50 protein-coding genes and 3 tRNA genes are annotated in these 55681 nt (G+C 27.1%); 17 read left to right on the forward strand and 36 right to left on the reverse strand.

The window, feature by feature from the left end:
- Positions 1–154: 154 nt before the first annotated feature.
- The 5 genes from Q0K19_RS07285 to Q0K19_RS07305 all read right to left on the reverse strand — a co-directional run bounded on the left by Q0K19_RS07285 (position 155) and on the right by Q0K19_RS07305 (position 5901).
- Complete coding sequence (locus tag Q0K19_RS07285) at positions 155–1435, reverse strand: CDP-glycerol glycerophosphotransferase family protein (protein ID WP_297246781.1); 1281 nt, start codon at positions 1433–1435, stop codon at positions 155–157.
- Positions 1436–1717: 282 nt separating this feature from the next.
- The gene (locus Q0K19_RS07290; RefSeq protein ID WP_297246783.1) at positions 1718–2908 is read right to left on the reverse strand and encodes an acetate/propionate family kinase; all 1191 of its coding nucleotides are present in this window, start codon (positions 2906–2908) and stop codon (positions 1718–1720) included.
- Positions 2909–3072: 164 nt separating this feature from the next.
- A complete protein-coding gene (locus Q0K19_RS07295) occupies positions 3073–3387 on the reverse strand; it encodes a hypothetical protein (RefSeq protein ID WP_297246785.1) in 315 nt (104 codons plus the stop codon).
- An 18-nt stretch (positions 3388–3405) separates the two neighbouring features.
- Entirely contained in the window at positions 3406–4662 is a 1257-nt protein-coding gene (locus Q0K19_RS07300) for a peptidase M30 (protein ID WP_297246787.1), read from the reverse strand.
- An 18-nt stretch (positions 4663–4680) separates the two neighbouring features.
- Entirely contained in the window at positions 4681–5901 is a 1221-nt protein-coding gene (locus tag Q0K19_RS07305) for a peptidase M30 (RefSeq protein WP_297246789.1), read from the reverse strand.
- 202 nt (positions 5902–6103) lie between these two features.
- Here Q0K19_RS07305 and Q0K19_RS07310 point away from each other — a divergent pair, with 202 nt between their 5' ends.
- A complete protein-coding gene (locus tag Q0K19_RS07310; protein WP_297246791.1) occupies positions 6104–6877 on the forward strand; it encodes a CAP domain-containing protein in 774 nt (257 codons plus the stop codon).
- 21 nt (positions 6878–6898) lie between these two features.
- Complete coding sequence (locus tag Q0K19_RS07315) at positions 6899–7309, forward strand: biopolymer transporter ExbD (RefSeq protein ID WP_297246793.1); 411 nt, start codon at positions 6899–6901, stop codon at positions 7307–7309.
- Positions 7310–7408: 99 nt separating this feature from the next.
- On the opposite strand, the gene Q0K19_RS07320 is transcribed toward Q0K19_RS07315, so the two are convergent.
- The 6 genes from Q0K19_RS07320 to Q0K19_RS07345 form a co-directional block, all read right to left on the reverse strand.
- Complete coding sequence (locus Q0K19_RS07320) at positions 7409–9367, reverse strand: ABC transporter ATP-binding protein (RefSeq protein ID WP_297246795.1); 1959 nt, start codon at positions 9365–9367, stop codon at positions 7409–7411.
- 71 nt (positions 9368–9438) lie between these two features.
- Positions 9439–10128 carry an ABC transporter ATP-binding protein gene (locus Q0K19_RS07325; RefSeq protein WP_297246797.1) on the reverse strand — a complete coding sequence of 230 codons (690 nt, stop codon included), beginning with the start codon at positions 10126–10128 and terminating at the stop codon, positions 9439–9441.
- Positions 10121–11416, reverse strand: coding sequence for an ABC transporter permease (locus Q0K19_RS07330; RefSeq protein WP_297246874.1), 1296 nt, complete (start codon positions 11414–11416; stop codon positions 10121–10123). Before Q0K19_RS07330 ends, Q0K19_RS07325 begins: the two co-directional genes overlap by 8 nt.
- A 148-nt stretch (positions 11417–11564) precedes the next feature.
- The gene (locus tag Q0K19_RS07335) at positions 11565–12638 is read right to left on the reverse strand and encodes a tetratricopeptide repeat protein (RefSeq protein ID WP_297246799.1); all 1074 of its coding nucleotides are present in this window, start codon (positions 12636–12638) and stop codon (positions 11565–11567) included.
- Between the two features lie 156 nt (positions 12639–12794).
- Complete coding sequence (locus Q0K19_RS07340; protein WP_297246801.1) at positions 12795–13301, reverse strand: dihydrofolate reductase; 507 nt, start codon at positions 13299–13301, stop codon at positions 12795–12797.
- Positions 13298–14098, reverse strand: a complete 801-nt coding sequence (locus Q0K19_RS07345) for a thymidylate synthase (RefSeq protein ID WP_297246803.1) — start codon at positions 14096–14098, stop codon at positions 13298–13300. The genes Q0K19_RS07340 and Q0K19_RS07345 overlap by 4 nt, the downstream gene beginning before the upstream one ends.
- A gap of 251 nt (positions 14099–14349) precedes the next feature.
- Between Q0K19_RS07345 and Q0K19_RS07350 the strand changes: the two genes are divergently transcribed.
- Both Q0K19_RS07350 and Q0K19_RS07355 read left to right on the forward strand, forming a co-directional pair.
- Positions 14350–14703, forward strand: a complete 354-nt coding sequence (locus Q0K19_RS07350; RefSeq protein WP_297246806.1) for a hypothetical protein — start codon at positions 14350–14352, stop codon at positions 14701–14703.
- Positions 14704–14739: 36 nt separating this feature from the next.
- Positions 14740–15000, forward strand: coding sequence for a hypothetical protein (locus tag Q0K19_RS07355; protein ID WP_297246808.1), 261 nt, complete (start codon positions 14740–14742; stop codon positions 14998–15000).
- A gap of 22 nt (positions 15001–15022) precedes the next feature.
- Here Q0K19_RS07355 and Q0K19_RS07360 read toward each other — a convergent pair.
- Positions 15023–15103: transfer RNA gene (locus tag Q0K19_RS07360), tRNA-Leu, on the reverse strand.
- 52 nt (positions 15104–15155) lie between these two features.
- On the opposite strand from Q0K19_RS07360, the gene Q0K19_RS07365 reads away from it, so the two are divergent.
- Positions 15156–16907 carry a YhjD/YihY/BrkB family envelope integrity protein gene (locus Q0K19_RS07365; protein WP_297246810.1) on the forward strand — a complete coding sequence of 584 codons (1752 nt, stop codon included), beginning with the start codon at positions 15156–15158 and terminating at the stop codon, positions 16905–16907.
- Between the two features lie 775 nt (positions 16908–17682).
- On the opposite strand, the gene Q0K19_RS07370 is transcribed toward Q0K19_RS07365, so the two are convergent.
- The 7 genes from Q0K19_RS07370 to Q0K19_RS07400 all read right to left on the reverse strand — a co-directional run bounded on the left by Q0K19_RS07370 (position 17683) and on the right by Q0K19_RS07400 (position 22253).
- A complete protein-coding gene (locus Q0K19_RS07370) occupies positions 17683–18210 on the reverse strand; it encodes a leucine-rich repeat domain-containing protein (RefSeq protein WP_367172150.1) in 528 nt (175 codons plus the stop codon).
- Positions 18211–18221: 11 nt separating this feature from the next.
- Positions 18222–18650 (reverse strand): hypothetical protein, encoded by a 429-nt coding sequence (locus tag Q0K19_RS07375; RefSeq protein WP_297246812.1) that lies wholly within the window; start codon positions 18648–18650, stop codon positions 18222–18224.
- 374 nt (positions 18651–19024) lie between these two features.
- A complete protein-coding gene (gene groL / locus Q0K19_RS07380; protein ID WP_297246814.1) occupies positions 19025–20656 on the reverse strand; it encodes a chaperonin GroEL in 1632 nt (543 codons plus the stop codon).
- Between the two features lie 187 nt (positions 20657–20843).
- Positions 20844–21062: a 30S ribosomal protein S21 gene (gene rpsU / locus Q0K19_RS07385; RefSeq protein ID WP_012669718.1), complete on the reverse strand. Its 219-nt coding sequence runs from the start codon at positions 21060–21062 to the stop codon at positions 20844–20846.
- A gap of 20 nt (positions 21063–21082) precedes the next feature.
- Positions 21083–21156, reverse strand: a tRNA-Met gene (locus Q0K19_RS07390).
- 33 nt (positions 21157–21189) lie between these two features.
- Positions 21190–21262 (reverse strand) — tRNA-Met (locus Q0K19_RS07395).
- Positions 21263–21317: 55 nt separating this feature from the next.
- Positions 21318–22253, reverse strand: a complete 936-nt coding sequence (locus Q0K19_RS07400) for a hypothetical protein (RefSeq protein ID WP_297246819.1) — start codon at positions 22251–22253, stop codon at positions 21318–21320.
- A gap of 205 nt (positions 22254–22458) precedes the next feature.
- Between Q0K19_RS07400 and Q0K19_RS07405 the strand changes: the two genes are divergently transcribed.
- From Q0K19_RS07405 to Q0K19_RS07440, 8 genes are all read left to right on the forward strand, one after another.
- Positions 22459–23028, forward strand: a complete 570-nt coding sequence (locus Q0K19_RS07405) for a TetR/AcrR family transcriptional regulator (protein ID WP_297246821.1) — start codon at positions 22459–22461, stop codon at positions 23026–23028.
- A complete protein-coding gene (locus Q0K19_RS07410; RefSeq protein WP_297246823.1) occupies positions 23006–24607 on the forward strand; it encodes a ComEC/Rec2 family competence protein in 1602 nt (533 codons plus the stop codon). The genes Q0K19_RS07405 and Q0K19_RS07410 overlap by 23 nt, the downstream gene beginning before the upstream one ends.
- 377 nt (positions 24608–24984) lie before the next feature.
- Entirely contained in the window at positions 24985–25269 is a 285-nt protein-coding gene (locus Q0K19_RS07415; protein ID WP_297246825.1) for a hypothetical protein, read from the forward strand.
- Between the two features lie 33 nt (positions 25270–25302).
- On the forward strand, positions 25303–26565 hold the full coding sequence (locus tag Q0K19_RS07420; RefSeq protein ID WP_297246827.1) for a glycosyltransferase N-terminal domain-containing protein: 1263 nt from the start codon (positions 25303–25305) through the stop codon (positions 26563–26565).
- A gap of 245 nt (positions 26566–26810) precedes the next feature.
- Positions 26811–27494 carry a hypothetical protein gene (locus Q0K19_RS07425; protein ID WP_297246830.1) on the forward strand — a complete coding sequence of 228 codons (684 nt, stop codon included), beginning with the start codon at positions 26811–26813 and terminating at the stop codon, positions 27492–27494.
- 406 nt (positions 27495–27900) lie between these two features.
- Complete coding sequence (locus Q0K19_RS07430; RefSeq protein ID WP_297246832.1) at positions 27901–28578, forward strand: hypothetical protein; 678 nt, start codon at positions 27901–27903, stop codon at positions 28576–28578.
- 386 nt (positions 28579–28964) lie between these two features.
- Complete coding sequence (locus Q0K19_RS07435) at positions 28965–29675, forward strand: hypothetical protein (RefSeq protein ID WP_297246833.1); 711 nt, start codon at positions 28965–28967, stop codon at positions 29673–29675.
- 133 nt (positions 29676–29808) lie between these two features.
- Positions 29809–30513, forward strand: a complete 705-nt coding sequence (locus tag Q0K19_RS07440) for a hypothetical protein (RefSeq protein ID WP_297246835.1) — start codon at positions 29809–29811, stop codon at positions 30511–30513.
- A gap of 499 nt (positions 30514–31012) precedes the next feature.
- Here the strand turns inward: Q0K19_RS07440 and Q0K19_RS07445 are convergent, their stop codons facing one another.
- Positions 31013–32323, reverse strand: a complete 1311-nt coding sequence (locus tag Q0K19_RS07445; protein WP_297246837.1) for a Mur ligase family protein — start codon at positions 32321–32323, stop codon at positions 31013–31015.
- A 251-nt stretch (positions 32324–32574) separates the two neighbouring features.
- Here Q0K19_RS07445 and Q0K19_RS07450 point away from each other — a divergent pair, with 251 nt between their 5' ends.
- Positions 32575–35229 (forward strand): valine--tRNA ligase, encoded by a 2655-nt coding sequence (locus Q0K19_RS07450; RefSeq protein WP_297246838.1) that lies wholly within the window; start codon positions 32575–32577, stop codon positions 35227–35229.
- Positions 35230–35493: 264 nt separating this feature from the next.
- On the opposite strand, the gene Q0K19_RS07455 is transcribed toward Q0K19_RS07450, so the two are convergent.
- The 6 genes from Q0K19_RS07455 to Q0K19_RS07480 all read right to left on the reverse strand — a co-directional run bounded on the left by Q0K19_RS07455 (position 35494) and on the right by Q0K19_RS07480 (position 41608).
- Entirely contained in the window at positions 35494–35808 is a 315-nt protein-coding gene (locus Q0K19_RS07455; protein ID WP_157149676.1) for a helix-turn-helix transcriptional regulator, read from the reverse strand.
- Complete coding sequence (locus tag Q0K19_RS07460; protein WP_157149677.1) at positions 35792–36139, reverse strand: type II toxin-antitoxin system RelE/ParE family toxin; 348 nt, start codon at positions 36137–36139, stop codon at positions 35792–35794. The genes Q0K19_RS07455 and Q0K19_RS07460 overlap by 17 nt, the downstream gene beginning before the upstream one ends.
- A gap of 177 nt (positions 36140–36316) precedes the next feature.
- Positions 36317–37660 carry an MATE family efflux transporter gene (locus Q0K19_RS07465; RefSeq protein ID WP_297246842.1) on the reverse strand — a complete coding sequence of 448 codons (1344 nt, stop codon included), beginning with the start codon at positions 37658–37660 and terminating at the stop codon, positions 36317–36319.
- Positions 37661–38284: 624 nt separating this feature from the next.
- Positions 38285–39526, reverse strand: a complete 1242-nt coding sequence (pepT, locus tag Q0K19_RS07470) for a peptidase T (RefSeq protein WP_297246844.1) — start codon at positions 39524–39526, stop codon at positions 38285–38287.
- 23 nt (positions 39527–39549) lie between these two features.
- The gene (locus tag Q0K19_RS07475; protein ID WP_297246846.1) at positions 39550–41112 is read right to left on the reverse strand and encodes an AbgT family transporter; all 1563 of its coding nucleotides are present in this window, start codon (positions 41110–41112) and stop codon (positions 39550–39552) included.
- 76 nt (positions 41113–41188) lie between these two features.
- The gene (locus Q0K19_RS07480) at positions 41189–41608 is read right to left on the reverse strand and encodes an Rrf2 family transcriptional regulator (RefSeq protein WP_297246847.1); all 420 of its coding nucleotides are present in this window, start codon (positions 41606–41608) and stop codon (positions 41189–41191) included.
- Between the two features lie 179 nt (positions 41609–41787).
- On the opposite strand from Q0K19_RS07480, the gene Q0K19_RS07485 reads away from it, so the two are divergent.
- Positions 41788–42417, forward strand: a complete 630-nt coding sequence (locus Q0K19_RS07485) for an NAD(P)-dependent oxidoreductase (protein WP_297246849.1) — start codon at positions 41788–41790, stop codon at positions 42415–42417.
- 317 nt (positions 42418–42734) lie between these two features.
- Positions 42735–44078, forward strand: a complete 1344-nt coding sequence (locus Q0K19_RS07490; protein ID WP_297246851.1) for a transglycosylase SLT domain-containing protein — start codon at positions 42735–42737, stop codon at positions 44076–44078.
- A 2-nt stretch (positions 44079–44080) separates the two neighbouring features.
- Here the strand turns inward: Q0K19_RS07490 and Q0K19_RS07495 are convergent, their stop codons facing one another.
- The 6 genes from Q0K19_RS07495 to Q0K19_RS07520 all read right to left on the reverse strand — a co-directional run bounded on the left by Q0K19_RS07495 (position 44081) and on the right by Q0K19_RS07520 (position 50267).
- Positions 44081–45181: a glycosyltransferase family 10 gene (locus tag Q0K19_RS07495; RefSeq protein WP_297246853.1), complete on the reverse strand. Its 1101-nt coding sequence runs from the start codon at positions 45179–45181 to the stop codon at positions 44081–44083.
- A gap of 7 nt (positions 45182–45188) precedes the next feature.
- On the reverse strand, positions 45189–46190 hold the full coding sequence (gmd, locus tag Q0K19_RS07500) for a GDP-mannose 4,6-dehydratase (protein WP_297246854.1): 1002 nt from the start codon (positions 46188–46190) through the stop codon (positions 45189–45191).
- Between the two features lie 5 nt (positions 46191–46195).
- Positions 46196–47131 (reverse strand): GDP-L-fucose synthase, encoded by a 936-nt coding sequence (locus Q0K19_RS07505; RefSeq protein ID WP_297246856.1) that lies wholly within the window; start codon positions 47129–47131, stop codon positions 46196–46198.
- A gap of 18 nt (positions 47132–47149) precedes the next feature.
- Positions 47150–48820 carry a Na/Pi cotransporter family protein gene (locus Q0K19_RS07510; protein ID WP_297246858.1) on the reverse strand — a complete coding sequence of 557 codons (1671 nt, stop codon included), beginning with the start codon at positions 48818–48820 and terminating at the stop codon, positions 47150–47152.
- 232 nt (positions 48821–49052) lie between these two features.
- Complete coding sequence (locus Q0K19_RS07515) at positions 49053–49691, reverse strand: GNAT family N-acetyltransferase (protein ID WP_297246860.1); 639 nt, start codon at positions 49689–49691, stop codon at positions 49053–49055.
- A 30-nt stretch (positions 49692–49721) separates the two neighbouring features.
- The gene (locus Q0K19_RS07520) at positions 49722–50267 is read right to left on the reverse strand and encodes a BspA family leucine-rich repeat surface protein (RefSeq protein ID WP_297246862.1); all 546 of its coding nucleotides are present in this window, start codon (positions 50265–50267) and stop codon (positions 49722–49724) included.
- Between the two features lie 190 nt (positions 50268–50457).
- On the opposite strand from Q0K19_RS07520, the gene gdhA reads away from it, so the two are divergent.
- Positions 50458–51810 carry an NADP-specific glutamate dehydrogenase gene (gene gdhA, locus Q0K19_RS07525; RefSeq protein WP_297246864.1) on the forward strand — a complete coding sequence of 451 codons (1353 nt, stop codon included), beginning with the start codon at positions 50458–50460 and terminating at the stop codon, positions 51808–51810.
- 112 nt (positions 51811–51922) lie between these two features.
- Here gdhA and Q0K19_RS07530 read toward each other — a convergent pair whose 3' ends face one another.
- The 4 genes from Q0K19_RS07530 to Q0K19_RS07545 all read right to left on the reverse strand — a co-directional run bounded on the left by Q0K19_RS07530 (position 51923) and on the right by Q0K19_RS07545 (position 55471).
- The gene (locus tag Q0K19_RS07530) at positions 51923–52426 is read right to left on the reverse strand and encodes a flavin reductase family protein (RefSeq protein ID WP_297246866.1); all 504 of its coding nucleotides are present in this window, start codon (positions 52424–52426) and stop codon (positions 51923–51925) included.
- A gap of 212 nt (positions 52427–52638) precedes the next feature.
- The gene (locus Q0K19_RS07535) at positions 52639–54087 is read right to left on the reverse strand and encodes a tetratricopeptide repeat protein (RefSeq protein WP_297246868.1); all 1449 of its coding nucleotides are present in this window, start codon (positions 54085–54087) and stop codon (positions 52639–52641) included.
- 66 nt (positions 54088–54153) lie between these two features.
- A complete protein-coding gene (locus tag Q0K19_RS07540; protein ID WP_297246870.1) occupies positions 54154–55077 on the reverse strand; it encodes an Rpn family recombination-promoting nuclease/putative transposase in 924 nt (307 codons plus the stop codon).
- 46 nt (positions 55078–55123) lie between these two features.
- On the reverse strand, positions 55124–55471 hold the full coding sequence (locus Q0K19_RS07545; RefSeq protein WP_297246872.1) for an immunity 51 family protein: 348 nt from the start codon (positions 55469–55471) through the stop codon (positions 55124–55126).
- Positions 55472–55681: the final 210 nt, after the last annotated feature.

Here is a 55681-nt window from a genome sequence, read left to right on the forward strand (position 1 = left end):
CTTGCTTGCTTGCTTGCTTGCTTGCTTGCTTGCTTGCTTGCTTGCTTGCTTGCTTGCTTGCTTGCTTGCTTGCTTGATACAAGCAAAATTAGTAAAACAATAATTTAAAGTATTCATTTTGTTATTATAAATAGATAATTAAAAAAAATCAATATCAATTTAGTTCTGTAAGCATTTTGCTTAAAACTAAAGCTCCATTTCTAGCTGCTTCACCTCGGCATTTATAAGCTTCATCTTTTGCTTTTATAATATTATCTTTTAATGATGTATTAGTAATAGTATCATTAAGTATATCTGCAATATTAGCAAAATTATTCTCATCTAAAGAAACAGTTATTTTAGGTAAAGTTTTTAATGTCCAAGTTTCTTCTTTTAATTCAACGGCATCATATCCCCTTTTATCAAAATTAAAACTAGGGATTATTGTAGGTTTATCAAAAAGAAAAGCATAATCCAATATTACGCCTGAAAAATCGGATATCATAACATCAGCTCTTGATAATGAATAAATATTATCTCTATTAAAATCCCACTCTATATTTGTATTATTCTTATATTTAGTTTTTAATCTTTCTAGCATATCTTTTTCTACTATACTGGATTGAGGATGAGGACGTATAATAACATAATATCCATTTGACAAAATAGGATCAATAATTTTTTCACCAAATCTTTTAAGAAGTCCATTCATACCCCAAGAAGGAGCTATCAAAACTGTTTTTTTATTTTCTACTTTGGTGATTGATTTTGAAGCTTCCTCCTTCTTTTTATTAAGTTCATCTAAATATGTACTTCCTATAATTTCCAATTCTTTTACTTTAGTTTTTCTAGTTTCTTCTAATTCTCTTATATCTGGTATTTGATTCTCACCATTTAATAATACTGCATCAAAAAAATCTAAAGAATATAGACAGTACATAGAAGCTTCGTTTGGTGCATGAAATATATGTACATATTTCTTTACACCTTTAGAACGTTTTAACTGAAATACATCTAAATTAGGAGTTGTCATTAAACAAATATCTGCTTCTATGAAATTTAATTTAGCATAAGCTATATTGCCTACACCTATAAATTCAGTATGAAGCAAATCATTTTTTATTTCAAATATAGGATCATCTTCACTTGAACTATAGTATATTACTGGTATTTCTAATTTTATTAATTCTTCTATAAGGGGCTTAAATACATTACAATATCTTTTATCTTCTCCATAAATTATTATTCTAGCTTTTTTAGAGGCCTCTGTTTCTATATTTTTGCTTTTAGAAAAAGACATAGTTTTTAATTTTATCAAGAGAGCTTTTGATAAAAAGAAAAGTGTTCCTATTATTCCAAAAAGTGCTGAAAAAAGTAAACTTCCTGTTCCAGGATCTATATACCCAAATACATTACTTTGAAATAATATAAATAATGCAAATATTGTAATTAACATATTCATTCCTAATAAAAATTTAATATTAATATATCATAAATTATATAATATATAAATCTAAAAATCAAATTAGTTTATAAAAAAATATACTATATTCACAATTCATACAAATTGACTATATACTATTATTAAGAAATTATTTTATCAATCTTTAAAACAATAAATGTACATTTGACAATTTTAGTTCTCATATACTTAAAAAAGACTTTACAAAAAAAATAGGGCATCTTAATAATCAATTAAGACACCCTAATATAAAAATGTTTATATAAACAATTATTTTTATTTTAAAGCAAGATTATAAGTATCCATAGCTATTGCTTTTTCTTCATCAGTAGCTATAACATAAAGTTTAATAGCCGCTCCATCTTTTTCAAAATTAGCACAGCCTCTAGCTTTAGAGTTTTTGTCAGCATCGCATTTAATACCAAGCTCATCTAAACCTTCAAGTATTCTTCCTCTGATATAAGCACTATTTTCACCTATACCGCCTGTAAATACTATACCGTCAAGATGTCCTAAAGCAGCCATATAAGCACCTATATATTTTTTTACTCTATAGCAGAACATAGTAATAGCAAGTTCAGCTTTAGGGTTAGTTTTAGCAGCTTCTTCCAAGTTTCTCATATCATTGCTTACGCCGGAAACACCTAAAAGACCGCTTTTTTTATTTAAAATATTATCCATTTCTTTTGCAGATAAATTTTCTTTAGCCATAACAAAAGTAGGAACAGCAGGATCCATATCTCCAGATCTAGTACCCATTACTAAACCTTCTAATGGAGTTAAACCCATACTAGTATCAATAGATTCTCCATTTTTAACAGCTGTAACACTAGCACCATTTCCTAAGTGGCATACTATAACATTAGCATTAGGTTTGTTAGTTACTTTACAGAATTCACCATAAACATATTTATGAGAAGTACCATGGAAACCATAACGACGTATTTTATATTTATCATACCATTCATGAGGAACAGCATACATATAAGCATAATCAGGTATTGTTTGGTGGAAACTAGTATCAAAAACACCTACCATTTTTACATCTTTTAATATCTCTTTACAAGCACTTATACCTTGTAAACCAGCTGGGTTATGTAAAGGAGCTATATCACAGCAAGCCTCAATAGCTTTTATAGCTTCATCAGTGATTAATGTACTTTTGTTGAAAGCCTCACCGCCATGAACAACTCTATGACCTACAGCAGATATTTCACTCATATCAGCTATAACACCAAATTCTTTGTCTGTTAAAAGTGAGAAAATTAATGACATACCTGCTTTATGATCAGCAACTTTCTGTTCTATTTTTTTCTCTTTTCCTTTTTCTACAGCAGTGTGTTTTAAAGCACTTATTTCTTCGCCGATTTTTTCCAAAAGTCCTTTAGCTAAAACTTTTGCTTCAGGCATAGCGAATAATTGATATTTAATACTTGAACTTCCTGAATTTATTACCAATACATTCATAAAATGACTCCATAGTTTTGATTATTTTATTATTATCTTATTATACCATACTCCGTATATTTATCAATGAATTTTTACTTTTTATAAATAAATAAAGGCTTTAAATATTTAGATATATTTAAAGCCTTGTAATTTACTTTTTATTATTATTTATTCTTTCTTTTTTATTCTTTTTTTTCTATCCACATAATAGTATATATGTCAAATGATTTGCTTCTGTCGGCAAGCCATATAGTATCTTTCTTTACTTTAGCTTTTATAGTCATATTTTGTCCTACATACTTAGCGTATTCATCGAAAAATTTCTTATCGAAATAATAATCTCTCTCTTCTGTAGTTATAACTATCTCTGGAAATATAGCTGTACCTACCATTCTAATAGTACCAGTAATCTCCTGTTTCTTAGCAAAAAGCAAAAAGAAAAAAACTAACATAAAAACATAAGAATATTTTATAATGCTTTTGTAAATTCTTTTCATTAATTCTCCTTTTATAAATTAAAATTCTTTAATTTTACCGTCTTTATCAAACAATATATGTCTGTATTTAGGTATATAAGGCTTATCATCTTTACTAACTGTTTTATACATTCTTGATGCCTGTATTAATTCTATTTTAGGAACATCTATATTTATATGAGTAGGACTACTACCTACATAAGTATCTTTATTCAAAGCTAATTCCAAACCGCTTGATAACTTTCTTGTTACTAAATTATCTGACGAACTCAAAGTACCATTATAAGCTACTATTGCTCCAGGATATAAATTAACATTATTATTCTCTTCTTGTTTTTCTATATTAGCTCCTTCTACCTCTCCGTTAGCTACTCCTTCAATCCATTTTAATAATAAATCATCCCAACTAGATGCACCTGTAAAACTTACATTATTTAAAACTCTATCATAATCCACTAATGATGAATATTTTGCTATATTTTGGAATACAGAAGAATTTTTACCACTTTTTTGATAAAGCCAATTCATAAATACTGAAGCTGATGGATAATTAGCAAATATATATTTACTATTAGGATTATTAGGGTAAACAGATTCAGATGGAAGATTCCAAGTATAAAAACAATAATATCCAAGTGTTGCTTTATTAAATTCATTTATTCTTGAATCAGCTGTAGTTTGGCTGAATAACAGAGATGTAGATTCTGAAAGAGCTTCATTAAGCCAAGTTGACATTTGTCTGCCATTACGTATATAATTCACATTAAAATTAATCAAATGCTGAAATTCATGCTGTATAGTTCCAGACATATACTCAGGATATTTATTAACCATTTTTATATCCATATATAATATTTCAGCATTATTATTCCTATTCAATATCAAATCTAGTCCATAAAAATAACCATTACCTATAGAACCTGAATAGCTAGCATTCAATTCCAATAATAAAATTATAATTTTACCATTCTTATCAACATCTGTATGTTCTCCGTATATTCTTACTTCTTCAGCATAATTATCATCAAATACCTTTGCTATATAATCTACACTTTCAGGCTTATATCCTGAACCAGCCATAACATATACAATCAATTTATCATATTCTGCTACTTTATAAAAATCATAAGGTTTATTTCCTTGCTCCTTATAATCTGCTTTAAATGTTTTTTGCCCCATGCTATTATTAGGATATATTAATCCATCTATTGACTTTGCAGGATTTGTAACATTGTTCTTGCCGCAAGAAATTACAGATAAAATTAAAATAATAATTGTACAAAATATTTTTTTCATAATTTTACACTTTTTTTATTAATATTCTTTAATTTTACCGTCTTTATCAAACAATATATGTCTGTATTTAGGTATGTAAGGCTTATCATCTTTACTAACTGATTTATACATTTTTGATGCCTGTATTGATGATGCTTTAGGAACATCTATATTTATATGAGTAGGACTACTACCTACATAAGTATCTTTATTCAAAGCTATTTGTATTCCATCCGGCAAATTTTTTGTTACTAAATTTCCAGATGCCTGAATGCTTCCGCTATAAGCTACTGCTGCTCCTGGAAATAATGATACAGTATATCCGCCTTTCTGAATTTGTAAATTAGCTCCAGCAACTTCATTATTTTTTACTCCCTCAAGCCATTTTAATAATAAATCATCCCAAGTAGATGTACCTGTAAAACTTACATTATTTAAAACTCTATTATAATCATCTAATGATGAGTATTTTGCTATATTTTGGAATACAGAAGAATTTTTACCATTTTTTTGATAAAGCCAATTCATAAATACTGAAACTGACGGATAATTAGCAAATATATTTTGTAAAGGAAGATTCCAAGTATAGAAACAATAATAACCTTGCATATTATTAAATTCGTTTATTCTTGAATTAACTGTAGTTGGGCTGAATAATACAGATGTAGATTCTGAAAGAGCTTCATTAAGCCAAGTTGACATTTCTCTATTGTTTTGAATATAATTAACATTATAATTAATCAAATGCTGAAATTCATGCTGTATAGTTCCAGCCATATACTGAGGATTATCATTAAGCATTTTTATATCCATATATAATATCTCAGCATTATTATTTTGATTCAATATTAAATCTGCTCCATAAAAATAACCGGTAATTACTCCGCCTGAATAACTGGCGTTCAATTCTAATAATAAAATTATAATTTTACCATTCTTATCAACATCTGTATGTTCTCCGTATATTCTTACTTCTTCAGCATAATTATCATTAAATACCTTTGCTATATAATCTACACTTTCAGGCTTATATCCTGCTCCATCTTGTAAATATATAATTAATTTATCATATTCTGCTATTTTATTAAAATTATAACGTTTATTTCCCTGCTCCTTATAATCAGCATAAAAATATGCTCTTCCCATACTTCCATCAGGATATGTTAAAGAAGGATCAAGACTTACTCCTAAAATATTTGCAACTTCTTGACAAGATGACAATACTACTAATAAAAATAGCATCAAAAATATTTTCTTCATAAAAGTTTTTTCTCCAAATTATATAAATAATAGTAATACATAAATAATATCTAATACTAATTAATAATCTAGTATATAAAACAAAAAAAGTCAATAAAAAAATAATATTATTTTTTCATTTATTTTCTTTTATTTTTTACAAAATCATTATAAAATTAGATTTATAATTTATATAATTTTAAAACATTTCGGAGATTAAAAAATGAAAAAATTAAGTTTCATAATAATGTTCATATTTTTATCAACTTTAATAGTCAGTGCTAATACTATAGAAGATGAAGTATTAAGACTAATCAATTTAGAAAGAAGTAAGGAATCGCTTCCTCCTCTTCCAAATAATCAAAGACTTCATTCTTTAGCATTATATCATGCTGATAATATGGCTCAAAAGAAATTCTTTAGTAATACAGATTTAGACGGTTTAGATTCAAAAGGAAGACAAGTAAAATTATATCCTGAAATGGTAGGAAATATAAGTGAAAGTTTGCATAAGTTAGATGTTATTCCATTTACTGATAAAAAAGCAGCTGAAAGCATTGTTAAAGATTTGATGAAAACTCCTGACAGTAAAAAGAATATATTAAGTAAAGAATATAATGCTATAGGAGTTGGTGCTGTAAAAAGAGGTGTTGGTGTTTATACTACTGTAACATTTGCCAATATAGTAGCTGAATCTGTTGACTTCTCACCTACAGCTAAATATGAAAGTGAAATAACTGCAAAATATAGAATATTAAATGGTGCTGCATTTACTGATTTTAAATTGGCAGTTGAAATGGCTGATCCTGAAGCTAGAATCACAGGAGATGATGGAAAAACATATATAGGAAAAGTAATATATGATGTTAAAGATATGGGTAACTCTATATTAGGAAGAACTTTCAAAGCTGAATATGGAAAAGGAGATTATAAAATTTCTATACTATATAAAGGTCAGCATTTCTTAAGTAATGTAAGAACTATAAAAGTAGAATAATAATTTAGCGATAAATAAATAATGAAGTTTAGAAGAAGATTTAATATAAAAAGCGGAATAGATTTAACCCCCATGATAGATATAGTATTTAATTTACTTATATTTTTCATGGTGGGTTCAACAATCATAGTTACACCTCAAATAGAAATAAGTTTGCCTAAATCCACATCGGCTGTTGGATCTGAAAAAAATGATACTGTAGTAATAAGTATATCAAAAGACGGACAAAAATATATAAATGGATATGTTTCTGAAGATATAGATGCTGATCTAAAAAAATTAGCAGAGACAGAAGGAGAATTGGAAAAGCCTGTAGAGATACGTTCAGATCAAGATGTAAAAACTCAAGTCTTAATATCTGTTATAGACAGTGTAAAAAATGCCGGATTTACTAAACTTAGTATAGCAACTGAAGATCAAAATAAAAACTAAATAATCTTTCTTATTTAATTTTTTAATAAAAAAGCTGTTTTAATAATTAAAGTTTATTAAAACAGCTTTTATTTTATACTCAACGATTAAAATTAATATTTATTCATCTCTAAATTGCAATGAATATAGATATTGATATTTTCCGCCTCTTTTCATTAATTCATTATGAGTACCGGATTCTGTTATTTTACCATCTTCAACTACACATATATACGTAGCATTTTTTATAGTAGAAAGTCTATGAGCTATAACAAATGTAGTTTGAAGATTAATAATTTCATTCAAAGCCTTTTGAACATACATCTCACTTTCAGTATCTAATGCACTAGTAGCTTCATCAAGTATCAATATAGAAGGTCTTTTTACTACGGCTCTCGCTAAAGCTATTCTCTGACGCTGACCTCCTGAAAGCATTACACCTCTTGGTCCTATATGAGTATCATAACCATTAGGTAATTTCAAAATAAACTCATCAGCATGTGCTATTTTTGCTGCTCTAACTAACTCATCATCTGTAGCATCAGGATTTGCATATAAAATATTTTCTCTTACAGTTCCATAGAAAAGAATATTCTCCTGAGATACTACTCCTATTTGATTTCTTACACTTCTTGTATTCAATTCATTTATATCAATACCATCAAATCTTATAACCCCTTCACTTGGAGTAAATAATTTTGGTATCAAACTTATCAAAGTAGTTTTACCGCCGCCTGAATTACCAACAAAAGCAACTACATCTCCTTTCTTTACATTAAAACTTACAGGTCCCAAATGAAAAGGCTGGGCATCACTTCTTCTTGGATATTCAAAATGAACATTTTCAAAAGTAATTGAATGCTCTATAGGCTTCATTTGTTTTTTAGTAGGATCATCAACATTTTCAGCTGGTAAATCTATAATCTGAAATACTCTAAGAGCTACCATCTTAGTTAATTGCAAATTCATAAATATACCTGATAAATCTCTGACAGGAGTTGATATATTAAGCATATAAAGTAAAAATCCCCATAAAAATTCAAAAGGCATTTCCCCCTTGAATATTAAAAATCCGCCGTAAGCAAGTATTACAAGCATAGCAGCTATCATTACAAGTTCTGTCATAGGTCTGTTAAGAGAAGTAAGTAAACTAATTTTTCTCATTATATTTATTAATTCGCCGTATAAACCTCTATACCTATTAACTTCCTGATCTTCTTTAGAAAATATTTTTATAACCTCTATACCTCTTATATCTTCCTGTATAACGGAAGTAGTACTTCCTAAAAAATTTTGCTGTGCTGCTATTCTAGTTCTTATTAATTTTGAAACTTTATCTATACCTAATCCTATTAAAGGTGCAGCTATGAAACAAGCTAAAGTAAGCTTAACATTTAAAAGAAGTAATACAGCTAAAGTAAGTATCAATGTTAATGGTACTGTTATCATATTAGGTAATGTACCAGATAAAAACCCCTCTATTGTACCAGACTCATTAATAACCCTACTCATCAAATCACCTTCTTTCTCCTGTTTAAAATACGCTATATCAGTATTAAGAAGTCCTCTCATCATATCAGCACGTACATCTTTACCTATTTCCTGAGCAGTAAAAGCAAAAAGAAAAGTTTTTACATAATCAAATCCAACTCTGAATAAAACATATATAAAACCTATAATAATAATAAATGCAAATTGTGCTATTATTACAGGATTTTCAATAACATTACTGCTTAAAAACTGCTGAGTTAAATCTTTAGTACTAAAACTACTAAATTTTTGAGTTAAATCAGCAACTAAAGGTATTTTATCTAATAAATCAACTCTCTTTCCTCCAGTAATTGATATCGCTAACTGACCAAAGAAAGGAGGCAATATATTTATTATTGTGTATCCTATACTTAAAAGGAAAGAAGGTATAAATAATTTCTTATGTCTCATAGCATAAGAAAGCATTCTTCTATATGGATGTTTTTCAACTTTTGAATAATATTTTTGTATATGTTCTTCTGTAACAGCTCCATAATCAAAAGGTCTTTCATCTTTTTTAAAAAATTCTTTTACTTTTTTTATAAGCATAATTTTATATTCCTAATATAATTTTATATTTGTTTATTAATAAAATATTCTATATTATAATATTTTATATTTCAATATTCCATTAAATTTTCACCGTATTCTAAACGTAATTTTCTATCAGCCATATTGGCAATAGAAACAGAATGCGTTACAATTATTAAAGAAGCATTACTTTGTTTTGTCATACTCCATAATAATTCTCTTACCACTTCAGCATTCTTTTTATCCAAATTACCTGTAGGCTCATCAGCTAATACCACGCTAGGCTTATTTATCAAAGCTCTTGCAATAGCAACTCTCTGTGCCTCACCTCCTGAAAGCTCACCTATTCTATGCTCCATTCTATCTTTTAAACCTACAGTTTCAAGAAGAGCTTCTGCTTTTTGCCTTGCTTCTTTTTTATTATATTTAAGCATTAAAGATGGTATCATGACATTTTCTAAAGCACTAAACTCACCAAGCAAATTATGAAACTGAAAAACGTATCCAAGCGAACTATTTCTAAAATGTGCTAATTGCCCTTCATTCATCTTAACAATATTATTGCCTAATATATCTATACTGCCTTCAGTAATATCATCTATTCCGCCTATTAAGTTTAAAAGAGTAGTTTTTCCGCTTCCTGATTCTCCTGTTATGGCAAGTATTTCATTTCTATAAACTTTTAAACTTATTGATTTTAATACTTCTACCTTAGGAGGTCCTGAATATGTCTTTTTTAATTTTTCTATATTAATTAGAACTTCTTTATTATCACTCATATCTAAGCACCTCCGCAGGTTTGTATCTGCTTGCTATATAAGCCGGTATTATAGCAAATAAAACAGAAAGTAAGAATGAAATACTAGCAACCATAATAACCTGAGAAGCATGTATTATTGAAGGAAGTCCTCCGCTTACATAATATATATCTGATGGGAAGAAGTCTGGAACTATAGGTATTGATATTCCTGCACTTATTTTTGAAGGAATAAACCAAATGATATTAACTATAAACTGCATTATAATTCTAAGTCCTTCTAAAGCCTCATTGACATAATTAGCAAGCAATATACCGAATATTACACCGAGTACAGTACCTATTAAACCAATTATAGCTCCCTCCAAAAAGAAAACTTTAGCTACATTTGAAGGTCTTAAACCCAATGTCTTTATTATAGCAATATCTCTTCTTTTATCTTTAACAAATATTATCTGGCTTGATGCAATATTCAAAGCTGCTATTAATATTATAAAAGACAGTATCAAAGCAAGCATCAATTTTTCTGTATGCAAAGCCTGAAAGAAATTTCTATCAAATAGCATCCAAGGCATAACATTATAAAACTCTTTTAAATCTGTATCAATCTTTTTGGCAACCTTATCTGCATCAAAGAAATTTCTTACCTTTACGGCAACTCCAGTAACAGCATTATCATAACCAACCATTTTCTGACCTGTAGTAAGCGGAACTATTACCATTCTGCTGTCATATTCATAATAACCTGTTTTATAAATACCTTTAATAGTGAAAGTAGTCTTTTGAGGTTTGAATCCTCTCTCAAAACTTCCTGAAGCTGAAATTATATCTATAGTATCGCCAATAGATAAAGCATAATCTTTTGCCATTTCAGAGCCTATTAAGGCATCATTAGTATTCATATTTTTGTTATTGCCTTCAACAAAATTAAAATACTTAATGAAATCTTTATCTGTTGTGAATATATTATCCTCAAATGAACGCACTGTTATAAGAGTGGTAAAACCATAAGAACGCATTATACAAGGCAAAACTATATAAGGATAAGCACTTGTTATTTCCTTATTGCCCATTATATTATCAACAACATATTTATAATCTGTAAGCGGCTGATCGCTGTAAGCACTGATATTTATATGTGCTCTCATTCCGAGTATTTTATCTCTTATATCATCCTGAAAACCATTCATAACTGAAAGAACAGTAATCATTACCATATCTCCAACTAATATTCCGAGTACACATATAATTGTAATAATTGAAACAAATGAAAATTTCTTTTTGGCTCTCAAATATCTGACGCCAAGCATTAACTCTAATCTCAAACTATCTCCTTAAAAATTAAAAAATTCATATCAATACAATTTTGAATATTATATATTATATATAATAAATTTAAACCTATTTTGTTAAAATGTAATAAAACTTTTATGATCATAATTAAAAAATAATTTACAGTTATTTTTTTACAAATAGAAGTTTAAACTTTGAAATAATTTTTAGCAGAAATGTTTTTATATTATTATCAGACATATTAAAATCTTTAAGAGCATTATTATAATCTTTTAATTTATATTTGCAAAATCCTCTATAGTAATATATTTTTTTATCAGGATTACTATGTTCTATATATTCATTAAAATCTTCTAAAGCCTCTCTATAATTTTTTAATTTTAATTTCACCTCTCCTCTTTTACAGAAAGCAGGATAATAATTAGGCTCTAATTCTAAGCATCTGTTAAAATCATACAAAGCACATTCATATAATTCTAATTCTAATTCTGAAAGCCCTCTATTATAATATGCCTTAGAATAATTTTTATCTAATACTAAAGCTTTATTAAAATATTCCAATGCTTCACTATGTAATTTTAAATCCTGTTTTATTATACCAATATTATTATAAGCATGTACATTTTTAGAGTCTAATTCTAGAACCTTATTAAAATACTCTAATGCTTCATCATAATTTTTTAAATTATATTTTGATAATCCTATATTATAATATGCTTTAATATAATTATTATCTAATCGTATAACTTTATTGAAATATTCTATAGCTTCTTCATACATACCCAAATCATTTTTTATCAACCCTATATTATTATATGTATGAACATTAGGAGAAATTTCTATGGCTTTAATATAATATTTAATTGCTTCTTCATACATTCCCAAATTATGATTAGCTAAACCTATATTATTGAAAGCCTGAATACATCTATCATCTAATGATAAAGCCTTTTTATAATAATCAATAGCTTCCTCATATTTGCCTAAATTATGCTTAACCAATCCTATATTATTGTAAGCATTAACATATCCAGAATCAATACTTATAACCTTTTCAAAATCGGAAATAGCTTCATCGTACATTCCTAAACTGCTTTTAGCTAGTCCCCTATTATTATAAATCTCAACACTATCCCCATAATAGAAAATCAATTTATCAAAATATTCTAAAGATTTTTTATAATCTGCACTGCCAAAAGCTTTATTGGCTAATTCCAATAAATTATCTATACAATTCATAATAACCCCAAATATTAAAGCTATAAAATAGTTTACAGCTTAGTACAATATATTAAAAAATAATAAATACCCTAACCATAAAGAATATATTTTAATGTACCCGTAAAAATTGTATAATAGTTTTTATATTTTTCAACTATTTTTATAAAATTATATTTATACTAAAGTTCTAGTATATTTTATTATATTTACATTGATGTCATTATGAAAAAAAGTTTTTAATTTGCTGGATTGAAATAAATTTGCATCTATTTGAGGAAAAAATCTGTCGCAATTATAATCTTTATCTATATGAGTGAGATATATTATATCAGCATAATCTAAAGACTTTTTATAAATTGATTCTCCGCCTATAATGAATATCTGATTATTCTTTTCTAATAATAATTTAGAAATAGTATTCTCAAAAGATGATTCATAAAAAAGATTATCATACTTTTCTAGAAGATCATTATTTATACTAGAAGATATAACAATATTTTTTCTATTAGGAAGAGGCTTTGAACCTAAAGACTCAAAAGTAACTCTGCCCATAACAACCGTATATCCAGTAGTTGTGCTTCTAAAGAACTGCATATCTTCTTTTACATGTCCCCAAGGCATAACACCATTTAATCCTATACCATTTTTAGAATCAACTGCAGCAATTAATGAAACTATCAAACAGCCACCTCCGCTTTTATAGTTGGATAATATTTATATCCTTCTAATCTAAAATCTTCATAAACATGGCTGAATATATTAGGACGATTTTCTATAAACAATTCTGTTGTTTGATTGAAAGGCTCTCTTGAAAGCTGAGTCTTTACCTGTTCTATATGATTATTATAAATATGTGCATCTCCGAATGTCATTATTAATTCTGAAGCATGAAGTCCGCTATGCATGGCTAAAAGCCTTGTGAGTATAGCATAAGAACTTATATTAAAAGGAACTCCCAAAAACAAATCTGCAGATCTTTGATACAAATGCGTAATTATTCCTCCTCTGCTATTAACAGAAAACTGACACATCATATGACATGGAGGAAGATGCATCTGATCAATCTCACCTACATTCCAAGCATTCAAAATGATTCTTCTGCTTGTAGGATTGTTTCTTAAAGTATTAACTATATTTGATATTTGATCTATTTTATTACCTTCTTTAGTTTCCCAAGCTCTCCATTGCTTTCCATATACAGGACCAAGCTCTCCCATATCGTCAGCCCATTCGTCCCATATATGAACATTATTTTCTAATAAAAATTTTATATTTGTAGAACCTTGTAAAAACCAAAGCAATTCTATTATAACACCTTTCATAAAAACTCTTTTAGTAGTTATGATTGGTATTTTATTTCCTTCAAATTTAAATCTTAATTGAGGCCCGAATATTCTTCTTGTACCTACTCCTGTTCTGTCTTTAGTTTCTTCACCTTCTTCTAATACTTCTCTTAATAATTCTAAATAGTTCTGCATAAATAATCCTAATATTTTTTATTACATAATTCCATAGTATGTTGTTACAGAATCACTATTATATATGTTTAAAATATTTTATCAATAATCTATTTTACATTTTCATTGCATATAAAATCGATTTATATACATGAACTATAATTATATTTTTTAATAGTATCTATCTAATATATTTTATTTTTACGCACTTATTTTTTATTTTATGATAATTATTACGATACTATATATAATACTAAATAAAAGGACTGCTCATGTACAAAGTATTAATATTATTATTATCATTTTCAATAATTATATGTTCATGCCAAAAAAAAGAAATTATCAGTATAGAAAGAGGCGTTGTAGATTATAGATTTGTGGGAAGCTGGCAATTAATAAACGGAAATGAAAAATACACTTTTTTCAATAATAATAAAATAGAATACACAAGCAGTAATGGTCAGGAAAAAAAGATTTATACTTATGAATGGAAAAAGGAAGGCGACAACTATTATTACAGATTATGGAATAATGAGCTTGATAGCTGGTCTGATTTCCCAATAAAGTATATTAATACAAATACAATAAAAATATACTCAGACTTCTTTAAAAAATCTTATATTTAAGATATAATATAAAAAACTATCAATGGATATATAAAAGTGGATTTATTAGTTATTATATTTCTCATAGCTATTATAATTATATTTATTTTAATGTTTGGAATACTATTTTTTGTATCAGGCATAGGGAAAATAGTAGATTTTATATCAATGATAATATTCAGAAATCATGAAGACTGTCCATTTTGTAAATGTAAAAACTCTATGAGAATTATAAAAACTTCAACAGGTTATAAAAAAGTCTGTAATAAATGTAAGTTTTCTGTAGAAATTGATAATAATAAAAATGATGGGGAATAAATGATGTTGATATATAAAAGATTACGAGGGGAGGGAATCGAACCCTCATGCCTAGGGCGCTAGATCCTAAGTCTAGTGCGTCTGCCAGTTCCGCCACCCTCGCTTAACGTTTATATATTGTACATTATTTAATTTTTTTTTGCAAGAAGTGTTATATGGCTAAAATTCAAAAAATTAAAAATTTTTTCAAAAAATTGAAGATTTTTTTCAATGAAGAGATATATTATACAGATCCTAAATTATTTAACCCTATACAAAAGTTTTTTCTCAACTCTTACAGAATAGTAGTATTCGCTGTAACAGACTTTTTTAAAGATGACTGTACAATAAGAGCAGCAGCTTTAACATATCTTGTAACATTATCATTCATACCAACATTGATAGTAGGACTTTTTATATTAAGAATATTCAATATATATCAGAATATATTTGTTTTTATATTTGATTGGATGGAAAAAAATGCCCCATTCTATGAGCCTATGGTGAGGCAAATATTAAATATAGCTGATAATACCGATTTAGCTAGTTTTGGAATCATAGGTATTATATCAACTATAGCAAGTGTTGCATTAATACTTCATAGCATACAAAGATCATTAATAAAAATATGGCGTGTAAAAATTAAAACTTCTATACCAAGAGTAGCAGCTAATTACATTGCACTATTATTTTTAATACCTATACTTATTGGTATATCATTTACTTTAATTACATATACTTCAATAAGCCTGCATAGCCTTCCTGCATTAATCAAAATATTATTATCTTGGGTTACTCCTATAATATCTACTTCCTTATTGGTATTATTCTTATATGTATTAGTGCCTCAAACTAAAGTTAATTGGTCTAATGCTACTATATCATCTGTATTGGTTGCAATTGCCATAATAACTCTATTCAGTGTATATTTTAAACTTAATATAGATGTAAAAAATTATAAACAAATATTTGATAATGATAAGTACAAAATAGAATATTTAGTTAAAGAAATAAATACTGCAGATCAGCAAACTAAGATTATAGAAACAAATAATAATATTACTGCCGATGATAATAATATAGAAACGATTAACGATAATGAAATAAATACAAATAAAAATATGCTTCAAAAAAATCAAAAAATTGATGTTGATAATATATCAAGCATAAAAATAGAAAGAATAAGCTATGCTATTATACAAAATGTCGGAACAGGTATAGGTGCTACAACTTATGAAAAAGAACCTTTAGAAACTAATATGCTTGAATTTTTAACTTTTTCACCAAATGTATCAGAACAATTATTAAAATATAATTTTCAAATAGATGATATAGTTACAATAAGCAGCGAAAATAATATGCTTACAAGTATAATGCCTGCTGAATTATCTTCTGCTAGTTCTTTTGCTCAAATACCTGTTTTGCTATTATTACTATATATAGTATGGCTTATAATGCTATTCGGAGCTGAACTCACCTACTCCATACAATATTTCAGATCCTATGGAGTTGATAAAAACAGTATTAAATTGTCATTTGCTGAAAAAGAGCTTATAGCATTAGAATTTATAGATATAATATCATATAGATTTATAAAAAGAAAAAAAGCTATAACTATGTATGAATTAGCTAAGGAACTTAGAACAGCTCCTACTATCATTACTGAAATATCCGAACCATTGGAAAAATCAATGTATGTCATAAAAATATCCAATGGACCGAATATATCATATTCTTTAGGATGTCCTCCGGAATCTATCAGTATAGGAGATATTTTATATGCTCTTAGAATGGAAGGAGGATTTAGAAATAAAAGCATAAAGTCAGATGACAAGTATAAAAATTTACTATATAAGAATAAAGAAATATCAAGAAAGGATTATAATACTAATTTCTTAGATATATTACATCAAAAAAATCGTAAATAAAAAATATATAACAAAAAACTAATAATATTTAACTTTAATAAGTTATATTTACTATTATAGTTATATAATACGTTTGGAGTAAAATTAAGAGAAATATTATAAAAGACATTAATAACTTGATGTTTAAATTTTTACTTCCATTTTCAACTTTTTTATTTATAGCTATATAATTATATCATTGATATATAATCCTATATAAAAAAGGTCTATAAATGTTATGCATAATATAAAAATAGATATATCAAATTGGTTATTAATAGAAATTATCAAATCATAAATAAAGTTCTAATATAGAAAGAACATATAAGTAATTATCTTCTAATATAGAAGCTTTTGTATTTGAAGTATCCAATATAACAAATGTATAGAAGAAGATGAAAATATCACTAAAATAAAAATAGCAGTTAACTCTTTAAATAATATTACTCAAGAGAATTCTTATATGGCTCAGGAAAGTGCTAATCTCAGTAAAAATGTATAAGAAAAAATAGAGGCGATGCTAAAAGATTTAGAGTATTTTTCATTAGAATAAAATATACTTGTTTAAAAACTAAATTAAAAAATATTTATACTGATTATTTTTTAGTGTTTTAAATTTTATAATTGAAAAACCTACCTACACATAGTGTAAGCAGGTATAGGCAGATTTATACATTAAAATCAATTATTATAAAATATATGAAACATTAATATATCTAAAATCATATTGAAAATTAATCAACTAATTTTGAAATAACTCTATTATACAAAACAGTGCCACCAATATATTAAAATATCATTGTTTTTCTCTTCCTACATAAGTAAAATTAGCGTTACCAAAAGTGTCCCAATTAGAATCATCCGGATTTATAGCATTAGGTACTATTAAATTTTTAAGTTCTGGGCAATTATAAAAAATATCTTTATCCAAAAATTTTATATTATTTGGAGAATCACCATAATAAATTATAGTTGTTAAATTTTCACAGTCATCAAATGCAAAGGCAGCTATTTCTTTTACAGAAGCAGGTATAGCAAATTCTGTTACTGCTGATAATTTATGCAATGTATATGTTGGTAAATATTCCAATGAAGAACAACGAGATGTATCAATTTCCTTTAGGACATCGCAATACCCAAATATAAGTTCTTCAATACGTTTAATTCCCTTACCTAAAGTAATTTTTTCTAACATACCACAATCAGCAAAAGCAATAGTACCTATTTTTGTTACAGAATCTGGTATTACTATTTCTTTTATAGCACAATTACACTGGAATGCACTTTCTTTTATAGCTGTTATTTTGTTTTCCGGGAATATAATATTATAGAATACTAAAAATAATCATTTTTTTCGGGATCATAAGCGTTAAACATATATTCTGGTAAAGTTCCATTTATAAAATTGATATATCTAAGATCAACATCTATAGTTATATTCTTAATATCCATTTCAGCTAAAGCATTTTTTAATGCTACTTCCACAGTATCAGCATAATCATCACTAAGACTAAAAATATATTCTTTAGGAGTTCCAGTCAATATTATTCTATATGAACCTGTTTCCTCAAAATAAGCTTTTAATTTTTCTTTTATTTCCTGCTTTAATTCTTCATATGGTAAACTTACATCTATGCCATATTTTTCTTCTTCTGTAAGCGGATGCCAAACTTCGTCCCCATTATTGTTAGAAGATGTAATATTATTAGCACATGGCAGCAATATAAATAATGATGCTAATATTAATAAACTTTTTTTAATCATCAATATTTACTCCATAAAATACAAAAGATATTTATAATATAACAGAGAGTAAAAAAAGTAAAGTCATTTATCATATATTTTTTAATTATAATTCTTTAAAAACTAAATTAATAAATATTTATACTGATTATTTTCTAGTGTTTAAAATTTGTAATTTGCCATGTGAAGCATATCTGTAGTAAGTGCGTTTATAACAATTAATGATACAACATATAAGCCGCTATTTTATAGTAAAAATTATATTGATAATTATTAAGTACTTTTGAAGCAAGTCTAGTATAATTAATAAAAATAAAGCCCCAGTAAAAATACTGAAGCTTTTTTATATAAACTTAATTACTATAATTTATATTTTCTTTTATATAGGCTATTTATTAATACATACCGCCCATTCCGCCGCCAGGCATTGGAGGCATTGGTTTTTCAGGTTCAGGTATATCAGTAATAATAACTTCAGCAGTTAATACTTGGCTAGCAATAGAAGCAGCATTTTGTAAAGCACTTCTTGAAACTTTAGCAGGATCAATAATACCAGCTTTTAACATATCAACCCATTCATTAGTAAGAGCATTGAAACCCATATTGCCTTTTTGTTTTTTAGCTTCAATAGCAACAACAGAACCATCTAAACCAGCATTTGTAGCGATCATTCTGATAGGCTCTTCTATAGCTCTTTTAACTATATTAACACCAACTTGTTCATCAGGGTTTTCTACAGTTAAAGATTCTAATTTATGCTGAGCATGTAAGTAAGTGATACCGCCGCCAGGAATTACTCCTTCTTCAACAGCAGCACGAGTTGCAGATAAAGCATCTTCTACTCTAGCTTTTTTCTCTTTCATTTCTACTTCAGTAGCAGCACCTATATTGATAACAGCAACACCGCCAGAAAGTTTAGCTAATCTTTCTTGTAATTTTTCTCTGTCATAATCGCTGTCAGTTTCTTCTATTTGTTTTCTAATAGTAGCTACTCTGCTTTTAACATCTTCTTTACTTCCAGCACCTTCAACAATAGTAGTATTTTCTTTATCTACAGTGATTTTTTTAGCTCTGCCTAATTGTTCGATAGCAGCATTTTCAAGTTTCATACCTAAATCTTCACTGATAACTTGTCCGCCAGTTAAAATAGCTATATCTTCTAACATAGCTTTTCTTCTATCACCAAAACCAGGAGCTTTAACTGCACATACATTTAATACTCCTCTCATTTTGTTTAATACTAAAGTAGCTAAAGCTTCATTTTCAATATCTTCAGCAATAATAATGAAAGGTTTTCCTGTTTGAGCAATTTTCTCAAGTATAGGAAGAAGTTCTTTCATATTAGAGATTTTTTTGTCATATATAAGAAGTAAAGCATCTTCTAATTCAGCAGTCATACTGTCGCCATTAGTTACGAAATATGGAGAAATATAACCTCTGTCAAATTGCATACCTTCAACTAAAGAAAGGCTAGTTTCTAAAGATTTAGCTTCTTCAACAGTGATAACGCCTTCTTTACCAACTTTTTCCATAGCATCGCTGATTAAAGAACCTATTTCTTTATCATTATTAGCAGAAATAGTAGCAACTTGAGCGATTTCTTCTTTACCTTTAATTTGTTTAGCTTCAGATTTGATGTATCCAACTATTTCGCTAACAGCTTTTTCTATACCTCTTTTAATAAGCATAGGATTAGCACCGCTAGTTACATTTTTCAAACCTTCTTTTACCATAGCTTGAGCTAAAACTGTAGCAGTAGTAGTACCGTCACCTGCAACATCATTAGTTTTAGTAGCTACTTCTTTAACTATTTGAGCACCCATATTTTCAAATGGATCTTCTAATTCTATTTCTTTAGCGATAGTTACACCATCATTTATTATAGTAGGAGGACCGAATTTTTTGTCTATTACAACGTTACGTCCACGTGGTCCTAAAGTTACCTTTACGGCATTAGCTAAAGCATCTACACCTCTCATAAGGGCACGTCTAGCTTCTTCATCAAATAATAGCTGTTTTGCTGCCATATATTTTCTCCTTTTCAGTATTATTAAATTAAAATTATTATCATTTATTAAACTTTTAAAATTATTTCATTTTAAAATTGTGAGAATTATACATTAAATAATAAATATTTTCAAGTATATATATTAACTAGATTAAAAAAAAGCACTGATACGAAATATCAATGCTTTGAATAAAAAAACAGATAAATTATAACAAACCAAGTCTGCGTTCTTTTTTGATTTTTCTTTTCATTCTCTTAAGAGCTTTTTCTCTTTGAAGTTTTTTCTCAAGAGAAGGTTTTTTATAGAATTGTTTTTCTTTAAGATCCTGTAAGATGCCTTCATTTTCACAAGCTCTGCGGAATCTTTTAATAACGCTTTCTACTGGTTCGCCTTCGTTAGCGAATACTCTTACCAATTCACTCACCTGCCTTTTTATAAAATTATTAGCGGCGAAGGGACTTGAACCCCTGACACTGCGGATATGAGCCGCATGCTCTAACCACCTGAGCCACGCCGCCAAAACAATAAGCCTAAGTACTATTTTTGGCTATTAGCGGGGGCAGGACTTGAACCTACGGCCTTTGGGTTATGAGCCCAACGAGCTACCAACTGCTCCACCCCGCGATGTCTATTAAATATTAAAGCATTGTACATGTTTTTAAAAAAATGTCAAGCATTTTTATATAAACTTATTCAAAAACTCTTCTGGTTTTTCATTTTCTCCTGACTCAAATAAGCCTATTATGTACTTATTCACAAATATTTTCTCTTTTTTCACCTTAGTTTCAGAAAACAAGCCCTCTTCCCTTAACTTTGATAATAATCTTGCCGCTTTATCTCTTTTCCAATCAAATATTTCCATTAAATCAACTATTCTTATATAAGGAGTAATAAATATAATAGAAAATACATTAGAATCGGTCAATTTCTTAAAATTTTTATTAAGAAGCAATTTATTTTTAAGTACTAATAAATTTTTATGAACAAAGCTAATAGTATCTACAGCATATAAACATATTCCTCTTAAAAATTTTAAATACCTTATTATAGACTCTTTATCCGAAGCTCCATTCATACTGGCTTCAAAAAACTGATAAGGATATAATATCGGTGTATCTAATAATTTTAATTTATATGAATATATATTAAATATAACACGGCATATTATAAAACTGCTTTGATACTCTTTGACATATTCATAAGATATTTTCTGATAAACTAATAATTTTAAAATAGGATCTAAATCCAAATTATCTATATAACTAATATCTTCATCGTATTTTTTATCAATGACAATATCATTCCCCTCTAATAAACTTACTATCTCTGATAAAACTGCTGAATTATATTCTCTATCTAAAAACTCTTTTAATATACCAAACTCTTTATGTTTAGAATGATATTCTTCTAAAATACCATACGATATCATACCAATATCTTTATATTCATAATGATTTGCAGGATTTAGTATTAAAGATAATATACTTAATAAATACTCTGAATTTTTTAATGATATACAAGACATTCTGAAATTATAATAAGCATGCCAAGTTTTTGCTAATTCTTTTAAAATATCAATATCATCAAATATATTTATATCAAACCTATTACACATAGCGATATATTAACATGAAAACATTTATACATCAATATTAATTTATATAATAAAAAAGTTAATACATTATTATAATATTAATCATATACTATAATCACAAATATTTTTATATATACATACATTAACATTCTTTATCTTTAATAAACTTTGACAAATAAAAAATAGAGTATATAATATAATTAAATATGGGATAAAGGTTATCAAAATGACTCCTCGTGAACAGATAGTAAATGCAGGGAAAAGATTATTCAAAAAATACGGATTCAAAAAAGCATCTATGAGCGATATAGCATTGATGGTGCATAAATCTAAAAGCAGTATTTATCATTATTTCAAAAGTAAAGAAGAAATATTTTTTGCAATAGCCGAAAATGAAGCCAATGATCTAAAAAAAGAATTATACGAGGCAATAAAAAAAGAAGATACCGCAGAAGCAAAATTAAGAGCATATATTCTTACAAGACAAAAAGGTTATATAAAACTTGCCAATCTTTACGAAGCATTACATAGTGAAATATTTGAGGACTTTACCCTTATAGAGCATATGAGAGCACAATATCATAAAGAAGAATATAATACTATAAAAATGATATTGAGAAGCGGAGTAAAAAAAGGTTTATTCAATATAGATTTAAGACTTGCCACTGAGGCTGTACTTGCCATAATAAAAGGTTTTGAATTGGAATGGGCTAAAAATAAAAATTCAGAGCTTTATGAAAAAGACTTAGACACAATTATAAATATTATTTTTTATGGAATCGTTAAAAGAGATTAAAAATTATAATAAATTCTTTTTTCTATATCCTCTCACATATATAATATACATTACATTATCATTTGCAATCGGTGTAGCGATAGCATTTAAAAATAACAGCTTTTTTAATGTTTCAATTATAATTTCTTTTGTATTTATAGTTTTATCAATAATATTAGCATTAAAAAATAAATTAAATATTTCTATGATAATGATTATATTTTCATGCTTATTCATCGGTTATAGCTATACAGTTATTAGATATTATGACATATTAAAAAATCCGCTTAGTAATTTTGATAAGCCAATAGAAGCATACAATGCGAAAATATTATCTTATGACGGAGTTGTCGGCTATAGAGAAAGATACATTGCTTATGTAGATAAAGTTTATGACGGCACTAATTGGTATAATTATGCTGGAAATATAAGAATTTATAATGATTCATTAAAAACATTGTTTATTAATGATGAAATAACAGTATCTTCAAAGATAAATTTATACAAAAACATATTAACCAATAATGATATTTATAATTCTCAAATAATAATTGAAGTTCTAGCTGATAGAATGCTTTATGGTGCGGCAAGTATATACAGATATAATAATTTTGTTATTCAAGAAAATGGATTTTCTATTATTAATTATATAAATGCTCATTCTACAAAAATAAGAAACATAATAAAAAAATCACTAGGCTCAAATATGGAAGCTATACCCTACTCTATAGCACAGGGAATAATGATAGGAGATAAAAACATAATACCATATCATATAAGACAATATTTTATAGACTCCGGAATATCTCATATACTTTCTATATCAGGGCTTCATATTTCAATGATACTTTCAATTTTATTTTTAATATTATCTTTCTTTCCTATAAACTTTTATAAAAGAATATTAATATCAACAATCATAACCATAATAATATATCCGCCTATAACATTGTTTTCAGTTTCTATAATAAGAGCAAGCATAATGGCTTTTTGTCTGCTTATTTCATATTATTTTGATAGAAACAGAAATTCTATTAATGCATTATTTTTATCAGGATTAATCATACTGCTTTTAAATCCAAATTCTATTAAAGATATAAGTTTTCAATTCTCATTTTTGGCAACTTTAGGAATAATTATTTATTATCCAATATTCTATTTTTATATAATAAAAAATATAAATAATATAAAAACAAATAATAAAATTACTAGCCTAATAAAAAATATTTCTATAAAATTATTATCATTTTTATCTATAAATGTATTTGCTCTTATAACTGTTCTTCCATTAAGCATACATCATTTTTCAATATTAAATATTACATCTCTAGTATCAAATATATTTGCAGTTCCTATGTCTTTTATAATACTTTCATCATCACTAATAACTATAATAACATATCAAATATATGCTCCATTATCAATTTTTCCTTCTAAAACTTCAGAATTTTTTTCTGCTATTTTAATAGAATTAGCAAAGAAATTCAGTAATATTGATTTTCTTAAATATGAATTAAGTCTGAATTTATATTATGCCGTACTAATAACATTTATAATAGTATTTATAGGAATACTAATAAGAATAAAAATTAATAAATAGAATTCTGCTTCATAATAAAAATATTGAAACTTCCACAAAAATTGAAAAATTAAAATAAAACTAAAATTTACTTTGACAATTATATATATTTTAGTATATACCTAAACAACTACATTTTGTCAATTTTTATATTTTGTAAATGTATTATCAACTTTTTTGACGCACAAAAAAGTTGCAAAAAACGCAATTGCTACAACCTTATATTATTATAATATGTATTAAATGTATGGTAATACCTAAAATTTGGGTTAAAAATGCAGTTTTTTTGGTTCTTTTATACCAATAAAAGAACTGGGGTGCGGGGCAAAGCCCTGCAAATATTTTAAATTAAAAAATTAATTTTGACAAACTTAAAAATTTTTAGTATAATTTAAGCTATGAATAAATATATTTTAATACATAGAATAGTTAATGCATCTATATTTATGCTTTTTCCTATAGCAGCTTTTTATATAATAGAGCATAATAATATAAAAACAGGAATATATGAGGCTATTTTTATTATAGTAAATGCTGTTGAAATATTATTATTTATTGCATTTATAATAATGTATTTTAAATGCGAATGGGGTACAAGAAAACATCATGCTTTAGTAAAGGCAGGAATTTCTTTTATTGTATACTTTATTATTATTATAATGACTATAGCAGCTATTTTGTAATTTAAAGGTTTTATAATTTAAAGGAAATCATCTATGCAGAAATTTTTTATGTCTGTATACACAATATTTGGATATATTTTTTATCCTGTAATATTTATAGCTTTTTCCATTATGATGATATTTAATAAACCTATTAGAAAAGGGGCTTTATCAAGATTAGGGTTTATATACCCTAAAGAAAATAATAAAAATGCTGTATGGATACATGCTGTAAGTGTTGGTGAAATAGTAGCAGTTAAAGAAATAATCTTTACTTTAATAGACAAGGGATATACAATTTATTTATCAACTACTACTGTTGGCGGATATGATATAGCTAAAAAAAATTATGGAGATAAGGTAGAATTATTTTATCTTACTTTAGATTATCCGCATATGATTAATAAACTTATAAATTTGATTTCTCCTGAATATGTTATGATAGCAGAAATAGAAATATGGCCTACTCTTATATATTCGCTTCATAAAAAACTTATACCTCTATATATGATTAATGGAAGAATAGGTAAAAAAGAAATAAAAGGATATAAAAATTTTAAATTCTTTTTCAAGCCATATTTCAATATGTATACCAAAATATTAGCACAAAGCAATATAGATAAAGAAAATATGATATATATAGGAATGCCTGAATCTCTTATCACTGTTACAGGAAATTTAAAATATGATATAACTTATTATGTAGATGAAAAAAAGATAGATGCTTTAGAAAATATGATCCCTGTAAATAAATTCGTTATAACAGCAGGAAGCACGCATGCAGGAGAGGAAGAACTCATATTAAAAGCTATAAATGAACTTGGAATTAAAGATAAAGTATATGTAGTTATAGTACCAAGAGATATAAACAGAGGCGAAGATATACAAAAAACAGCTAATAAATTAGGTTATAACATGCCTCTTTATACAGATTATGATAAAACATCTGAAGACGGAATAATAATAAATACAATAGGTGAATTATTGAATTGGTATAAACTTTCTGACTTAGTTATAATGGGCGGTACTTTTATGGGAACTATGGGCGGACATAATATATTAGAAGCTATTTATTTTAAAAAGCCAGTTATAGTTGGAAAATATATGTATAATTTCATTGAAATATATGATTATATGAAAGAAGCAGTACTCACTTGTGATGATAAAAGAAAATTAACTGATACAATAAAAGAAGCATATCAAAATGAAGAACTTAGAAATAGTTTAGCAGATAAAGCATATAATTTACTCATAAAAAATAACGGTGCTTCCAAAAAAACAATAGAGATTATAAATAAATATCAAGGTATAGTATAACAAAATAGATATTTTCATATTGACTTTTATGTAAAAATCATTTACCTTAAAAACAGGCTTATGAAGTTTTATGGAATTAATTTATGCAATATTTAAATTTCTATTTAAAAAATTCTACGTTTGTATTATTTTAAAATTTTAAAAATTCTTTTATTCTTTCACTCTTTTATTTATCTAAAATAAATATTCTAAATAGTTTCATATTTCTGTCATATTCACAAAGATAATAGTTTCAAGGAGAAAATATGAAAAAAATAATTATACTAACCAGTCTATTTCTGGTAATATCGGCATTAGCATACTCTCATACTTTAGGTGTAGGACTTTATATTCCATTAGGGGGAAGTATTCCTAGCCTCTATCAAAATGATAATTTAAATCCAGCTACATCATTAAGTCCTCAAACAGCATTTGAAGTAGGCGTTATATTTAACCCTAGAGTTACTTTTAACGTAAATAAATATAATAATGTATCTATAGGTATAGATGTTGGTTGGTATAGAGACACATTTAAATTTCAAACTGATTCAAAAAACTTTACTCATGAATTTGATACTGTTATGACAGGTCTTAATTTCAGATGGAATCCTATGCTATTTGTATTAGGTATAGGAGGAGGCGTTAAAATTCCTTTCACAGGTAAATATTGGGAAGGAAATAATAATATAGCATTAAGTGCAGGAAATTTCTCAGCAAGATTTAATAATACTATTATACCTTATGTAAGACTTTATACAGGTATAGATTTATTCCTTGTAAGTTTAGCATTATATGTTAATTTTGACATACCATATTATGAGATAAAAAATAATTTGTCTTCATTGGGTGAAGGATATAGCTATCCTGGAAAATTAGGCTCTGTTGATGTTGGTGTTCAGCTAGGTATTCATTTAGATATATTCAAATTCGGAGAAGAAGCGGAAGAATAAGCATATACATATTATTAAGAAATCATCTAATCGAAAAAGTTTTATAACATATTGGGGATATATTTTTATATATCCCCATTTTTATATAATCAATAATTTAATCATACAAAATTAACATAAATATTTTATAAAAAATATATACCAAGATATAGTATAATAAAAATAGATATTTTTATATTGACTTTTATATAAAAAACATTTATATTAGTAATAGGTTTATGAAAAGTTTTATGGAATTAATTTATGCAATATTTAAATTTCTATTTTAAAAATTCTACGTTTGTGTTCTCAAATTTTAAACGTTCATTTATTCTTTCACAATTTTTTGTATCAAAAAGTAATATTCTAAATTGTTTCATGTTTCTATCATATACCTAAACTTTTTTATTAGTTTTAAGGAGAAAATATGAAAAAAAGTATTACATTAATCAGTTTGTTTCTGATTACATCCGCGTTAGCCTACTCTCACTCTTTAGGTGTAGGACTTTACATTCCATTAGGAGGAAGTATTCCTAGCCTCTATCAAAATGACAATTTAGATCCGACTGCATCATTGAGTCCTAAAACAGCATTTGAAGTAGGCGTTATATTTAACCCTAGAGTTACTTTTGATATAGATAAATATAACAGGGTATCTATAGGTATAGATGTAGGCTGGTATAGAGACACATTTAAATTTCAAACAGGTTCTCAAAACTTTACACATGAATTCGATACTGTTATGACAGGGCTTAATTTCAGATGGAGTCCTTCTCTATTTGTACTAGGTATAGGCGGAGGTGTTAAATTTCCTTTCTTAGGTAAATATTGGACAGGAAACAATAATGTAGCATTAAACGGGGGACATTTCTCATCAAGATTCAATAATGCTGTTATACCTTATGTAAGACTTTATACAGGTATAGATTTATATCTTGTAAGTTTAGCATTATATGTTAATTTCGACATACCAAATATGCAGATAAAAGACAATTTAGCTTCATTAGGTGAAGGATATAGCTATCCTGGAAAATTAGCTTCTGTTGATATAGGTGTTCAGGTAGGTTTACATTTAGATATATTCAAATTCGGAGAAAATCAATAACCTATTAATTAACAAACTATCAAATAATTCAGTATAGAAAAAGTTTTATGACAATGGGGATATATTTTTATATATCCCTATTTTATATAAACTAATATAGTTTAATTATACAATAATATATAATTTTAAAAAATAAATACTAATATAGAGTATAACAAAATTACATATTTTAATATTGACTTTTATATGAAAAACATTTACATTAATAATAGGTTTACGAAATTTATGGAATTAATTTTATGCAATATTTAAATTTCTATTCTAAAAATTATATGTTTGTATTCTCAAATTTAAAACATTCGTTTATACTTTTAATGTTTTCTTTATCAAAAAGAAATATTTTAAATGATTCTATATCGTATAATAATTAGTTTTGAGGAAAAAATATGAAAAAAAGTATTGTAATGATCACTATATTTATAATGACAACATCATTAGCATATTCTCATAATTTCGTAATGAGTTTGTATGTTCCGTTTGCTGGAAGCCGTCCTAGTTTCTATCAAAATGGTATTTTATCAGAATATTTAACTGATCAGGCAGAATCTGCATTTGAAGTAGCAGTTATATTTCAGCCATCAATTTATTTTCAGCTAGATAAATTTCATTACATAGTATTAGGAATAGATTTCGGATGGTATAGAGATACATTTAAATTTCATGACAATTCTCAAGACTTTACACATGAATTTGATAGCATTATTACAGGACTTAGTCTTGAATGGAAGCCTTCAATATTCCAAATAGGAATAGGAGGCGGCGTTAAAGTTCCATTATCAGGTAAATATTGGACAGGAGAGAATTATACTGCATTAGATTACAAGGCTTTATCATCAAGATTTAATAATCTAATTATACCTTATGTAAAAATTTATACTGGTGTAAATTTCGCTTTAGTGAGTTTAACATTCTATGCTAATATTGATCTGCCAACATCACAAATAAAAGATAATTTAGCTTCATTAGGCGGAGGGTATAGATATCCTATTCAATTAACTTCTGTTGATCTAGGTGTTCAGATTGGTTTACATTTACCTATTATAGAATTTGGTAAAAATAATGATCATGATGTTAGAAATAGCATAATAGGATCATAAAAATTTTGCATAGTTAATTTAAGCAGTATTTAAATATATATATATTGGAAAATCTTTATTTGTATTTTTTAAATATTATGTTTCTATTGTATATTTAAACATTTTATTAGTTTAAATATTTAAGGAAAAAAATATGAAAAAAATTATTATACTAATTACTATATTTATAATGGCATCAGCACTAGCCTATTCTAACTCTTTAGGATTAGGTCTTTATATTCCATTAGGAGGAAGCATTCCTAGTATTTATCAAAATAATAATGCAGATCCAAATTTAATATTATCTCCTCAAAGTGCATTTGAAGTAGGAGTTATATTCCAACCTAGAATTAATTTTAAAGTAGATAAAAAAGGCATTCATACTATTTCTATAGGTTTAGATATAGGTTGGTATAGAGATACATTCAAATTTCAATATACTTATAAAGATTTCACACATGAATTTGACAGCCTTATGACAGGGCTTAATTTTGAATGGCGGCCTTTAATATTTCAATTAGGTATAGGCGGAGGTGTTAAATTTCCTTTTACAGGCAAATATTGGATTGGGGGCAATTATACAGCATTAAACGGAGGAACTTTATCAGCAAGATTTAACGATACTTTAATCCCTTATATAAGACTTTATACAGGTATAAATTTAATTGTTCTAAGTTTATCATTATACGTTAATTTTGATATTCCAAACATGGCAATAAAAGATAATTTAGGTTCATTAGGAGAAGGATATCAATATCCTGGTAAATTATTTTCTGTTGATGTAGGCGTTCAGTTTGGAATACATTTAGATATATTCCAATTTGGCAAAAAAGAAAGAGAAGAACTATTATTTATATAATTAGAAAAAGTTTTATAACATATTTGTGATATACCTAAACAACTATATTTTGTCAGAAATAATTTTTTAAAATTTTAAATATCTGCAGGGCTTTGCCCCGCACCCCACTTCTTTTGTTGCCACAAAGAAGCAAAAAGGCTATATTTTAACTTAAATTAATAGTTTATATTACATGTAAAACAACATTAGTATGATTTAGTACTAATTTTACATTTGCACTTTCGCGAAGCGTATCCGAGTTTATCGAGGATATAAGGTTCTTTTTGCGGCGGGAAAAAAGAACAACAAAAAAATTGACAAAGTTAAAAATTTTTAGTATATACCTAAACAAATATACTTTGTTAAAAATAAATTTGTATTTTCTTTTTATATTTGTGGCTTTTTACCCAACTTCTTTTGTTGCCACAGGCGAAGTCCGCAGAGCGTGTGCTGCAAAAAAGTTGATAATAATTATATAATGTCAGTAATCGTAAAAATGAAATCGTTTCAGTATATATTTTTATATATCCTTATTTTTATATAAACTTATAAATTCACTGGCTGCATATAATGAACCTATTACAAGTACAGGCTTATCAGTTTTATTAATTGATTTTAAATTTTCAACTGCCTCATAAAAATTTGGTATATGCTTAACATTACTATTATCTTTAAAATATTTATAAGTCTTATAGCTATCCGTTTCTTTATGAGCTATATTATCAGGCGAACTTAGTACTATTAATGAATCATGCTGTTTTAATACCTCAGCCATATTTTTTATATCTTTTTGACTCAAAGGGGCAAACAATATTATAACATCATCATACCATTTATATATAGTGTTCAGTACCATTTCTAATGATTTTGAATTATGAGCACCGTCTACTATTATATCAGGATTTTTATGCATAAATGTTAGTCTCGCATTAATACTAAAATCTTTTAAAGACTTTACTGCCTTATTAATATTTTTTTCTATATGATTATTATCCGCTTTAAGAAGTATATTTAATGCTTTAAAAGAAAGAGATATATTTTCTGCCTGATGTTCTCCAAGCAAAACAGTTGAAAAACTATATTTTTTATCATTCTCCAAATAATTAAATTCTAATTTTTCATTGCTGTTTAGTATTATTTCTGCATCAAAATCCCTTTTAAAAACATATAATTTGCAGTTATTTTCTTTTGATATATCATCTATTATCTTTATGGAATTTTCTTCCTGATATGCTGATATTACAACAGAATTAGGTTTTATAATTCCTGCCTTTTGAGTAGTTATTTCTTCTATAGTATAGCCTAATACTTCCATATGATCATAAGATATTGATGTTAGTATGCTTATATCAGATTCCACTATATTAGTGCAATCTAATTTTCCTCCTATACCAACTTCAATACATGCATAATCAACGCCTTTTATAAAGAAGTAATACAGCCCCATTATTGTAAATATTTCAAATACAGTTACATTACTATATATTTCATTATTATCTATGATATTCTTTATTTTCTTTGTTATATTTATAAAATCTTCTTCGCTTATCCATTCTTCATTTATAGATATTCTCTCTCTTTCATTAACTATATGAGGAGAAATGAAAGCTCCAGCCTTATATCCTATATATGAAAGCATTTTTGACAATACCAATGTAGTAGAGCCTTTTCCTTTAGTTCCTGTTATATGTACAACTTTAAAAATCTGCTTGTATCCTAAAATTTTTAAAATACCTTTAACATTGTTCATATGATTAAAACTATTTTTATGCAATGTCTTTTTACCCATAAATGAGTATATATAGTCTAAGGCTTCATTCATATTGTTCATATTTGTTTCCATTAATTTATCATATTATTTATCATAGTTTCAAAAAAATAAGAATATCATATTTTAAAAAAGACTGCAATATAAAACTATAAAATCTATTAAATAAAAAATCAATAAATTCAAAGTTTTAATTTTAATATTATATTAATAAATCGATGCAAATAAAAATTAATAATTGAAAAATATTCTATATAGTATAAAATATATTATCAATTTTTAATATTATTATTGACTGATTGGAGGAAAAGAATATGAAACATACTTTAGAAGGGTCATACACCCCTAAAAATATTGAGGACAAATTATATAATTTCTGGAAAGAGAATGGATTTTTTCATGCTGTTATGGATAAAAATAAAGAGCCATATTCTATAGTCATACCTCCTCCAAATGTTACAGGTGTACTTCATATGGGACATGGTCTTAATAATACGCTTCAGGATATACTTATAAGATTCCATAGAATGCTTGGAAAATGTACTTTATGGATGCCTGGAACCGACCATGCTGGTATTGCCACTCAAAACGTTGTTGAAAGAAGATTAAAGGCTGAAGGAAAAAATAAGCATGATTTAGGAAGAGAGGCATTCGTTAAAAAAACTTGGGAAGTTGCTAATGAACATCACTCTATCATAGTAAAACAGTTGGAAAAAATAGGCTGTTCATGCGATTGGGATAGAGAAAGATTTACTCTTGATGAAGGACTTAGCAATGCTGTTAGAGAGGTATTCGTTGAGCTTTATAATCAAGGTTTAATATATAGAGGAAAATATCTTATTAACTACTGTCCTAGCTGCGGTACTGCTTTAGCTAATGATGAGGTAGAACACGAAGAAGTTGCCGGTGCTTTATATCATGTTAAATACCAAATAGAAGGAAAAGATGAATATATTGAAATAGCCACTACAAGACCTGAAACTATTTTGGCTGACGTTGCTATTGCTGTTCACCCAGATGATGAAAGATATGCACATCTTACAGAACAAGATGTTTTAATACTTCCTATAGTAGGCAGAAAATTAAGACTAGTAAAAGATACTTATGTTGATAAAGAGTTCGGTACAGGAGCATTAAAAATCACTCCAGCACATGACCCTAATGACTTTGCTATAGCTCAAAGACATAATTTAGAAATAATAAATATACTTAATGCAGACGGTACATTCAATGAAAATACACCTGCTAATTATCAAGGTAAAACAGTTAAAGAAGCAAGAGCTTTAATAATATATGAACTTGAAAAATTAGGTGCTTTCGTTGGTAAAGATAATATTAAACACCAAGTAGGACACTGTTATAGATGTCATAATGTTGTAGAGCCTTATTACAGCGATCAATGGTTTGTAAAAATGAAGCCTTTAGCAGAAAAAGCATACAAGGCTGTTAATGACGGAAATACAAAAATTTATCCTGAAAGATGGATTAACACTTATAATCACTGGATGACTGATATCAGAGATTGGTGTATAAGCAGACAATTATGGTGGGGACATAGAATACCTGTTTGGTACTGCGATGACTGCGGCGAGATGATGGTTTCAAAAACTGATATTACAGAATGTACTAAGTGTAAATCTAAAAATATTCATCAAGATGAAGATGTACTTGATACTTGGTTTTCTTCTTGGTTATGGCCTTTCTCTACTTTCGGCTGGCCTGAAGTTAATGAAGAATTAAAATACTTCTACCCTACTACAGCACTTGTTACAGGTTATGATATATTATTCTTTTGGGTTGCTAGAATGATTATGGCAGGAACTCATTTTATGAATGATGTACCTTTCAAAGATGTTTATCTTAACGGACTTATAAGAGATAAAATCGGAAGAAAAATGTCTAAGAGTTTAGGAAACGGCATCGACCCTATAGAAATTATTGATGAGCATGGAGCTGATGCATTCAGATTTACTTTATCATTCATAACTTCATTAGGCGGTCAGGATATTTGGCTTGACAGAGAACTTTTCAAAATGGGCGGAAAGTTTGCTAATAAAATTTACAACAGTGCTAAATATATTTTTGGTAATATTGATGATAATGCTAATATAAAAGATTTAGAGAGCTACAATCTTGAAAATAAAGATAAATGGATATTATCAAGACTTCAGAAAGCTATTGAATCAACTACTCAAAAATTAAAAGAGTATAGATTCGATGAGGCTTCTCAGACTATTTATAAATTCTATTGGAATGAATTCTGTGATTGGTACATAGAGATAAGTAAATTCGATTTGAAAGATGAAAGCAAGAAAGAAAAAACTATTGCTGTTCTTTTATATGTACTTGAAGAATCAATGGCTATGATTCACCCATTTATGCCATTTATAACAGAAGAAATTTACTCTAATTTACCAAAACATAATATTGATTCAAAAGCATTGATGATTAGAGAGTATCCAAAAGCTAATGCTAAATATATATTTGAAGATATAGAAAAAGATTTCAACTTAATTCAGGATATTGTTTCAGGAATAAGAAATTCACGTTCATCATTTAATTTGCCTCCAAACAAAAAACTTGATGTAATAATTCGCTATACTTCAGATTATTTCAAAAATACTGCAGAAAGCTATAAGGATATTATATCAGCACTTTCACTTACAGAATCATTGAATATAGTTTCTTCAGCAGATAGTGAGAGAAATAAAGGTTCATTCGTTAAAGTATTTGAAGGCGGTGAGATAAATGTTAATCTTGTGGGTATAATAGATTTAGAAGCAGAGAAGAAAAGATTAGAAAAAGAAGCAGCAGGATACAAAAAAGATTTAGAAGCTGTAAACAAGAAACTTTCTAATGAAAACTTCATGAAAAAAGCTAAACAGGAAGCTATTGACACAGAAAACAGAAAGAAAAAAGAGTTTGAAGATAAATTAAAAGGTATAGAGGAAGTTTTATCTTCTCTATAATATTTTATATGAATACGGTATTGTATTTAAATTAGTATATAATTTTTAATTTGTGGGGACTAGCCCCCACACCCCCAGTTCTTTTGTTGGCACAAAGAACCAAAAAGACTGCATTTTTAATAAAACAAATATATTATAATTCTTAATTACGTTTTATTAACACAATTTAATTTATATAAAATTAAAAACTTGGCTTATGTTTGTTAATGTAAGTCAAGTTTTTTATTTTAATTAATTTACTATTGACAAAAAGTCAAATATTAATTATACAAATTTTATAATGAGTTTTTTATTAAGAAATTTTGCAGCTTTTTCTAAAGTGTCTAATGTTACAGAGTTGTTGTTTTCATCTAAAAGTCTATATACTGCTGCTCTGCTTGTATTCATTTTAGTTGCTAAATCAGATTTTGAAATATGTTCTTCTTCCATTATAGCTTTTAATTGGTAAACTATTAATTCTTTAGATGATAATGATAAACATTCATCTAAAATATTTTCTTCTTTAAGATACTCAAAGAAATCTCCTCCTATAGGATTATTTATTTCTTTGGTATCTTTATTATTATTTCTTGTTTTCATCTATGTAACTCTTTATTTCTTTAGCTCTTTCATTTGCCAAAGATAAATCCTTTTTTGGTATATCGTTTCTCTTTTTTATAATAGCATGTAATAGATACATATTGCCATCATATAAAAGAACAAATATTCTAATATTATTAACTCTTATTTCCCATATATCATCATCAATCTTTTTAAATAACTCTTTAGATATTTTCTGATGATTTTTCAACATTTCAGATACTACTATTATTTTAGCACCTACTTTCTTTTTGCTATCGTTTTCTAAAGTATTAAAAAACTCCTTTACAGGTTCTTTCTTTTTGGAGTTTTTGTAAAATACAATGGTCATTATTGCAATCCTTTAGGTATAAAATACCTATATTTAAAATTTTTGCTATTATTTCCATTCATACACTCCTTTAACATTCAAATTGTATCATTTTTGATACATATTGCAAGTATTTTATAAAAAAATTAATATTAAATTTTTATATTACTATGTTGCAATACTATCATACTAAAATAATTAATTTCTAATTAAAACATCAATGCTTCTATTTTTATATAAAGCTATTGATACAATTAATGTTATAATCTCGCTTATAGGAAGAACCAAAACAAGACCTAAAAATCCTAATATATTTGGTAATGTTAATACTAGTAAAACAGGTAAAATTAAGGTTCTCAAAGCGGCAATCAAAGCAGATGCTCCAGCTTTTTGAATAGAAGTATAATAGGCACTCATTATTATATTTATACCAACGCATATAAAAATTGGTATAGATGACCTTACAAAAAACATAGCATCTTCAGTAGTTTTTGAATCTATATTTTTTAATAAAGCATTAACTAATATACTTGGATTGATAAGTAATATTATAGAAGCTGATATTGATAATGATGAAACAAATACCATTCCAATTTTTAGAAAATCTTTCATCTTGTTTTTATTTTTAGCACCGTAAGAAACACTGATTAAAGATGATAAAATTTCTCCTATATCGCTTGCAATCATTATAAAAAATGTAATTATATAATTTGCAGCAGAATAAATAAGTATTCCATTGTTTCCTAATATTTTGTATGCTGTTATATTAAATAGCCAAGGTATTATACCAGAAGAAATATTGCTTAAAAATTCTGAAAAACCATTTAATATAGCCTTGAATATATAATTCCAGCCTCCATATACTTTTATGATTTTTATTTTGCATTTAGGATTAAAGAAATATGAAAATCCTATTATAAATGCAATAATATACGAAAAAGCTGTAGCCCAAGCAGCACCTGAAATACCTAATTTTAATACTACTATAAATATAGCATCTAATATTATATTTGTTAAAGATGAAGTTATAAACATCAATGATGCAAACTTTGGGGAACCATTTAGCCTTATAAATTGACTAAATACATAAGCCATTCCCCAAAAGAATACTGCTACAATAACACCGTTAATATACTCTAATGAAAAATTATATATATTTCCATGAGCTCCGAATAATGGAAGTAATGTTTCTCTGAATATATAAATTAATATTAATACTGGAGTAGTTAAAGTTATAACGGTTATTAAAGTTTGAGTAAATATTAAACTTGCACGCCTCATATTATTTTCACCAATACATTTTCCTGCTATGGCAATAGAACCTAATGTAAGCATAACATATAATGCAAATGATAATGCTGTAATAGGCCAAACAATACCTATTGCAGAAAAAGCCTCCGATGATATAAAATTCGCTACGAATAAACTGTCTATAAATACTGCTGAACTTTCCATAAGCATTCCGAGCATACTTGGAATTGCATAATTTATAAATATTTTTTTACTAGAATTTTCTTTTAAAACTTTATTATTAAGCTGCATAATACACCTCATAGATTGGTATATACCTAAATAAATATACTTTGTCAGAAATATTTTTTTTAATTTTAAATATCTGCAAGGCTTTGCCCACTGCTCTGCATGCTTACGCAATACCCCAGTTCTTTTGCGACCGAAGGAAGTACTGTAAGTATTGCCACAGGCGAATCCCGCCTACGGCGAGAAGCTATATCCTCGACAGGCTTGGATACGCTTCGCGAAGGATAATATTTTAGCTTAAATTAATAATCTATATTACTTGTAAAACAAAATTAGTACTATTTAGAACTAATTTTACACTTGCACTTTTTGGTTCTTTTTGCGGCGGGAAAAAGAACAATAAAAAAATTGACAAAGTTAAAAATTTTCAGTATATATATTTTTTTATAGATTAAATTGATTGATTATTTTGAAAAAATTTAAAATACTTTTGTAAGAGATTTGTATATAAAGAATAATATATTAAGTTTTGAAGTTATAAATATTTTTATATAGCCTAACATTTATTTATCCCCATTAATAAAATAAATTATAGTCCGATTTTTTACTAAATAGTATAATGCTTTTATATTTTTATGTCAAGCATATATTTAATGGTCTTAGAAAGAAATAAAATATTTTAAATAATTATTTAGAAGATATAATCTTTATTATTTCAATAGTAGTTTGTAAACTCTTATAAAATGAAGATATAGGCAGAAACTCATATATAGAATGAAAATTATGAGCACCGGTAAAATAATTAGGAGTGAGAAGCCCTTTCGATGATAAAACAGAACCATCAGTACCGCCTCTCATAGATAAGGTTTTAGGCTCTATACTAAGATTTTTCATAGCCTCATACATAACATCTATTGCAAATCTATCATCTTTTATAGAGTCTGATATATTGCTGTATACATCTTGAAGATTCAATTCTATATTAGCTCTAGGATTTAACTTTTGATATTTTTCAACGGCTTCTCTTACTTTTGATTTTTTATTTTCATAAAGAGTTTTATTATGATCTCTTATGCTCAATCTTAAAGATGCATTTCTCTGATTTCCGCTTATACCCTGCACCCAAATATAACCTTCCTTTTTTTCTGTGCATTCCGGAGTTTCTTTTCTATCAAACTCATTGGCTATATCTATAGCTATTAATATAGGATTTACCAATACATTTTTAGCACTCATAGGATGAGCAGTTACACCTTCTATATTTATAATAGCAGTAGCAGCATTGAATGTTTCGTAGACAATCTCCCCTATTTCGCATGAATCTATTGTGTAGGCAAAATCAGGTTTAAATACATTCAAATCCAATTCCTTAGAACCTAAAAGTCCAATCTCCTCATCGGGTACAAATGCTATGTATATATCTCCATGTTCTATATTATTTTCTATGATATATTTTAATGCCGACATAATAGTAGCTATTGCCGCTTTATTGTCTGCACCGAGTACGCTAGTTCCGTCTGAAAATATAATATCCTCACCTATATAATTATTTATTTCATTATGTTCTGATACTTTAAATATTATATTTTTTTCTTTATTCAAATAAAAGTCATCACATTTGAAATTTAATATCTGAGGATTAACATTTCCATCAAGTCCTATATCAACAGTATCAAGATGTGCTACAAATCCAATAGAATGTACATTATCTTTATTTTTAGGAAGCAATGCTGTAACTATAGCATTATTATTCAATACAATATTTTTTAACCCTAAAGTTTTTAAATCATCAGCAAGAATACCAGCAAGTTTCATCTGTCCTTCAGAACTTGGAATGGTATTTGAACCTCCTTTGCTCTGACTTGGTATTTTTACATATTTAAAAAAACTATCTATCTGAAATTTTTTAATATCTTCATCGCTAATCATTTATAAACCTTTTGCTAAAAATATTAATGAACAGGAGGATAAACATATCCGCTATTAAATCCTATAGGTATATTCAATGCCCAGAAACCATAAAGCATTATAAGCAATGCAATAAATATTCCTATACTATAAGGTATCATCATTGAAGATAATGTACCAACTCCTGTTTTCTTACAATATTTTTGACAGTAAGAAATAATCAAAGGATAAAATGAGAACATAGGAGTTACAATATTCATAGCCGAATCGCTTACTCTGTATGAGGCTTGAGTCAATTCAGGAGATATACCAACAGCCATAAGCATAGGAACAAGAACCGGAGCCATTATAGCCCATTTAGATGAAGCTGAACTTATCAATATATCCAATACACCTGTAAGTAAAATGATACCTGCAATAGTTACCTGAGGAGGCATATTCAAAGATTTCAAAAACTCAGCACCTGATACAGCCATTAATGTACCTACATTTGAAGTTCCAAACATATATAAAAACTGAGAACAGAAAAAAGCAAAAGTTAAAAACGATGCCAAATTTTTTATACTATCAGCCATAGCACCGCTGAAATCTCTTGATGTTTTAAATTTATTGGTTAATTTTCCATATACAAATCCCGGTATTGTTAAAAATAAAAATATCACTGGAACTATTGCCTGCATAATAGGGGCATCTGGTGTAGTTAATTCTCCTCCAGGGGATCTCAATAAAGAGTTTTTAGGGGCAAGCAAAGCTATTAGAAGAATAATCATTGATATTAAAACTAATACTGCAGCTTTGAAAGCTCTATTTTCTTCTTTAGTTACCAAAGATATATCAGTGTTTTCTATAGCAGCATCTTTATCAATAGGCATAGTTCTCCATAAAAAAGGCTCTACTATTCTATCAGTTACAAACCAGCCTACTAAAATTACAGCAAACGTTGATGAGAAACTTAAAAAATAATTACATAAAACATTAACTGTGTAAGTAGGGTCTATCATTCTTGCTGCATTTTGAGTGAATCCCTGCATTATAGGGTCTATTATCGAAGGAGTATAACTTGCTGAATGTCCTCCTGCAAGCCCTGCAAATGAAGCAGAAATTCCAGCCAATGGATGCTTACCAAAAGAAAAAAACATCATAGCAGCTACAGGCATTAATATAACATAAGCTGAATCTGAACTTATATGACTTAATATAGATATAAACATCACAGCCGGAGTAACAGCTTTTCTTGGTATTACGCTTGATATTTTTATTATAATCATTCTAATGAATCCGCTGCCATTAGCTACGCCTATTCCCAATGTTCCTACAAGTGTTATACCTAAAGGAGGAAAACTCACAAAATTACTTATCATTTTAGTTATAAATATTGCTAATTCATTAGGAGCAAGCATATTTATAATTTTTATCTGTTCTCCTGTAGTTGGGTGAAAATAATTAAATGTGAAATGCGACAATATCCATGATAGTATAACCATTATAAAAAAGGCTATCAAAAACAAAATTGTTATATCAGGAAGTTTATTACCTAAAAATTCAACTGCTTTAAGAAAATGCTCAAATTTACCATTCACATTTTCTTTAATGTTTTCTTTCTCCATAAAATATATCCTTAATAATAGTTTATAAGTATTTGTTATATAAATACTAAAATATTTTTATTTAGTAAAAACTATATTAATTTTTAAAAGTTTTATAAATATCCTTTAATGTAGTTTTTTTAAGCTCCTTTTCCATAGCATGCTGAACATCATCTAGTTTAGGCTGAAGTATATCATTGATTCTGCTTCCTACAGGACATTTTTTATTTGGATGTTCATGAAAGCTGAAAAGTTTATTATCATCTAAACTTTCTACAGCATTGAATATATCAAGTAAAGTTATATTTTCTATTTTTCTATTTAAAGAAATACCGCCTGTTCCTCTTTTAACCGTAATAATATCTGCCTTTTGAAGCTGTATTAAAATATTTCTTATTATTACAGGATTAACATTTACACTATCTGATATAAGACTTGATGTCATTTTCTCATCTTTGAACTCTAATATACAAAGTAATGTATGAACTGCTATTGTAAACCTTGAACTAATTTTCATAAAAATTACCCTTAAAACTATTTGAAAATTATAATATATTTATACTATTAATGCAAATATAAAAATACGCTTAGTTGTAACACTTGACATTACAACTAAGCTATGTTACTATTATTGTAATAATAGCTATTATAACTCTTTAATTAAAGAAAATATTTTAGATAAAAAGGAGAATTAAAATGAAAATTGCAATAATAGCAGCAAACGGAAGAGCAGGAAAATTAATCATGAATGAGGCATTAGAAAGAGGACTAGATGTTTCAGCCATAGTAAGAGATAAAACAAAAATGAATAATTCAAAAGCAAAAGTTATAGAAAAAGATTTATTCGATTTGACAAAAGATGATTTGAAAGAATTTGATACTGTAGTAAGTGCATTCGGAGTATGGGACGAGAAAGAACTTGATAAGCATTCATTAGCTATGGAACATTTATGTAAAATACTTGCAAATACAAATATCAGATTGATGATAGTAGGAGGTGCCGGAAGTTTATATATAGATAGTAGAAAACAATTAATGGACAGTGAAAGTTTTCCAGAAATATTTAAACCTCTTGCAAAAAGTATGTCAAAAGCATTTAATATATTAAAAAATAATAAAGATATTTTATGGACTTATGTATCACCTTCTGCCGATTTTCAAGCTGATGGAGAAAAAACTGGAGAATATAATATAGGTAATGATAAATTATTAGTTAATTCTAAAGGTGAAAGTGCCATAAGTTACGCTGATTATGCCATAGCTTTTGTTGATGAAATACAAAATAAAAAATATTTAAATCAACAAATAACATTCTGCTCAAAATAATAATTAACAGTGAAGTTAGTGGAGTTAATGGAGAAAATTATATTCTCTATTAACTCCCTATAACTTCATATTATAAAACAGTATTTTAAAAAATTATACAACAATATCATAATAAAAAGTTGCATATCATAACAAAACTATAAAAATATCATACTATTAATATAAACTAAATTTATTTGCAATAATATCCGATTTTAAAATGTAAAAATAACTTGAAAATCTTTCAATAATAATGTTAAATATATCAATAATTTTAAGGTAGGTTTATTATTAGAAATATAAAAAAGCATATTGTAATTATTTTCCTTATAATAATAATGTTATTTGCAAGCTCTTGTGACACTTTTGATATGTATATAAGAAAAGCATTAGACGGAGTAAATTTATACGAACTTAGTGTTTTTGGAGAATCACTCGGACGGGATATAAAGGTCGTAGAGCTTAGAGGCTTTGATGTAAATAATTTTAGAAGCGATAGAGTTTCATACTATATAAATAGATATCAGGGAAGCTGGAAAAACTATATGCAGAAAATTATAGACAGATCTCAAATATATCTTCCATATATAAAAGAAGTATTTAAAGAAAAAGGCGTACCTGAAGATTTAGTTTACCTACCTATAATAGAAAGCGATTTCAATCCTCAGGCAGTTTCTCATGCCGGTGCTGCAGGACTTTGGCAGTTTATGCCTATGACAGGTGCTATATACAACCTTAAAGTTAATTACTGGTCTGATGACAGATTCGATCCTGAACGTTCTACAAAAGCTGCTGCTGATCACTTAGTAAGACTAGATAAAAACTTCAAATCTTGGGTTATTGCTTTAATAGCTTATAATGCAGGAGGAGGAAGAATATCAAGAGCTATAAGAGAAGTAAAAAGCAATGATTTTGAAGATTTATTAAAAGCCGGCGTTCTTCCAAAAGAAACTGAAGAATATATACCTAAATATGTTGCCGCTGTTATAATAGCAAAAAATCCTGAAAAATTTGGATTTAAAGTAAATAAGCCTAAAGTGCTATTTCCTCAAGGTGATTTAGTTTATGTTGATGATGCCGCTGATTTATCTGTTATAGCTAAGATGATAGGTGCTGATACTGAAGATTTGAAAGCTTTAAATCCTCATTTAGCAAGAGGCGTAACTCCTCCTGGTATGATTAGATATCCTTTAAGAGTCCCTGAGGGAATGGGAGAAAAATTTAATGAGACTTTTGCTAAAATACCAGCTTCAGAGAGAGTTACTTTCAGAAGACATGAGGTAAAGATGAATGAAACTCTTTCTCATCTTTCTAAATTTTACGGTGTACCTATAAATGCCATAGTAGAAATAAATAAATTAAAATCAAGAAGCCTTAATATAGGTCAGCAAGTAATGATTCCTATTCAAGGACTTGACAATGCTAAACAGGTTGATTTGGCTCAATATGAAGAAGAACAGCAAAGAATAAGAGAAGGTAAATTTGTTTATTTTGAGTCTTTGCCTCCTCCTGATTATGAGTATAAAGATATAATGTATCATGTCAGAGCCGGAGATACTCTTTGGATTATTGCAAGAAGATTTCATGTTGATATAGCAGAAATAAAAGCTTGGAATAAATTAAATAGTAATGTACTTTCTATAGGAACAGAAATATTTTTAAGAATACCTGTAAATAAATAATATTATTTAAGTCTTTCATTTATAAGAGTTTCTAATTTATTTAATATTTTTACTCTCCTATCCCAAATATAATCAACGGCATTATCATATATTTTTGTCTGTTTTAGGAAAGCATCAAATAACTTATCATCTTTATGAAGTTTTTCTATTTCTTTTATAAGCTCCGTATTATCTTCATCTTTTTTAAAAAATAGTAATGCATCCTTATTAACCAAATCAGGTTCTATGTTTTCATCACCATTATATATGGGTATGCATCCCGCTTTAAAAGAATCAAAAAGTTTCTCTGTGATATATCCATCACTAATAGTATTTTCAGGACATATATTGAATTTAAAATCTTTTAAATATTCTATTTTATCATTATTAAAATCTTGTTTCAATGTATCATCATTATGAAATAATTTTCCAGGACAACTTATAGAATCTATTTTTATTATTTGATTATACATTTGAGTTCTTATATTGGTAGCATCATGACTAGCAACCAATGAAGCAAATTTATTTTTTTTAGATTTAGCATTATTAATATTGTCTATAACTTTTTTAATATCATCTTTAGTATAATCTTTGTTATCCAAAAGTCCATTAAAATTATAGGATATCCAGATAGGAAATCTCACATAATTATCATATTTATTTTCATCTATCCTATCAAACCCCATTGATAAATCAACATCATTAATGCAATTATCTGAATATTCAGCCCATATTTTATTAATAGCTTCATTTGATACACATTCACCAGTATAGAAAATTTTTATTTTTGCTTTAGATTTTTTTAAAAAATATCTTTTACCTATAGGAGCAAAAAATTCTATATCTGGATTATAACTAATTTCCAAGTCATTAATATAATTATTTTTTATTAAATTATAGAAATAATTACTAGTAAATTCTTTTTCATTTACATGCCAATCATTCCTTACAAAAAATGTTTTTTTATTTTTTATAGTATTTTTATAATAATTGTAATTTATCTTATAACCTAAATCTTTTAAATATATAGAATTAATTCTTATACTATTTCTAATGTTTTTAAAAGGAATAGGCCATACTAAATATTCAATTAAATTTTTTTTTAATTTTAATTTATTAGCCATAAAATATCTAATTTTTAAACTTATCCAAACTCAAACCAACAGTTTTTAAATCATAGTCTAACATTATTTTTACTAATTCTTTAAAAGTAGTTTTTGGCTTCCAACCTAATTTCTCTTTTGCCTTTGTAGGATCACCAAGTAAAAGATCAACTTCAGTAGGTCTATAATATCTAGGATCTATCTCCACATATTTTTTCCAATCTAGTCCTACAAGTCCGAAAGCTTCATCTAAAAATTCTCTCACAGAATGTGTTTCACCTGTAGCTATAACATAATCATCTGCTTTATCCTGCTGAAGCATAAGCCACATAGCCTCAACATAATCTTTAGCATATCCCCAGTCTCTTTTAGAATCCAAATTACCTAAATATAATTTATCTTGTTCTTTATTAAGAATTCTAGCAATGGCATGTGTAATTTTTTTAGTAACAAAAGTCTCCCCTCTTCTAGGACTTTCATGGTTAAATAGTATACCATTGCAAGCATACATATCATAGCTTTCTCTATAATTAACAGTAATCCAATATGAATATACTTTAGCACAAGCATAAGGACTTCTAGGATAAAAAGGTGTTTTCTCTGTTTGAGGTGTTTCTACTACTTTTCCATACAATTCACTAGTTGATGCCTGATAAAATCTTGTTTTTATTTGAGTTTCTTTAATAGCATCTAATAATCTTATTGTACCAAGTCCTGTAACATCAGCTGTATATTCAGGCATATCAAAACTTACTCTTACATGGCTTTGAGCTGCCAAATTATATATCTCATCAGGCTGTATTTTCTCTAATATTCTCGATAAATTAGAGCTGTCAGATAAATCTCCATAATGAAGGAACATTCTTACATCATTAATATGTGGGTCATTATATAAATGATCTATTCTTTCGGTATTAAAAGATGAACTTCTTCTAATAATTCCATGTACTTCATAACCTTTTTCTAATAAAAGTTCTGTTAAATAAGAACCATCTTGTCCTGTTATTCCTGTAATAAGTGCTTTTTTCATTTCTATTAATCCTTATTATAATTTTTTAAAAAATCATTATAGGCTATTTTTAACCCTTCTTCAAGTTCTATTTTATATTTCCAACCTAATGAATTAATTTTTGATACATCAAGCAATTTTCTCATAGTACCATCTGGCTTAGAACTATCTAATTTTATTTCACCTTCAAAACCTATAACCTTTTTAATCAATTCAGCCAATTCTTTAATTGTAACTTCTTTTCCTGAACCTATATTTATAAACTTTCCTATATCTGAAGCATTTTTATTTTCCATCAAATAAAGACAAGCCTCAGCCAAATCATCAGAAAACATAAATTCTCTTAAAGGAGTACCGCTTCCCCAAATAACTGTTTCTTCCAAATTATTCATTTTAGCTTCATGAAATCTTCTAATAAGCATAGGTATAACATGGGCATTTTCAGCATGATAATTATCATTTATACCATAAAGATTACATGGCATTACAGCTATATAATTAGTATTATACTGTCTGTTATAAGCATCACATAATTCTATACCAGCAATTTTAGCTAAAGCATATGGTCTGTTTGTGCTTTCTAAATATCCTGAAAGTAAATACTCCTCCTTTATAGGTTGAGGACATTCTTTAGGATATATACAGCTTGAACCTAAGAACATTAATTTTTCGACATTGTATTTATGTGATGCTTCTATTATATTATTTTGTATCTGCAAATTATATAATAGAAAATCAACCGGATATGTATTGTTGGCATATATTCCGCCTACTTTAGCAGCAGATAAAAATACCCAATCTGGTTTCTCTTTTTCAAAAAAATTAAAGACATCTTCTTTATTTCTTAAATCTAATTCTGAATGTGTCTTTCTTAATATATTATTATACCCATTTTTAGTAAGAACTCTGTCTATAGCACTTCCTACTAAACCTTTATGTCCTGCAATATATACTTTTTTCAAAATCCCCCCCAAAAAATTTTATTTATCTTTTCCTGTTATTGCCTCTACTATATTAACTAAATTTGCTATAGAACGGTTAAAATATACCAATACATCGCCATATAAATGCGCATTCAAAGCAGGTATCAATGATTTATCAACATTATCATAATGCCTTTCCCTAGCTTCATAATAAAAACCTTTAATCTGATGATACTTTTCCATAGCCTCATCATAAGTTTTTTCTCTATTCAAAGAATAATACTGAAGTATTAATCCTGATAAATAATCTATAAAATCTTTATTATTATGAAGCATTTTTATTATATCTTCTTTTTGAGTTTCATTAAATAATGTTTTCTTTTCACTTCCTTTAATGATAGCTTTTCCCAAATCTTTTAAATTATCACCCAAATTCTCATAATATGTACTTATGTTTATAAGAGAAGCTATATTGGCTGAATTCAAAGTATTTTTACCCAATAGTTTTAATAAAAAGGAGTGAATTTCCTGATCTGTATTATCCAGCATTTTTTCATGATCTCTTATCTTTGTAAGAAGTCTTTCGCTTGGATTATCAAATAATTGTTCTATTCTTGCAAGCATTTTTTTAGCAATATCGCCCATATATGTTACTTCTTTTCTTACTTCTATTTCAGCAGAAACAGGCATATTAAGAAGCTTATCTGAAAGAACACTGACATGTTTTTCATCTTCTTTCTCTTTAATAATAAAACAAACTATTTTTTCTAATTTCTCTGTTAAGAAGTAAAATACTATAACGTTTATAATATTAAACATAGTATGTGCAGCTGCTATATAGAATGATATATTAACATATTTATTATCTACTATAAGATTAGGATCTCCTATATTCATAAAACCAACAATAATATCAACTAATTTAATATAATATGGGAATAGGAAGAACATATATATAACACCGAATATATTAAATAAACAATGCACCAAAGCAGCTCTTTTAGCATTAGTTGAAGCTCCAAGAGTGGCTAAAACTGCAGTGATTGTTGTACCGATGTTTTGTCCTAATATCAAAGCAACACCGGTAGGATAATCTATTAAACCAACAGAAGCTAATGATATAGTTACACCCAAAGCGGCACTGCTTGACTGTATTATAGCTGTTACAACCATACCTATTACTACGCATAAAAATCTTCCGTACATTGTATCAGCATTAGCCATTAAAAATACTTTTTCAAAATCTTCTGAACCCCTTACACCTTCAAAGGCTGTTTTCATAAGTATAAGTCCATAGAATATCATACCGAATCCCATCAGTATTTCACCGAAAAATCTTAGCTTTCTATTTTCTGAACCAAATATAACTATTATAGAACCTATACCAAGAGAAGGTAATGCAAGCACATCTATGTTTAAAGATATTATCCAACCTGTAACTGTAGTACCTATGTTGGCTCCTAGTATTATATTAATGGCTTGGGATAATGTAAGCAGATTAGCATTTACGAAACTTACCGTCATCACCGTAACTGCACTACTAGACTGAACTATAGCAGTTATAAGAAAACCTAATGATATACCTAGGATCTTATTCTGAGTTACTTTATGAAGTATATTTTTTAATGCGTTTTCTGTACTTTCCTGAAGTCCATCTGAAAAAACTTTAAGACCGTACATAAAAAGTCCGAATCCGCCGATTAAATAAAAAGATAATGTTAAAAGCATATATATCCTATAAATTTTATAAAACTAGGAATGCTTAGAATATCATAAATAGCTAAAAAGTCAATAAAAATAAATTATTATGTTAACAAATTGTAACATTTATATAGCTTAATACGGCAATAATATACAATATATTTACAAATTAATAATATTTAGTATAAAAAGTTTAAATATTCATATTAATGTTTTTTTATTTATTTTTATTAATACATAAAGAATCAATATTTTTTAATCAAAATTGATTTATTGCAGAACTGTTTACAGCATATAAAAACTCTTTAGGAGATTTATCAAACTTTAATTTATTATAATCTTCTAAATGCATTTTATCTTTCAAATAAGGTAAAGCAATATTTAAATGATTTTCTCTATACCCTATTTTTTCATCAGTAAGAAAAACAAATCCTAAATCACTATATAATTTTATGGCTCTAAAACTTCCAGCCTGAGTATGCAAAAATATTGGAAAATCTTTTTTATCTATGGAATTTAAAACATAAGAAATTAAAGCCCTTCCTATACCCTGCCCTTCATATTCTTTTTTTACTTTAAACCAATGTATTGTAGTTATAGAATTATAAGCTTTCCAAGCAAAGCATGTTCCTATAGGAGTATCATTTTCATCACAAATAAATAAGCATTTCTCAAAAAATAATTTTTCATTACTTCCGTACACATCTTTGAAATATTGCTCCATAAAATTTCTATAGTTTTTCTTATCTTCTTCATTATCAAATGGAAATTCAAACCATAAATTTAATTCATCTCTTTTGCAATTTCTTATATAATAACCATTAGGAATATCTGATAATGCATTTTTATTAATTGATTTGCATATCATAAATAAATTACTATCTTCTATTTTGTTCATTTTCAATACCAATTTAACACCAATTATTTATTACTCACTTTTATACCAAATTGGCGTATTATCCTGCATGGCAGAGCAGTAGAAAGACATATACATCTTCGCATTTTTTGCCAAAACCCAAGAATCTAAATTCTGATTAAAACTGTCAGCTACCCAAAACATACCATCAATATTTTTTACTTTACTAACATTCCAATTATCTAATGGCTGATTAAATACCTTAGCAATCCTAAACATATTTTCCATATTTGTAACATTAGAAACGTCCCAGCTATTCAAAGGCTGATTAAATTTTTCCGCAAGGCAAAACATATTACTCATATTCTTAACTTTGGATACATTCCAATTAGATATATCATGATTAAAACTTTTAGCACCGCAAAACATTGAACTCATATCTGTTACTTTTGAAGTGTCCCAAGTTTCAATGCCTTTAAAATTTCTTAGCATAGAATTTTCAAATAATCCTGACATATCTTTTATAAAACTTGTATCTATTCTATCAAACTTTATTTTTCTCTCTATCAAATCTATTAATTCATCTTTTGTTTGGGGTTTATATTTTTCTTTATTCATGATATATTCCTTAATTATTATTTAAAAATACAACATTTTAAACTATATTTCAATTTTTTATATAAAAATTATAAATTTGTTAAAAAAAATAGTAATATCAATAAAAAACCGGTAACATTACTATTGACAATAATACTATTTAATGTATAATGTTTCCAACAAATAAAAAAATAAAAAAGGAGATTAATTTATGTCTTCTCAAATGAACGAACAATTAGAAGCCATTTACAACAAAGTAGTAAAAAGAAATCCTGGTGAAGTTGAATTTCACCAAGCAGTGAAAGAAGTGTTAAGCACCTTAGAAGTTGTATTGAAGAAAAAGCCTCATTATATTGAACAAAAGATAATAGAAAGAATATGCGAACCTGAAAGACAAATTATGTTCAGAGTTCCTTGGATGGATGATAAAGGAGAAATACATGTAAACAGAGGTTTCCGTGTACAGTTCTCAAGCGTTATAGGACCATACAAAGGCGGACTTCGCTTTCACCCATCTGTTTATTTAGGTATCATCAAATTCTTAAGTTTTGAACAAATATTTAAGAATGCTTTAACTGGTTTACCTATAGGCGGCGGTAAAGGAGGTTCTGATTTTGATCCTAAAGGAAAAAGCGACAATGAAGTTATGCGTTTCTGTCAAAGCTTCATGACTGAGCTTCAAAGACATATAGGATATGATATAGACGTACCTGCTGGAGATATAGGAGTTGGTGCTAGAGAGATTGGATATTTATTTGGTCAATACAAAAGACTTAAAAATAGATTTGAGCCTGGTGTATTAACAGGTAAAGGCTTAGGCTACGGCGGTTCTTTAGCTCGTACTGAAGCTACTGGTTACGGACTTGTATACTTCACTGATCTTATGCTTAAAACTAACGGCAAAAATGGTTTTGAAGGTAAAAAAGTAATAGTTTCAGGTTCTGGTAACGTTGCTATATATGCGATGCAAAAAGCTACTCAATTAGGTGCTAAAGTTGTTGCTTGTTCTGACTCTAACGGAGTTATTTATGATGAAAACGGCATCAATTTAGACACTGTAAAAAGATTAAAAGAAGTAGAAAGAAAAAGAATTAAAGAGTATGTTAATGCTCATTCTTCTGCTAAATATATGGAAAACGGAAACATTTGGGACATTGCTTGCGATATCGCTTTGCCTTGTGCTACTCAAAATGAACTTGATGTTAAAAGTGCTGAAACATTAGTTAAAAATGGATGTATATCTGTTACTGAAGGTGCTAATATGCCTTCTACTCCTGAAGCTGTTGAAGTATTCCAAAAAGCTGGAATATTGTTCGCACCTGGTAAAGCTACAAATGCTGGAGGTGTTGCTACTTCTGCTTTAGAGATGCAGCAAAATGCTTCTATGGATAGATGGGATTTTGATTATACTGATAACAAACTTAAAAATATTATGACTAATATTCACAATACTTGTTATGAAACTGCTGAAGAGTACGGATTCAAAGGTGATTATTTGAAAGGTGCTAATATAGCAGGATTTGTTAAAGTTGCCGATATTATGATTCCTTACGGTTTAGTTTAATTTTATTTAATAAAATGCTGTATGCCGTTAGTATATATATTAAATATACTAACGGCTTTTTTATTATTGTCTTAGTAAAATTAAAATGATTAATATCTTTAATAAATAATTATTACATCTCTTTAGCTGCTGCTATTTTAGAATAACCCTCCCAAGCAAATACAGGTTTTTCTTTATAATCAGCATATACTTCTTCAACATTGCATATATATAAATAATGATCTCCTGTTTCAATAAATTCTTTTAAATTACATTGAATAGCAGCTGCACTATGAAGAGGAATTTTTATATCACTTGTAGGAATACTTTGCATTTTTATTCCTAAATTTCTTATTTTATCAATTTCTCTTCCGCTATACATACCGCATCCCACTACAATTTCTTTAATATTTTCACTAGGAATCGTAATTATAACTTTTTTATTTTCACGAACTAATTCACCGCCATAAGAATCTTTATTCATTGCATAAGCTATCATACTAGGATTATAAGATAAATAAGTATACCAAGATACTGCAGTAACATTAATTTCTCCATCAGGTTTATTAATACATACTAATGCCACAGGATTTGGAGAAGTGATTAATGATGCTTTTGCCAAATTTATTTTTTCCATGATGAAATACTCCTTAAATATTAAAAAATATTTAACATGATAATTAATTTATAATAAAAAACAAGCAAAAAAATAATAAACTAATTTTTATTAAATCTAAAAATTGTTATAGTTGAAAATTAGTTATATATAAAGGATATATATTTTTAATAGATAATTAATTATTAAAAAATAGTAATGCACTAAAAAGCACATTACTATTTCTTATTTAATTAATCATTAAATGTCTTTATAACTTCCGAATATTGTCTGAATCTCAATAATTTAAATTTATAATTATATTTTTTTAATACTTCTTCAGCTCTTTTTATAAACTCATCTTGATTGTATAAAAGTAAGTCTATATATCCGCATAGTATTCCAAAAGCACTGCCTAACACAATACCTATTTCTTTACCACTTCCTTTCTCACCCATCATGCTTTCAAGCTCATCTGAAATATTATTTCTTTCATCAAGGAGTTTTTGATTTATATTTTCATCATTAAAATCATTATCTTTATTATCTGAAAATGCATAAGTCAAATATACAGCCCTTGCTCCCATTTTGGAAATATTAACAATAGCATCTATATTGTAATTAGCATAATCACTAATAAGCTCCATATAGCATGTATTACCCATAAATATATCTTCTCTAAAAAAATTATCTGTAGGCTTACACTCATAAACCGTATATCTATTTATAGGGTCTAGAATAATTTCCTTATTTTTATTTTTTAGAGTGTCCATTATAAAATCATAAAGTTTTGTAAGCTCTATCATACCATCAAGTTTTTTATCACTTTTTTCAACATTTCCTAATAAATATAATTTAAATATATTCTCACCTACTGCATGTTCAAGCATTATATAAAAAGCATTGTATGCATAATCTTCTTCTAATTCATTTAATTTTTTATTATAGAATTTCAAATTGAAGAAATTGGTATCTTCATCATATTCAGGATATACCAAAATTTCTTTAAAGCTTAAATCTTTATTATACATTCTAAAATTAGAGTTAGCTATATCTTGTTTTTGCATATAAGGAAAGAATTTCCATTTATTTTTTAATTTATCAGGCATAGCAGCAACTATTCTAGGTGTAAAATAAAATAAATATTCTTTGCCCTCTACAGTAAATGTAAACTCATAATTACCACCGAAAACAAACTGCAAATTGTTTGATATTAAAGCTGCACCATTAGAAATAAATTCAATTATTTCATCTGATGACATATCAGATTTTTGCTCTATAAAATCAGATATAACTTTTTCATTTTCCTCAAACCATTTCCAAAATCTATTAACTCTCTCTTCAAAATTTATTCCATCATCTTTATCTTCAGAACATAGCATATAAAAATTATAAGCATCTGTATCATCATTATTTAAATCATAAGCCTTTTTAAAATACATCTCTGCATTTTCTTTATCGCCTTTATAATAATAAGCATAACCTACCCTATAATTCCATAAAGCATCATCAATGCCTTCTTCTCTTATATACATTAAATTGTCCAATGCTTTATCATACTTTTCTATATTATTATAAGCTCTGGCAAGCAAACTAAAAAGTTCTGCACTTCTTTCATCTTCTGGAATTTCAGTTATAATATCAATAATTTTTTCATGTTCATCATTTTCATGTAATTGATTTATTTCTTCTATTATGTTCATAGCACCACTCCTATCATTAAATTAATAAAACTTACTTATGATATTATAAACAAATTTGTTATGAGTTTATAATTTTTCTATTTCTTTAATACTTAATCCGGTATTCTCGCTGATAAATTTTGCATCCAAGCCTGACTTTTTTAAACTTTTAGCTATGGATATTGCCTTGTTTTTTTCTCCTTCTTCTCTGCCTTCTTCCCTACCTTCCTCTCTACCCCTCTTTATACCTTCTTCTCTACCTAATCTTCTTTCCTCATCAAGCATTATTTGATTACCATATAAATAAGCCTCTTTTTTCTCATATTCCATCATCATTAATTTACTTTTGACAAAATTATTATATTTTTTTTGTACTTCTTCCATTATAGTTTTTTCTTTTACTATTTCAGACATAGAAGCCTCCAAATTTTTGCTTGTAAACATTTTTAACCAACAATTTAAATCTTTAGTTAATATGTTTTTCTTGAATTTTTTTAATTCTATTATATGTATTTGTAAATGATCAGTTAATAATTTTTTATTATTCATCTCATAAAGCATATAACAGGAATGTATATTTTTACTTTTATCCAAATTAAAATTTAATAAATTAACACTTATTACAGGAGTAAGTTCATCATATCTTTCACCATGCTTTAATAGCTTACTATAATTAGCTGCCCAATAATAAAGTATTCTTTCAGGAAATCTTGAATTACCTTGAAGCTGAATCTCTATTATAACTACTGAACCATTTTGTGTAATACATTTTACATCAACTATTGTTTCTTTTAAATTCCTATTTTTCTTTAAATTAAGGCGACTGCCCGCCTTCGGCGATGGAGTAAGAATTTCCACGGAACGAAAAGTCTTCATATTAGCATTAATCATTATAGAATTAATAAAATCTAAAAGTATAGCTTCACTGCTTCCCTTATCTGTGAAAAGATATCGTATAAAATAATCGTTTAAAAGATTAAAAGTTTTTACAGCATTTGTTTTTTTTCTCATAAATATATTATACTAATAATTATTAAGTTTGTCAAAAAACTATATATTAATCAAGTTCAGCTCTAGAAAATAAATCTCTTATTAATTTATCATCTTCGCATGCCTCTTTAAATGATAAAGCAAATTTCTTTAATGCTTCAATATCACTGCTGTAAGCACAGAACATACTTGATTCAGAATCAAAATCAATAAACTCTTTTAACTCTGGAACTTTTTCATCTAAAAATACCAAAGCTAAAGACTGCCAATCATATCCTCCGCCTTCAAATCCTTCATCTTCTCTTTCTTCAAATATTTCTGCTTTATATTCGCCAACATTAAGACAAAGAGAAGCGGTATCTTCATGTTCCACAAAAAAGAAAGGTTTTATTTTTTCATCAAAACTATTACTCATAATTATTTCCTTTTAATTTTATAAAATCAATAAACATTTATAATTGAATTTTGTAAATTATTTTAACTCTTTATAAAAAATATTATATATCTTATAAATTTAAAATTATTCTAATCCCATTTAAACTTTAAACGAGTTTAGAGTTTAGAGTTTAGAGTTTAGAGTTTAGAGTTTAGAGTTTAGAGTTTAGAGTTTAGAGTTTAGAGTTTA

Origin of the sequence: uncultured Brachyspira sp. (assembly GCF_944393015.1) — a bacterium.
In the GTDB taxonomy this organism is placed as follows: domain Bacteria; phylum Spirochaetota; class Brachyspiria; order Brachyspirales; family Brachyspiraceae; genus Brachyspira.

Coding starts and splice junctions, on each gene's coding strand:
- Q0K19_RS07285 (WP_297246781.1), bottom strand. CDS start 1,435: ATGTTAATTACAATATTTGCATTATTTATATTATTTCAAAGTAATGTA.
- Q0K19_RS07290 (WP_297246783.1), bottom strand. CDS start 2,908: ATGAATGTATTGGTAATAAATTCAGGAAGTTCAAGTATTAAATATCAA.
- Q0K19_RS07295 (WP_297246785.1), bottom strand. CDS start 3,387: ATGAAAAGAATTTACAAAAGCATTATAAAATATTCTTATGTTTTTATG.
- Q0K19_RS07300 (WP_297246787.1), bottom strand. CDS start 4,662: ATGAAAAAAATATTTTGTACAATTATTATTTTAATTTTATCTGTAATT.
- Q0K19_RS07305 (WP_297246789.1), bottom strand. CDS start 5,901: ATGAAGAAAATATTTTTGATGCTATTTTTATTAGTAGTATTGTCATCT.
- Q0K19_RS07310 (WP_297246791.1), top strand. CDS start 6,104: ATGAAAAAATTAAGTTTCATAATAATGTTCATATTTTTATCAACTTTA.
- Q0K19_RS07315 (WP_297246793.1), top strand. CDS start 6,899: ATGAAGTTTAGAAGAAGATTTAATATAAAAAGCGGAATAGATTTAACC.
- Q0K19_RS07320 (WP_297246795.1), bottom strand. CDS start 9,367: ATGCTTATAAAAAAAGTAAAAGAATTTTTTAAAAAAGATGAAAGACCT.
- Q0K19_RS07325 (WP_297246797.1), bottom strand. CDS start 10,128: ATGAGTGATAATAAAGAAGTTCTAATTAATATAGAAAAATTAAAAAAG.
- Q0K19_RS07330 (WP_297246874.1), bottom strand. CDS start 11,416: ATGCTTGGCGTCAGATATTTGAGAGCCAAAAAGAAATTTTCATTTGTT.
- Q0K19_RS07335 (WP_297246799.1), bottom strand. CDS start 12,638: ATGAATTGTATAGATAATTTATTGGAATTAGCCAATAAAGCTTTTGGC.
- Q0K19_RS07345 (WP_297246803.1), bottom strand. CDS start 14,098: ATGCAGAACTATTTAGAATTATTAAGAGAAGTATTAGAAGAAGGTGAA.
- Q0K19_RS07350 (WP_297246806.1), top strand. CDS start 14,350: ATGTACAAAGTATTAATATTATTATTATCATTTTCAATAATTATATGT.
- Q0K19_RS07365 (WP_297246810.1), top strand. CDS start 15,156: ATGGCTAAAATTCAAAAAATTAAAAATTTTTTCAAAAAATTGAAGATT.
- Q0K19_RS07375 (WP_297246812.1), bottom strand. CDS start 18,650: ATGATTAAAAAAAGTTTATTAATATTAGCATCATTATTTATATTGCTG.
- groL (WP_297246814.1), bottom strand. CDS start 20,656: ATGGCAGCAAAACAGCTATTATTTGATGAAGAAGCTAGACGTGCCCTT.
- Q0K19_RS07400 (WP_297246819.1), bottom strand. CDS start 22,253: ATGTGTAATAGGTTTGATATAAATATATTTGATGATATTGATATTTTA.
- Q0K19_RS07405 (WP_297246821.1), top strand. CDS start 22,459: ATGACTCCTCGTGAACAGATAGTAAATGCAGGGAAAAGATTATTCAAA.
- Q0K19_RS07410 (WP_297246823.1), top strand. CDS start 23,006: ATGGAATCGTTAAAAGAGATTAAAAATTATAATAAATTCTTTTTTCTA.
- Q0K19_RS07415 (WP_297246825.1), top strand. CDS start 24,985: ATGAATAAATATATTTTAATACATAGAATAGTTAATGCATCTATATTT.
- Q0K19_RS07420 (WP_297246827.1), top strand. CDS start 25,303: ATGCAGAAATTTTTTATGTCTGTATACACAATATTTGGATATATTTTT.
- Q0K19_RS07425 (WP_297246830.1), top strand. CDS start 26,811: ATGAAAAAAATAATTATACTAACCAGTCTATTTCTGGTAATATCGGCA.
- Q0K19_RS07430 (WP_297246832.1), top strand. CDS start 27,901: ATGAAAAAAAGTATTACATTAATCAGTTTGTTTCTGATTACATCCGCG.
- Q0K19_RS07435 (WP_297246833.1), top strand. CDS start 28,965: ATGAAAAAAAGTATTGTAATGATCACTATATTTATAATGACAACATCA.
- Q0K19_RS07440 (WP_297246835.1), top strand. CDS start 29,809: ATGAAAAAAATTATTATACTAATTACTATATTTATAATGGCATCAGCA.
- Q0K19_RS07445 (WP_297246837.1), bottom strand. CDS start 32,323: ATGAACAATATGAATGAAGCCTTAGACTATATATACTCATTTATGGGT.
- Q0K19_RS07450 (WP_297246838.1), top strand. CDS start 32,575: ATGAAACATACTTTAGAAGGGTCATACACCCCTAAAAATATTGAGGAC.
- Q0K19_RS07455 (WP_157149676.1), bottom strand. CDS start 35,808: ATGAAAACAAGAAATAATAATAAAGATACCAAAGAAATAAATAATCCT.
- Q0K19_RS07460 (WP_157149677.1), bottom strand. CDS start 36,139: ATGACCATTGTATTTTACAAAAACTCCAAAAAGAAAGAACCTGTAAAG.
- Q0K19_RS07465 (WP_297246842.1), bottom strand. CDS start 37,660: ATGCAGCTTAATAATAAAGTTTTAAAAGAAAATTCTAGTAAAAAAATA.
- pepT (WP_297246844.1), bottom strand. CDS start 39,526: ATGATTAGCGATGAAGATATTAAAAAATTTCAGATAGATAGTTTTTTT.
- Q0K19_RS07475 (WP_297246846.1), bottom strand. CDS start 41,112: ATGGAGAAAGAAAACATTAAAGAAAATGTGAATGGTAAATTTGAGCAT.
- Q0K19_RS07480 (WP_297246847.1), bottom strand. CDS start 41,608: ATGAAAATTAGTTCAAGGTTTACAATAGCAGTTCATACATTACTTTGT.
- Q0K19_RS07485 (WP_297246849.1), top strand. CDS start 41,788: ATGAAAATTGCAATAATAGCAGCAAACGGAAGAGCAGGAAAATTAATC.
- Q0K19_RS07490 (WP_297246851.1), top strand. CDS start 42,735: ATGTTATTTGCAAGCTCTTGTGACACTTTTGATATGTATATAAGAAAA.
- Q0K19_RS07495 (WP_297246853.1), bottom strand. CDS start 45,181: ATGGCTAATAAATTAAAATTAAAAAAAAATTTAATTGAATATTTAGTA.
- gmd (WP_297246854.1), bottom strand. CDS start 46,190: ATGAAAAAAGCACTTATTACAGGAATAACAGGACAAGATGGTTCTTAT.
- Q0K19_RS07510 (WP_297246858.1), bottom strand. CDS start 48,820: ATGCTTTTAACATTATCTTTTTATTTAATCGGCGGATTCGGACTTTTT.
- Q0K19_RS07515 (WP_297246860.1), bottom strand. CDS start 49,691: ATGAACAAAATAGAAGATAGTAATTTATTTATGATATGCAAATCAATT.
- Q0K19_RS07520 (WP_297246862.1), bottom strand. CDS start 50,267: ATGAATAAAGAAAAATATAAACCCCAAACAAAAGATGAATTAATAGAT.
- gdhA (WP_297246864.1), top strand. CDS start 50,458: ATGTCTTCTCAAATGAACGAACAATTAGAAGCCATTTACAACAAAGTA.
- Q0K19_RS07530 (WP_297246866.1), bottom strand. CDS start 52,426: ATGGAAAAAATAAATTTGGCAAAAGCATCATTAATCACTTCTCCAAAT.
- Q0K19_RS07535 (WP_297246868.1), bottom strand. CDS start 54,087: ATGAACATAATAGAAGAAATAAATCAATTACATGAAAATGATGAACAT.
- Q0K19_RS07540 (WP_297246870.1), bottom strand. CDS start 55,077: ATGAGAAAAAAAACAAATGCTGTAAAAACTTTTAATCTTTTAAACGAT.
- Q0K19_RS07545 (WP_297246872.1), bottom strand. CDS start 55,471: ATGAGTAATAGTTTTGATGAAAAAATAAAACCTTTCTTTTTTGTGGAA.